Below are 57,671 nucleotides of genomic sequence, written 5' to 3'. Positions count from 1 at the left end.
ACATCATCAACCACATTTTTGTTGGTCAGTTTATCGCCATAGAGACGTACCGCTTCTTCGGTCATTTCAACCAAATCAAGCTGATAACCTTTCTCAACAATAATACGCAGTACACCTAGTGCCGCGCGACGCAACGCAAACGGGTCTTTATCCCCTTTAGGATGCTGACCAATGCCAAAAATACCCGCTAAGGTATCCATTTTTTCGGCTATTGCTAACGCCGCTGAAACATCCGTCGAAGGTAGATCATCACCCGCGAAGCGAGGTTGGTATTGCTCTTTCAATGCTAATGCAACATCTTCCGATTCACCGTCGTGACGTGCATAATGCATACCCATCACACCTTGCGTATCGGTAAACTCAAATACCATATTGGTCATGAGGTCACATTTAGCCAGCAAACCTGCGCGCGTTGCATGATTAACATCTGCGCCAATTTTACTTGCTACCCAGCCCGCTAATGCTTCCAAACGATCAGTTTTATCACGTAATGTCCCTAATTGCTGCTGGAACAAGACGGTTTCTAAACGGGGTAAATTATCTTCCAAACGCTGTTTACGGTCGGTTTTAAAGAAGAATTCAGCATCCGCCAAACGTGGGCGAACCACTTTTTCGTTACCTGAAATAATCTGTTGGGGATCAGAAGACTCAATATTGGCGACGAAAATGAAATTAGGCATCAAATTGCCTGAATTATCATAAACAGGGAAATATTTCTGATCCCCTTTCATGGTATAAACCAATGCTTCAGAAGGAACAGCCAAGAATTTATCTTCAAATTTAGCCGTTAAAACAACCGGCCATTCAACCAATGAAGCGACTTCTTCCAGCAAACTATTGGTTAAATCTGCCTTACCACCAAGCGCAAGTGCTGCTTTTTCTGCATCCGCTTTAATCGTCGCTTTACGTTCTTCGTAGTCAGCAATCACTTTACCACGTTCACGCAGGATCGCAGGATATTGGTCTGCATTATCAATAGTGAACTCCGCCTCACCCATAAAACGGTGTCCACGAATGGTACGTCCACTCTTAATGCCAAGAACCTCACCTTCTACCACATCACTGCCTAACAACAATGTTACGGTATGTACAGGACGAACAAAATGAGTCTCTTTATCGCCCCAACGCATTAATTTTGGAATTGGCAGTTTAGCCAGTGAGCGGCTGACCATATCAACCAATAATTCACCGACTGCGACACCTTTAACTTGAGCACGATACAGCAGCCATTCGCCTTTATCTGTCGTCAAACGTTCTGCTTGATCAACCGTAATGCCACAACCGCGAGCCCAGCCTTCTGCCGCTTTAGTCGGTTGACCATCGGCACCAAATGCGGCTGAAATTGCAGGGCCGCGTTTTTCGACTTCACGATCAGGTGATGCATCCGCCAGTGAAGCTACTTTTAATGCTAAACGGCGAGGTGCCGCAAACCAGCTCACTTCACCATGCGCAATATCTGCGCTATCAAGTTCAGCGGTAAAGTTTGCCGCAAATGATTCAGCTAACGAACGAAGAGCCTTCGGCGGTAACTCTTCTGTGCCGATTTCCACTAGGAAAGTCTGTTGAGTCATGACAGCCTCTTAATTCTTATGACACATTGGGAATCCGAGCGCTTCGCGAGAAGCATAATAAGCTTCGGCGACCCCTTTCGTCAGGGTACGGATACGTAAAATATAACGTTGGCGTTCAGTGACAGAAATGGCCTTGCGAGCATCCAACAAGTTAAAAGTATGAGCGGCTTTTAAAATACGCTCATACGCAGGAAGCGGCAGTGGTTTTTCGAGAGATAATAAGTACTGCGCTTCTTTTTCATACTCTTCAAAACATTTGAAGAGGAAATCTACGTTGGCATATTCAAAGTTATAAGTTGATTGCTCAACTTCATTTTGATGATAAATATCACCATAGGTCGTTTTACCAAGAGGGCCATCACACCAAACGAGATCATAAACACTATCAACGCCTTGAATATACATAGCAAGACGCTCAAGACCATAGGTGATTTCGCCTGTTACAGGTTTGCACTCTAATCCACCAACTTGTTGGAAATAGGTAAACTGAGTGACTTCCATACCGTTTAGCCAAACTTCCCAGCCAAGTCCCCAAGCACCTAATGTTGGGTTCTCCCAGTTATCTTCAACAAAACGGATGTCATGAACCGTTGGGTCAATACCCAGCTCCTTCAATGAGCCCAAGTAAAGCTCTTGAATATTGTCAGGTGATGGTTTAATAATCACTTGGAACTGATAATAATGTTGAAGGCGATTTGGGTTTTCCCCGTAACGGCCATCCGTTGGGCGACGTGAAGGTTGAACATAAGCCGCAGCAATAGGTTCAGGCCCTAACGCACGTAAGCACGTCATAGGGTGAGAGGTTCCTGCGCCAACTTCCATGTCCAGTGGTTGAACAATGGTACAGCCTTGGCGCGCCCAGTAATCCTGTAATGTCAGGATGAGACCTTGGAAGGTTTTGGTATCAAACTTTTGCATGTTAGATCCGCACGCGATGCATATGATTTAAAAGAAAGTACGTCAGTATACCCTTTGACCGTCAGATATACAGCACTGAATCGGTGTCTATTTACCCTATAAATTAAAAAAATTTGTTTTCATCACTTTTAAACTGGATACTTATACAGTATAAATAGGTAAATAGTTCTCTCAATACCCACAAGATGGATATCACATGAATTCACCACCAATTCGCTGTCAATGGGTTAATCAAGACCCTGAATATATTGCCTATCATGATAATGAATGGGGTAAACCTACTAAAGATAACCAACAGTTATTTGAAATGATTTGCCTTGAAGGTCAGCAAGCAGGGTTGTCTTGGTACACGATTTTAAAAAAACGCCAAAACTATCGTGAACTCTTCCATCAATTTGATCCAAAAAAAGTGGCATTAATGACAGAAGGTGATGTTGAACGCTTAATGCAAGATCCACGCATTATCCGCAATCGAGCCAAAATTAACGCGATCATTGCCAACGCCAAAGCCTACCTGCAAATGGCAGAAAATGGAGAGGAATTTTCCAGCTTTATTTGGCAGTTTGTTAATAACCAACCCATTGTGAATCAATGGCGATCTTCTTCCCAAGTTCCCGCTGAAACTGCATTATCAAAAACACTGTCAAAAGCCCTTAAAAAGCGAGGGTTCAAATTTGTAGGCTCCATTACTTGCTACGCCTTTATGCAAGCTACTGGCATGATAAATGACCATTTAATGGGTTGCTGCCAATATAAATAAATTAGAACGAATTAGCATCACTTCGCGAACCAAAAGTAATATTCACTAGCTTATGATTAATTGACAAAGAGATTAAACTGAATGTTAATAGTTATTTAGAATTTAGTGTCAAGCATCAATCAGTTCTAGCGGTTGAACTCTGCGGTTTGGCGGAGTATGTTTTAAATTCTATTAACAACTTACTTAACAATATGTGAATAAATGAGATGATATTTTCTAAATTCGGTAATAAGTTCGCTCAAAATTCAGGTATCTCAACATTGATGAAAGACTTGAATGATGGCCTCAGAACCCCGGGAGCAATTATGCTTGGCGGTGGTAACCCTGCTCATATCCCTGAAATGGATGAGTATTTCCAAAAGCTATTAGCTGAAATGAGTGCAAACGGTAAGTTAACTGATACGTTGTGCAACTACGATGGGCCACAAGGCAAAGATGCCATGTTGAAAGCGCTAGCGGCAACCCTAAAAGCGAAACTAGGCTGGAATATCAGTGCAAAAAATATTGCGCTATCTAACGGCAGCCAAAGTGCGTTTTTCTACCTATTTAACTTGCTTGCTGGTCGTTTTGAAGATGGTATCACCCGTAAAGTCCTATTCCCTCTCGCCCCTGAATACGTTGGGTATGCGGACTCAGGCTTGGATGATGATTTATTTGTGGCAAACAAACCTCAAATTGAATATCTACCAAATGGTCAATTTAAATATCGGGTTGACTTCAATACATTAGAGGTCACTAAAGATATTGGGGTTATTTGTGTTTCACGTCCAACTAATCCCACTGGGAATGTGATCACTGATGAGGAAGTTGTACACCTTGATCAATTAGCCAAACAGCACAACATCCCATTATTGATTGATAATGCTTACGGTGTACCTTTTCCAGGCATTATCTTCAGTGAAGCTACCCCATTTTGGAATGATAATGTCATTCTTTGCATGAGCTTATCGAAGCTTGGCTTACCCGGCACTCGTTGTGGGATCATCATTGCTAACGAAGAAATCATTGAAGCAGTGAGTAATATGAATGGCATTATTAGCCTAGCTCCCGGCGGGATTGGCCCTGCATTAGCATTAGAAATGCTGCAACGCGATGAACTGATCTCTTTATCCCAAAATGTTATTGGCCCTTTTTATAAACAACGCGTGGAAGAGGTTATTAACATCATTCGCCGTTATATCCCGGAAGATAAATGCCTGATCCATAAACCTGAAGGCGCTATTTTCTTGTGGTTATGGTTTAAAGATTTGCCAATTACCAGTTTAGAACTTTACCAACGTTTGAAAAAACGCGGTGTATTAATGGTTCCGGGTCATTATTTCTTCCCCGGTATTGAAGAAAATTGGCCGCATGCTCACCAATGTATGCGTATGAATTATGTACCTGAGCCTGAAAAAATAGAGAAAGGTATCGCAATCCTCGCAGAAGAATTAGAGCTAGCTTACCAAACTGTTGAGTGCTGATAGCTGATATATCAATATCAAGTGACGGTGGGTTAAATCACACCGTCTTTTTACTGTTTATGATCCTAAAATCTACCACGCCCCAGAACACTAGCGTTTTATTTTAGGTAAAAAAAAAGCCCTTTTTAATTAAAAGGGCAAAAAATTAGCGAGAACTCCGTAATTAAGAATTACATTACGAATATCATTCATCTTCATTAAATCACTTTTCGTATCTATCCATTGATGGAATAAGCATCTTTTTTACTGCTATTTGAACGAATATACTCTAAATAATTCGAGATGCAGGTAGGCGACAAGTGAAGATAGGCGGGGGGCATAGATAAACTCTGTGACTCGACTCGCTGAGTGTAGTCAACAACCCTGCAACTTGAAGTATAACGAGTATATATATTTTTTCGTTGCCGCCCCATTACAGTGCCCAAAACAAAATAGCCAATAATTGTGGTGAGATAATACGCAGAAACATGGCTAAAGGATAAACTGTCGCATATGAAAGTGCCGGAGCACCACTGGTTGGGTGAATATTATTAGCAAATGCCAATGCAGGTGGATCCGTCATTGATCCCGCCAACACTCCACATAAACTGAGATAGTTCATTTTGCCAAAAATGCGTGCCACAAGACCAGTGATGAATAGTGGCACGAATGTAATCAGCAACCCGTAACCAATCCAAGTCAAACCATCACCTTTAATTAAGGTATCAATAAAACCTCCGCCGGAATTCAATCCAACAACGGCAAGAAACATCACTATTCCAAGTTCTCTTAAGGCGAGGTTAGCGCTTGGTGGCATAAACCAATATAGCCGCCCTATCGTACCGATACGGCCTAAAATCAGTGCAATCACTAAAGGTCCACCAGCCAAGCCTAGTTTTAAGGCCGCAGGAAAACCGGGTATAAAAATGGGTATAGAACCTAAAACAACCCCCAGACCAATACCAATAAAAACAGGTAACATTTGTACTTGTTGCAGTTTTTGTTTCGCATTCCCCAACAATGCGCTAACCGCTTCTATTGATTCAGGCCTCCCAACAATATTGAGAATATCGCCGAATTGCAGAGTCGAATTATTATTAGCAACAAGTTCAATACCCGCACGGTTAAGGCGAGTCACCACAACATCGTATTTTTGCTTAAGGTTAAGATCACGTAGACGTTTACTTAGCACCGCATCGTTGGTCACAACAACTCTTACCGAATGTAATGTAGAACCCGATGTTGATAATGATGCATCCACTTCTTCACCTAATATCAGGCGAACTTTATTGAGATCATCCTTTTGCCCTACAACATGAAGTAAATCTCCCAATTGAATTTCAGTTGTCGGTTGAGGAACCATTAGCATTTCGCCCCTTTTCAACCTTGAGCAAACTATCTCATCACTACCAAGCAAAGGTATGTCCTGCATCATAAGACCATCAAGGTTGGTATTACGTACCGCAATATTCATGGTTTGCAATGTTTCTCGTTGATGAATACTTTGGCTATTAAATGCAGAGGCTTCTTTATCAACAGCGATTCTAAAAATAATACGGATTAACCACATCACCAACAAAATACCGCAAATCCCCATGGGATAAGCCATCGCATAACCCATCCCCATTTGCCCAACTAATGTAGGGTCGGAACCTAAATCCGTTAAGATTTGCTGCCCTGCCCCTAATGAAGGCGTGTTAGTCACGGCCCCAGAAAAGATCCCTAAGATGATTGGCAACGGAATATTGGCGGATTTATAGATAATTGCAGTGACAATGGCCCCAAGCACAACGACTAATAAGGCAAAACCATTCAGTTTCAAACCGGATACGCGCAATGATGAAAAGAACCCAGGCCCAACTTGAATACCAATGGTATAAACAAACAAGATCAGACCAAACTCCTGAATGAAGTGCAGCATGTGTCGGTTTAACTGTAACCCATAACTTTGGGCAAAATGGCCAACAATTATCCCACCAAATAGCACGCCACCAATACCAAGGCCAACGTTGCGGATTTTCCAATTACCAATCCATAAACCCAGTGCAGCAGCCAACGCCAACAAACTCACAGTAAGAGCTAATTCACTCATAAACCGCTATCCTTTTGACGAAAAGTCACTAACAAAGTATTACGTTCAAGATAAAAACATGTAACTGAATCGATTGTGCCAAATAAAAACAAAGTAATATGTGCAATAGCACACAGTTCAAAGCAAATTAAAACGCCATATATGCGTATAAATTGATTATGTACATACAAATTAAACATTCACTGATACTAATTAACGTCTTTTACAAATAAAAATATTTAGTTTAAATATTTATCGATATTTCTAATACAAAACCAATGATTCATATTATGCTGTGGATTGTGAATTTTGCATTTTGAGCTATTATTGCCACATGAAACAATATGCTCTAAATAATTCAAAATGCGCGTAGGCGACAAGTGAGTGAAACGCTAGGAGTATAGAGTCTATGGGACTAGTGCTAATGAATGCAGTTCACAACACTGCCACTTGAAGTATAACGAGTATAATAGACGATGACATAGGTAAATGAATTATGGCTGTTTTATTGATTACAAGAATACTAGTGTGTTTCACCCCGCTGCTGCTCACCGGCTGCTCTAGTATTATGAGCCACGCAGGACCCAGTGATGGCTACTATCCAGGCTCAAAAAATAGTCTTGAAATGATTAAAGATGAAAACACGGGTTGGGTCATGCGCCCTTTATTAGCCATTGATTTACCGTTTACTGCTGTAATGGATACACTACTCATACCGCTTGATTATGTTAAAGCAGACAGTAATCCAGAAGAAGACTCGCCAAAGAAACGAATAGAAGCACTGGATAAACAAGCCAATGCAAAATCAAACCATAGCCAAATTAATTCTGAAAGTAACGTAAACTGATTTATTCAAATAAAGAGTAGCCAATTTTTAATTTATTCTTTTTGACACGAGTACTAAAAAATTATCAAATTAAAGCTATTAAATAATAATTAAAAAGTAGATAATTCGTTTTGCACTCATCATATTTTATATTGGCTACATTTAACCTACTAAAATACAACTAATCAGTGTTTACTCCTGAACCAACAATATAAATTTGCCTAAACCCCTCATTATCATCCCGCATATAAGCAATTAAACGGTCATCCGGTGAGAAAACAACAGCATCAGCAACAGGAGCAATTTCACTACGTTCAGTTAACCTACGCAGTTCACCTGAAGAAATATCACAACACATCACACTGTTATCACAGATAAAACTAATATGAGTTCCTTGACTATTCCAACTAAAAGCTGACTGGATAGGCGTAGTACTATAGGTGATTTGAGTAAGCTCACCTGTCGAGGTGGCTACCAGCCATAACTGCACAATACCGTCATCATCTTTCATCAAGCAGGCAATAAAACGCCCATCAGGGGAAGAACGTAACCAGTGTCTAGGCTGCTTTGCTAAGCCTGGATATCGGCGATCATGAGTAAAAGTCAATCGTTTCTGCTGCACACCTTTTGGTGGATACGGCATTTGTGATGTTGTTCCTTGTAGAGGAAACTCGCCTTGCTGCGTTAAGTCTTTTTGATCATCAGGAAGATCAACAATAAATACCTCAGGAACAATTTCTCCGTCTAATGAATGAGTATCTCCAATAAATGCAATCGCTCTCCTTTTCCAGCTTCCATCACTCTTTAAATATCCTTTTTGACCAATCCATCCTTCTTCATAAGCACGACTGATGTCATCGCTACCTTGCCGAGGCTCAAGTACCGTGTGGGTGATCACACAACAAAAGTATTCACCACTATATTCACGTGGGTGCTTTTTAGGCTCCACATTAACCGGATGTACAGGAGCCGCTATCGCAACATTACGCTGATCTAAATGAGCATCTTTTTCATGCATAACATGATCATTGTAAGTAAAACTTAACCACTGACCATCAGGACTGAAAACATGAACATGCGTACCACCACGCAATGCTCCTGCGATATAAGGTGACGTAATGCACATCGCATCAATCGGATGCGCTTTACCTAAATTATCATCACTAACATATACCCCTTTTCGATGATGAAAATCATATTGCCATTGTTCATCAGGGAATTCAGGACCATGAATAAAAGCATAGCGAGGGGGATTTTCAGCACTGACAGTGACGACACCAACATGTGCACCATGTTTTGCTCGATAAATTTCCTGCTGCTTCTGACTATTCACATGAACTTTTTCTATTGTTAGCCCAGTAAATGAGCTACCACTAGGGCGCACGTCATACGCTAGCCATTGGCTATCCGGAGTCCAAACATTAATATTAGTAAGCTGATGACTGCGTTTATCATGAGTAATTTGCGTTTCTTTGTAGGGAAGTTTACCGTTCAATATGTTATCCTTTGACATCCGTTAATATAGCTATCGGATTACTTTAACTAATCCATTTTGCAAGGCACTAGAAAATCTCAGTCGAGAATTTCTATAAGTAATATTACCCTTTAGCAATCACTTTAGTGTCGAATAGAATCATTATGTTATTAAGTGTTCTCTATATAATAGGTATTACCGCAGAAGCCATGACTGGGGCTCTCGCTGCTGGCCGACGTAAAATGGACGTCTTTGGTGTCATCATTATTGCATCAGCAACGGCCATTGGTGGTGGTTCTGTTCGCGATGTCTTGCTCGGTCATTATCCATTAGGCTGGATAAAAAACCCCGAATATATTCTCACTGTTGCTGGTGCTGCCATCGTGACTATCTGGATTGCACCTATGATGAAGCATTTACGCCGTCTATTCCTCATTTTAGATGCTATTGGCTTAATTGTATTTTCAATTCTTGGTGCTCAAATCGCCCTTGATATGAATTATAGCCCAGTCATCGCAGCGATCGCAGCCGTCATCACTGGCGTATTCGGTGGCGTACTACGCGATATGCTCTGTAATACCATCCCTCTTGTGTTCCAAAAAGAAGTTTATGCAGGTGTCTCTTTTGCCGCTGCATGGTTATACATTGGGCTTTTATATACGCCATTGCCGCAAGATATCGTCGTTATCATCACCCTTGTTGCTGGTTTAAGCGCTCGACTTCTAGCAATACGCTATCGTTTAGGGCTCCCCATTTTTAACTACGAAAGTCAAGACTAAATCGCTTATAAGCCACCTTAGTGCCCTCAAGTAGGTGGCTTTACTTTTAGATCACCAATAATAAGTAATGCTTCCTGTATCTCAGGTATTAACAGCCACCTTTCTAGCTTCTTCTTCGACTCCAGACTTAATCCTAAACTATTTATAAAGACAGCATCGTTGAGCTGACTTAGCTCTGAAAAAAAAGACAAATACTTATCGTTTAGAGGGATCCCTAAGCCTTTTAACCAGTTTTTTAATGGCTGTTTATAAGCATTTCGAAACTGTACTATCAATTTTGCCACTTTCTTGGAATTAGGTAGATTATTTTGCCAATTTGTTGATAACCATGCTGTCAAACTTGTCAGTTGATGATTCTCAACCCATTCACGCCATGTTCCCTCACTAATTCCTTTTATTTTTAGTTGCTTACCTAGCCAATTTAAACGAGCAACAAATTGCTGATAGCAGTGAGGCTTCGCAGTAAAACAGCTGAAAAAATGAAATTGGCTAAACAAAGAGGTATCCAGTACTTTGCGCTGCTGAGGGCGCCAAATAACCGATTCTAGTTTAGGGATCCCATGCCCTGCCAGCCCTACTTGTATCATATCTCCAGCGACTACATCTTTTTTATGCCAAGCACTTAACGGCCCTAAACTCACTCGATGTACTACTTTACTATCTAATTCAATTGGCTCAATTTCCGCGACAACACTTACCCGCCCAGTTCTACCCACATGGAAGCTAAGCTCAATAACGGTGGATAGCCTGCTCTTGTGCGGATGCTTCCAAGCAACTGCCCAACTATTACTATTGGCTTGCCATGCATCCACTTGTGGTGTGGGAAATGATTTCAACACAATACCATCTGTCGCAAAGGGCATCGATTGCTGATAATAATGCTGCTGCCAAACCCTCACTTGATCCATATTTTCTATTTTGTGGCTATGCTGTTGGCTTAATGTGAATCCTAAATTAGCTAGCTGCTCCCATTGTTGTTTGCCATTTTTGGGTCCATTAGGCCATGCCCAAATAAATACACCGATATTGTTTTCAGGTATTTCAGGCACCGTTTTACGCATTAACCAACCTGCAATTTGATTGCGTGCATTAACCCCACCTTTTGATTGTTGGATATGGTTTTCTAGTCGCCAAAATAGCTCCCCCTGAAATATTAACAGAGGCCGTGATGTCAATATTTCTTTAGGTAATGAGGGAATAAAGTCAGCTTTACCCCTCCACTCCAACCCTTCAATACCATTACCACGGCTGATCATCGACACGAGCTTCCCTTGCTTATAGACCAATGAAACTGCGACACCATCTAATTTAGGTTGTAGCCAGACATTTGTTCTTGTATCCAGCCAATGCTCAATCTCCATTTCATTGAGTTTTTTCAAGCCTGTATGTGCAACAGGGTGCTTAGTGACTCGCTGTTCCGTTGATAAATTTAATAATGGCAATTCAGTCGGTAGGTTTTGGCATGCTTGCCAATGTTGCCAAGTATTGAAAAGTTGATCATAAGTTTCATCGTTAATAGGACTACTGCCCGATAAGCGATATAAACGGTTCCAATGTTGTAGTTGCAAGCCTAACCTTTGGCTTTCTGTCTCTATTGCTGTTTGATTCATCATTGAGCAATGACTTGCGGATGAATAACGACTGTAAAAAATACCGACCCCAAATACCCAAAATATAAGTAGACACTGTTTTCCTAGAGCAAAAATCCTTTTCACATAATAGCCCCCATCAAGTTTTAACCATCGTAATATGCACCAATTGTGAAGCGATATGTCAAAACTTGTTGGTATTTTCACCTGTTATACAAAACACTTCGCAAAAGGAATGTATTTTGTGAAAAACAATAAATATTTTCTGGTACAGCTTCGCAAATCATCTATTTATTAAATTAATTGCGCTATATACTCTAGATAATTCAAGGACAACAAAGTAATAATAAGTACGCCATAACATGACAAAGTTTTCTCTGAGTAGAATGACTCACATTTAGTGTAAGTTAAAAGATGGCAAATAAATGGTACTTGAATGATAACTATTGAGAACGCTGTATGTTGGTCTAAGTCCGTGTATACTATGTGGGGTTAATCACCTTCATTTATATTTAACTCTCGAGCATTCAAGAAATCATCATGATACAAGGCACTTTATATATTGTTTCTGCACCAAGCGGCGCAGGTAAATCCAGCCTCATTCAGGCGTTGCTGAAAACACAACCGTTGTATGACACTCAAGTCTCTGTTTCTCATACAACAAGACCCGCACGCCCTGGTGAAGTACATGGTGAACATTATTTCTTTGTTTCTGAAGCTGACTTTTTAGCCATGGTAGAGAAAAATGAGTTCTTAGAACATGCCTGCGTTTTCGGTAATTACTATGGAACTTCACGACCTATTATTGAAGAAGTGCTCAAAAGCGGAGTCGATGTTTTTCTTGATATCGATTGGCAAGGCGCACAACAGATCCGTACAGCAATGCCTGAAGCACGTAGTATTTTTATACTACCACCATCAAAAGATGAGCTTTATCGGCGTCTACGCGGTCGTGGCCAAGATAGTGATGAAGTTATTGAAAAGCGTATGTCGCAAGCCGTTGGTGAAATCGAACATTACAATGAGTATGACTATCTGATTGTCAATGATGATTTCAACACCGCATTAAGCGATTTGCAGGCAATCATTCGTACCGAGCGTCTAAGATTAGCCCGTCAAGTTCAACGACATGATGCTTTAATCAGCAAATTGCTGGCAGACTGAGAATAGTTTCAGTATCATATCAGGTCATTTTTTTATTTCTTTTGGAGTAGCACACTTATGGCACGCGTAACTGTTCAAGACGCAGTAGAAAAAATTGGTAACCGCTTTGACCTCGTACTGGTCGCGGCTCGCAGAGCTCGTCAGTTACAAGCAGGTGGTAAAGATCCTTTAGTTCCTGAAGAAAACGATAAATTCACTGTTATCGCTCTACGCGAAATAGAAGAAGGTTTAATCAACGGTCACATACTGGATGTACGTGAACGTCAAGAACAGCAAGAGCAAGAAGCGGCTGAAATGCAAGCAGTTTCTGCTATCGCTGAAGGTCGTCGCTAATTACTAAGGTGGGTCTGCCTTGTATCTGTTTGAGAGCCTAAATCAAGTAATTCAGAAGTATCTTCCTAAGGAACAGATTGAATTACTGAAAAAAGCCTATGTTGTTGCACGGGATGCCCATGAAGGACAAACCCGTTCGAGTGGTGAGCCATATATTACTCATCCAGTTGCTGTAGCTTGCATCCTTGCTCAAATGCGCTTGGATCATGAAACACTTATGGCGGCGCTACTTCATGATGTGATTGAAGATACTCCAGCGACATTTCAGGACATAGAAGAGCTATTTGGCACCACTGTTGCGGGCCTCGTTGAAGGTGTCTCTAAACTAGATAAACTCAACTTTCGCGACAAAAAAGAAGCTCAAGCAGAAAACTTCCGCAAAATGATCATGGCGATGGTTAAAGACATTCGCGTCATTTTGATAAAACTGGCAGACCGCACTCATAATATGCGAACGCTTGGCTCCTTAAGGCCAGATAAGCGTCGACGCATTGCAAGAGAAACCTTAGAAATTTACAGCCCTCTAGCGCATCGTTTAGGTATCCACCACATCAAAACAGAGCTTGAAGAGCTCGGTTTTGAGGCGCTATATCCAAACCGTTATCGTGTTATCAAAGAAGTGGTTAAAGCCGCTCGTGGTAACCGTAAAGAAATGATCCAAAAAATCCTTTCTGAGATCGACGGACGCCTCACCGAGGCGGGTGTCCCCTGTCGAGTCAGTGGACGCGAGAAACACCTTTACTCTATCTATCGCAAAATGCATCTTAAAGAGCAGCGTTTCCATTCAATTATGGATATCTATGCCTTCAGGGTGATCGTGAAGGATGTGGATACCTGCTACCGTGTGTTAGGGCAGATGCACAATCTATACAAGCCACGTCCTGGCCGTATCAAAGATTATATTGCCATCCCTAAAGCTAACGGCTATCAATCATTGCATACCTCATTGATTGGTCCACATGGTGTCCCTGTCGAGGTACAAATTCGTACTGAAGATATGGATCAAATGGCTGAAATGGGGGTCGCTGCGCACTGGGCATATAAAGAGCAAGGCGAGCAAGGCACAACGGCACAAGTTCGTGCACAACGTTGGATGCAAAGCCTACTTGAATTGCAACAGAGCGCAGGCAGCTCTTTTGAATTTATCGAAAGCGTTAAATCTGATTTATTCCCTGACGAAATCTATGTATTCACACCAGAAGGCCGAATTGTTGAGCTACCAACAGGTGCGACACCTGTAGATTTCGCTTATGCCGTCCATACTGATATTGGCCATGCTTGTGTTGGGGCACGGGTTGATCGCCAACCTTATCCGCTGTCTCAATCGCTCACTAGTGGCCAAACCGTTGAAATAATTACGGCTCCAGGTGCAAGGCCAAATGCTGCTTGGCTAAACTTTGTGGTCAGCTCAAAAGCACGTGCAAAAATTCGTCAGCTGTTAAAAAACCTTAAACGAGAAGACTCTATTAATTTAGGTCGCCGTTTATTAAATCATGCACTGGGTACAGGCAATAAACTCAGCGATGTGCCGCAAGCGAATATTGACCTTGAATTGGCACGCATGAAACTGAATTCAATTGATGACTTACTCGCAGAAATAGGTTTAGGTAATGCGATGAGTGTCGTGGTTGCGCGTAACTTGCAAAGCAACCCACAAGTCACGCCAGAAGACGAGCCAGCAGTTACCGCTCGCAATAAGCTGTCAATCAAAGGTGCTGATGGCGTTCTGATCACTTTTGCTAAGTGTTGCCGTCCTATCCCTGGTGACCCTATTATTGCTCATATCAGCCCAGGTAAAGGGTTAGTGATCCACCATGAATCATGCCGTAATATTCGAGGCTACCAAAAAGAGCCGGATAAATTTATGGCTGTAGAATGGGATACAGACACCAATACTGATTTTATCGCTGAAATCAAAGTCGATATGATTAACCACCAAGGTGCTCTGGCAAATTTAACCGCAGCCATCAATGATGCAAACTCTAGCATTCAAAGTATGAATACCGAAGAGAAAGATGGTCGTGTTTATTGTGCCTTTATCCGTTTAACAACTAAAAACCGCGTTCAATTAGCGAATGTGATGCGGAAAATCCGTATCATGCCTGACGTATTGCGTGTTAGTCGAAACCGTAATTAAAGATACCTGTAATTAACTATGAATGAACGCCGCTATCGCCGCATTTGCCAAATGATGGCGATGCGGCAACCAGATCTCACTCTTTGTCTCGAAGAAATCCATAAACCCCATAATGTTTCAGCTATCGTGCGCAGCGCAGATGCTGTTGGGATCCATCAAATTCATGCGATTTGGCCCGACCAACAAGTTAAACTTTCTGTCTCTTCTGCTGCTGGCAGCAACAGTTGGGTAAAAGTGATCCCTCATGTCTCAACAGAAGACGCCATTTCACAGATAAAATCACAAGGAATGCAAGTTCTGGTTACGAATCTATCAGAGCATGCTGTCGATTTTCGTGAAATTGATTATACACAACCAACCTGTATTATGATGGGGCAAGAAAAAAAAGGCATCTCGACTAAAGCCCTTGAACTCGCAGATCAGCATATCATCATACCGATGGTTGGCATGGTGCAATCACTCAATGTCTCTGTCGCATCAGCACTGATCCTCTATGAGGCACAGCGCCAACGTCAATTAGCCGGTATGTATGATAGGGAAGACAGTTTACTTTCTGCTCAAGAGCAACAAGAATGGTTATTTGAAGGCGGTTACCCTGTTCTTGCAGAAGTTGCTAGGCGCAAAGGTCTGCCTCGACCTTATATTAATCACCAAGGACAAATCGAAGCTGAAGAGTCTTGGTGGGCACAAATGCAACTAACCGAAAAAATGAGAAAGAAATCATTGTATTCTAAATAATTTGAGATATTGCTAAACCACAAGAGAGCCAGTCGCTGGGCTGTTGACCTTTTTAGTTGTCAAAATCTTAGTTGTAAAAATCAGCATCGAAGATCCCCAGTAGTATAGAAACACGGTGATGAATAACGAATGTATACAGTTACCATATGAAAGACGCAGCAACTTGACGTATGACGAAAATAGGTTAAAGGAGAGCCAATGAATAGCGGGCTGCTTGATACAATTTCACTGACCACTTTACATGGTGTAGGTGCCAGCCAATCAGAAAAATTAAGTAAAATTGGCCTCAATACTGTTCAAGATTTACTGTTACATCTCCCTTTACGTTACGAAGATCATACTCGCCTCTACCAAATTCGTGATCTACTACCGGGTACCACCGCAACCATTGTCGGGGAAGTACTACAAACGAAAGTCGTGTTTGGTCGTAAACGTATGCTGACCTGCTTAATTAGCGATGGAACCGGTAATTTAACCCTACGTTTTTTCAATTTTTCGGCAGCAATGAAAAATAGCCTTGCTGAAGGTCGTCATGTTATCGCTTATGGCGAGGTTCGCCGTGGTAATTCAGGACCAGAAATCATTCACCCCGAATACAAAGTATCCCAAGATACGACGAATATCGCGCTACAAGAGTACCTAACCCCTGTGTATCCCACCACTGATGGGGTAAGGCAGGCAACACTCAGAAAGTTGATTGAGCAAGCTTTAGTGCTGCTAGAAAGCGGACAACTAAAAGAGTTACTCCCCGAAGAACTTAGTCGAGGCTTAATTAGCCTTCCTGATGCAATCCGCCTATTACATACACCACCAGCTAATGTCGCTTTAAGTGAATTAGAAAAAGGCCAACATCCAGCCCAAAAGCGTTTGATATTGGAAGAGCTCCTTGCTCATCACTTAAGTATGTTAGCCATTCGTGCTGGTAATCAACGATTGTATGCTCAGCCTATGCCTACAACAGCGCAATTAAAACCACAATTTTTATCGCAACTGCCTTTTTCTCCGACCAATGCGCAAACTCGAGTGGTTGCTGAGATAGAGCAAGATCTCGCGAAAGATGTACCGATGATGCGTTTAATTCAAGGTAATGTTGGCTCAGGTAAAACGCTTGTCGCGGCTCTCGCTGCGTTATCTGCGATTGAAAATGGTAAACAAGTGGCCTTAATGGCACCCACTGAGATTTTAGCTGAACAGCACGCAAATAATTTCAAACAGTGGTTTGAGCCATTAGGGATCAAAGTTGGCTGGTTGGTTGGCAAGCAAAAAGGCAAGGCACGCCAACAACAGCAGGATGCTATCGCCAGCGGTGAAGTGAGTATGGTTATCGGTACCCATGCCCTTTTTCAAGAACATGTCGTTTTTCAGGCATTGGGGCTAGTTATTATTGATGAGCAACATCGTTTTGGTGTACATCAACGCCTTGCCTTACGTGAAAAAGGTGAGTTGCAAGGGTTTCATCCACATCAATTAATCATGACAGCAACCCCCATTCCACGCACACTGGCGATGACAGCCTATGCTGATATGGATACTTCAGTTATTGATGAATTACCACCGGGCAGAACCCCTGTCACGACCGTTGCTATCCCTGATACACGGCGTAACGATATTATTGAGCGAGTTAGGCAGGCTTGTATTGATGAAGGTAGGCAAGCTTATTGGGTATGTACTTTAATTGATGATTCAGAGGTACTTGAAGCACAAGCAGCACAAGTAACCAGTGAAGAACTGGCTCTCGCACTTCCTGAATTAAACGTTGGGTTGGTACACGGCCGAATGAAGCCAGCTGAAAAACAAAGCATTATGGCCGCGTTTAAAAATAATGAAATTCAGCTACTGGTCGCAACTACCGTTATCGAAGTTGGTGTTGATGTACCTAATGCAAGCTTAATGATCATTGATAACCCTGAACGACTAGGGCTTGCTCAATTACACCAATTAAGAGGGCGCGTAGGCCGAGGCGCCATCGCTTCTCACTGTGTACTCCTTTATAAAACACCATTAACACATACCGCCAAACAACGTTTGCAGGTGTTACGTGACAGCAACGATGGTTTCGTGATTGCTCAAAAAGATCTGGAAATCAGAGGACCGGGAGAGTTATTAGGTACTCGCCAGACAGGCAACGCCGAATTTAAAGTGGCGGATTTGCTGCGAGATCAACACATGTTGCCAGAAGTGCAACGTGTCGCACGCCATATTCAGCAGCACTACCCAGAAAATGCTAAATTGCTGATTGAAAGATGGCTACCTGAACGCGAGCAATATAGCCAAGCTTAATTTAATTATCGTTCTATAAATACCTTAGTGTTTTTGGTAAAAATTAAAGTACACAACCAAAAGAGATAGTGGAACATGAAGATACAAATCTTAATTGGTAGTGTCCGGCAAACCCGAATAGGCCCTCAGATAGCGCGCTGGGTTAAGGATATTACTGAAAAAAAATTCCTTACAGAAATCGTTGATCTTAAAGATTGGCATTTACCGATGGATGATGAACCCTATCTTCCTGCTGAAGGAATATATACCCAAGAACATACAATTGCTTGGAGCAACAAAATTTCTGAGGCTGATGCTTATATTTTTGTTTTTCCACAATATAACTGGGGATATCCAGCGGCATTAAAAAATGCGATAGATCATTTGTATAAAGAGTGGGACAACAAACCCGCCTTAATGGTTAGTTATGCAAATCGAGGTGGAGGAAAAGCCGCAGAGCAATTGCAACAAGTTTTACAAGGAATTCATATGCGTATTACGGAAACTAACTTAGAAATTAAACTATCCGACGTTAATTTCTCACCTTCCGATAGTGATACCGACTATCCCGAGTCACTCTATCATTATGAAGATGAACTGGTTTCAGCACTCAATCAGCTGAACTTGTTATACCGATCACGCTAACCGCTTAATAATACTTCCTATAAACGAAAATTGCCGTGAACTATATTCACGGCAATACCTGCTATTTATATGATTTATAATTAGTTAACTAACCACTGAAGGGAATACAGGTAACATTAAGTACAGCTTAATCACAATCGCATTGACGATATCAATAAAGAATGCGCCAACCATTGGGACAACTAAGAATGCAAGATGTGATGGACCAAATCTATCTGTCACAGCCTGCATGTTTGCAATCGCGGTTGGTGTTGCACCTAAACCGAAGCCACAATGCCCTGCCGCTAATATCGCCGCATCATAGTTTTTACCCATGACTCGGAAAGTGACAAAAATCGCATAACCCGCCATAACACAAGCTTGAACGACTAAAATGATCAGCATTGGGATAGCTAAGGAAGCTAGCTCCCAAAGCTTCAAGCTCATCAGTGCCATCGCAAGAAATAGTGACAGACTGACGTTACCTAAAACAGAAACCGCACGGTCAAACACGCGGTAGAAACCAGCTAAAGATAGGCTGTTACTTAAGATCACACCGACAAACAGCACACAGACAAATTTAGGCAGTGCATACGCGGTACCAGATAATAGTGATTCAATGTAGCTACCCGCCATCAAACAAATTGCAATCATAGCAATGGTTTCAATCAATACCATTGATGTGATCATACGACCTGATTGTGGTTTCTCAAATGCTGTTGGTACATCTTTATCATCATTCGCTGTACCCGGTGTTGGGATGTTACGAATGAGAAAACGTGCAACAGGACCACCGATTAAGCCACCGAGGACCAATCCAAACGTTGCACACGCCATGGCAACTTCTGTTGCACTTTGAAAACCGTAGCTGTCTGTAAATATTTTACCCCAAGCTGCACCTGTACCGTGCCCACCCGATAAGGTGATAGAGCCAGCAAGAAGTCCCATAAGAGGGTCAAGACCCAATAATTTGGCTAAGGCGATACCGACAGTATTTTGTACTAACAGTAACCCTACAACCACAAAAATAAAGATAAACAGTGCCTTACCACCGGCTTTCAAACTGGCTAAGTTTGCGTTTAAACCAATTGTCGCAAAGAATGCCAACATCATTGGCTCTTGTAATGACAAGTCAAATGACAGGCTCCAATCAAATACTTGTTTAATCACCAGTAAACTAAAAGCCACTAATAATCCGCCTGCAACAGGCTCTGGGATAGTATATTTTTCGAGGAAAGGAACTGATTTTACAAGTTTACGTCCGAGCAATAGCACAAGCGTAGCCGCCACCAGCGTACCGTAGACATCGAGATGATACATTTACGTACCTCGTCTGTTGTTAATATTATTCAAATTTATTTAAAACCAATTAGACGTTAATTTCATCCTTAAAACGCCAAAAGCAGGTACCCGAATTAGAAAAAAAATCGGAGATAAACACAAGTTAAAACATATAAAAATGTGAAGTTACTTATCTATATATGGATAAATATTTTTCACGCAAACGATTGCTTTTTAAATTACTCGCTTTACAATACTTTTTTTGTTGGTAGAGAACTAAAAAATGAACCCCGAAGCATCCGAAAAATCCGCCGTTGACGTAACGGCAAAAAGTGAGCTCATTTATCGTTTAGAAGATAGACCACCGCTACCCCAAGCCTTGTTTGCAGCAGGTCAGCACCTTCTTGCCATGTTTGTTGCCGTGATCACCCCTGCTATGTTGATTTGCCAATCATTAGGGCTGCCAGCTCACGACACACAACGCATTATTAGCATGTCACTGTTTGCTTCTGGTATTGCTTCTTTGATCCAAATTCGCGCTTGGGGGCCTATTGGTTCGGGTCTGTTGTCAATACAAGGCACCAGTTTCAACTTTGTTGCACCTTTAATTATGGGCGGTGTTGCACTCAAACAAGGTGGCGCAGATATTCCCTCCATGATGGCTGCACTATTTGGTACCTTACTGGTTGCAGCGCTGACTGAAGTGGTTCTCTCTCGCTTTTTACATTTAGCACGCCGAGTGATCACCCCATTGGTTTCAGGGGTCGTTGTCATGATCATTGGACTATCACTTATCCAAGTAGGATTAACCTCTATTGGCGGTGGTCATAGCGCAATCGCTGACAATACTTTCGGCTCCCCTGATTATTTGATCTTAGCCGGTATTGTATTAGTCGTTATTATCTTACTCAATCGTCAAAAAAACCCGTATTTACGCGTTGCTTCGTTAGTCATTGCAATGGCGGTTGGTTACCTTGCCGCTTGGTGGATGGATATGTTACCGACCTCACAACCAAGCGATGCAGAGCAATCAATGGTGACAATCCCTGAACCTTTCTATTATGGTTTGTCCTTTGACTGGAATTTGCTGATACCGTTGATGCTAATTTTTATGGTCACTTCTTTAGAAACCATTGGTGATATCACAGCGACCTCTGATGTTTCAGAACAGCCTGTGCGTGGTCCAATCTACATGAAACGCATTAAAGGCGGCGTATTGGCCAATGGGCTGAATTCAATGGTTTCCGCTGTGTTTAACACCTTCCCAAATTCTTGTTTTGGACAAAACAACGGCGTTATTCAGCTTACAGGAGTCGCGAGTCGTTACGTAGGCTACATCGTTGCATTGATGTTAGTTTTACTTGGCTTATTCCCTGCGGTAGCAGGTTTTGTCCAACAAATTCCTGAACCTGTGCTCGGTGGAGCAACAATTGTTATGTTTGGTACTATTGCCGCATCTGGTGTACGCATTGTCTCACGCGAGCCATTAAATCGCCGAGCGATTATGATAATTGCACTATCACTTGCTGTTGGTATGGGGGTTTCACAACAACCTTTAATTTTGCAATTTGCACCTGATTGGCTGAAAACACTGTTTTCTTCTGGTATTGCAGCGGGTGGTTTAACCGCAATTGTACTGAATTTAATTTTTCCTCACGAAAAATAACCTCTTGTTCACCGCCAGAGTTGTATACACATACACTGGCGGTTATTCTGTACTCTACCTTGAAACTGATATATGGAAATGGAGAGGCAGATAAACTATGAGGTGGTTAACCAAGTTCATCACTGCACTTATACTGCTATTATTACTCGTGATTATTATCACTTACGCAGGGTTGCAGACACGCTGGGGCGCATCCTACGCCAGCCAATTTTTAAGTAAATTCACCAATTATGATATTGATGTTGGGATCATGGGTCATGAATTTTCCAACGCTGGTGAATTCATTTTTCAAGATGTCAAACTCACTTCACGCAATCAAGATCTCGCATTAGATGCAAAACAAGTCGTTGTCGAAATCAATTGGCGTAACCTGTTTAGTGGTACTGCAATTCGCCGCTTAGTGATCACACAAGGTAATTTAATTGCCGCAACCTCAGAGTCTCCTACCCCAATTCCTTTAAGTGCCAATATATTACAGTTTGAAAATAGCAGTATTCAATTAAGCCAAGGGACTAACAAAATCCAAGTGTCTGGATTTACAGGCGGCATCACTCCATGGGCTCCAAGCACCAATTATCCATTTGGTCATGGCGATTTCCGTTTTACAACCAAACAATTAAACATCAATGAGTTACCCCTAAAAAATGTCGCAATCACGGGTAAACTACAAGAAAATCTCACCGAGTTTACTGATGCAAATGGTTATTTGAATAATGGTTACATCAAAGGCTCAGGGAAAAAATTAGCTGATGGTTCTATCACGGTTGATTCGTTAGTCATGGACAAAGTAGGTTGGCAAAATAGCATTCCTTTTGCCTCATTAGGCGATGCGATTGATAGCGATCAGCCGATTTCACTCAAAAAAGTCGCACTCACCAATGTTGATCTGCAAGGTAAAGATTGGGCAGTTTCTGGCCTTAACGCTGAAATAGACCACCTTGATTGGGTTAGAGGTAGCTGGAGCACCCCAGAAAGCCATATAAATTTTAGCCTTAATCAATTAGTCATTAATGATCAGCAGCTTGATACGCTGATTGGTGATATCAAGATCCAAGGCGATAACCTAAATATAGAAAAGCTCTCAGGTTATTACTACAAAGGTGTATTTAGCCTGAACGCTATCTGGCAGCGTAATGATAGAACCTTAACTATCAATGAAGGAAAACTTGCCGGTATTTTGTATACCTTACCTGAAACATGGCTAAACTTTTTCAGCCAACCATCACCACAATGGCTATCAGGCTTAACGATCAAACAATTCGCCTTGTCTCAATCTTTATTAATGAATATTGATGCCAGTTTCCCATTTGAATTTACTGCACTTAGCGGCAATATCGAAAACGTCAGTCTCATTAAACAAAAACAATGGGGGGTTTGGAGCGGTAAAGCCTCATTTAATGCAGACAGCGGTACCATCAACCAAGTTATGGTACGCCGGCCTTATATGGATTTACGTCAAAGTGGTCAATCTTCCGCTGCCGCTTCATTAACGGCCAGTACAGATAGCGGAATTGTAAAACTGGGGCTATTAGTGAAGCAATCGCCTCAGAAAACCCCTTTCTTACTACGTGCATCTGGTACTAATATCTCTCTCTCTGCGTTGAATCAGTGGGGCTGGCAGGGTTTCCCACCACTTGTAATTGGCGATTTTGATACCACACTGCAAGGTGATCTATTCGCCCCATCGGTAGAGAAAAGCCTTAACGGTGAGTTAGTCGCAACACCACTACAAGGGAAACAAATGTACCGAACAGTGGTTAACGGAGTCATCACATCGTCAGTGGAAAGTGATGCACCGCCAGTAGAATCGCAGCCTATACCCGAAACGTCACCAACGTATCAGTTACCCACAAGTGAACAGCTACCTGCGCTGATCACCCAGTAAAAAACAGTAGGCCAGTGTAATCACTGGCCTACTGAGGTTGCTAACGAAGCGAAATAAAATCGGGTTATCAGCCGAAAATCAATGAATTGATTTTCCTCGTTTATCTCATAATCCCGAACGATTACCGCCGAAAATACTTTCCTATTAGCTTGCTTTCATTCGTTTTTCAACGGGTAATACCATGTATACGCCGCTAAAAACAGCACCAACCTCATTGTTTGCTCCGCTGACCATCACTTCAAGCTTAACCCTAGCCTTACTCCCTCTGGCAAGGCGATCAAGATCACCGCTCATATGTGACATATCAGCGACAGCTGTTGGTCTGCCACTAACAGGCTTGCTATAACGGACATTTGCATCCACTAAAACAATATCACCACCCAATTGATGCTCCTGCATCAATAGCCAAATCAATCCCCAGCCCGTTAGGGTAGCAAGAGAGAATTGGCTACCTGCGAAAATCGTTTCATGGGGATTTTTATTACCCGCTTCAGGCATCGTGGTAATAAATTTTTGCCCTGTGTATTGTTCAACCCGCACCCCCATTTTTTCGCTCAATGGGATATATTTGTACCAAGCTTGTTGTAGCTCACCACACCAATCAGGGCGATGAAGGATTTGATCGAGTGTTTCTATAGGTTTGATCATTAAATAATGACGCACAGGTGTTTTCAATTCACCCGCAATCAGGCCGCGGCTTTCAAAGCCAATTTTCTTAAAGAAGGGAACCGCTTCTTCACGAACGCTTGAGACAATTCGTTTAACACTTTCTTGGCGTGCGATGGACTCCAAAGCCATTAAAATTAGCTTTCCCAGCCCTTTTCCTTGCATGACAGGATTAACAGCTAAGAAACGAATAGCTCCCTCATTATCTGCATTGATGTATAAACGACCTATTGCTAAGATGCGATTTTTATCATCAACCACCATCTGATGGTGCGCTGTTAAGTCATAACCGTCTTTTTCGGAACCAAGGGGCTGATTAAAGGGTTTACGTAACATCTCCCAGCGAAACTGGTAGTAAGCGTCAAATTCAGCATCGTCTTTAGGTGCGCGCAGATGGTACATCGTCTCCCCCTTTAGTAATCAAATTAGACTTGCAACCAGAAAGTCACTGGCCCGTCATTGGTTAGACTGACTTGCATATCTGCGGCAAATTGTCCGGTTTCAGTGATAACACCTTGTTGACGGCTTTGCTCTACAAAGTATTGATATAGTTGGTCTGCTCGTGTAGGCTCTGCCCCCCCAGAAAAGCTGGGTCTCATCCCTTTTTTGGTATCTGCCGCCAATGTAAATTGGGAAACAACGAGTAAACTGCCACCTGCCTGTTGAACATTCAGGTTCATTTTTCCCTGTTCGTCACTAAAAATTCGATAACCAAGTACTTTTTCACACAACCGTTTCGCTTTTTGTTCGTCGTCGTCTTTTTCAACACCAAGTAGAACTAATAACCCAGAATTGATTTGACCAACCACTTGCTCATCAACAACCACCGCTGCGTGAGTGACTCTCTGTATTAATGCAATCATGGTAACTCTGTCAAAAAATGGAGTAACTTCTTATATTCGCCATCCTTCAAGTTGCAGCGCTTTACGCTGAGGTATGGTGACTACACTCACTCACACCCGTCACACAGTTATCTATGCGCCGGGTGACTCATTGACTTGTCACCTAACTACACCTTGAATTATGTAGAGTATAGGCTGCTGCTCCACGGTGATATGGCGCAATTATTCGACTTCAGCATTGAAGTCATAAGTACGGAAGTATTCAGGTACAGTGTCTTTGTTAACAACATGAATACCTTTAATGCCTAATGCCTCTGCGGCTTGAATATTGGCTTCAACGTCATCAAAGAATATGGCGTCAGCAGCATCAAACTCTTCAGATTCCAAAACATATTTATAAATTTCCGGATCGGGTTTACGCATACCCAAATCTTGAGAGAGATAGAGAAAATCAGAGGAAGCTGCAATTTCAGGATAGTGCTCAGGCCAGTAATCTAGGTGCAGGCGATTGGTATTAGATAGCACTACCACACGATGCCCTTGCTCACGCAGGCGCGCCATAATATCGATGACTTCAGGTCTTACTGCCATAAAGATCGCGTGCCAACCTTCAGCAAACTCTTCAAAACTGAGTGTAATATTCAGCTCTTCACAAAGTAGCTCGGCAAATTCGATATCTGAGATCTTGCCACACTCATGTTGTTGGAAGACATTCCCAAAAGTAAACCGTGATTTGATTTCTTCAGATGGCGTACCGCTCAACTCTGACCATTTATCAAAAACACGATTAAAGTCGATATCAATAATCACATTACCCATATCGAAAATATACAGCATACCGTTTCCTCTTAGTTGTTAACTAAATTCACTTTAATCATTATTCATACAGCTGAACAGCACTAATTACAGATTATGTGTGTTTTTTTATTAATCACTATGTTAGCGCTGCCAATCACAGCAATATAAAACCCAAGAACCTAGCCTGATACGCCCCAACAGGAGATAACGTATGGTCATGTCGTTATACTCATTCAAACGTGGAGCAAGGTAGCTTTTCAATGATAATTTACACGATGAAACGCGAACTGATATTTGACTATCTATTTTCTCTAACCTACTTATTTTACTAAAAAATGAGGACCATTAACCACTGAATCTCGAATAATCAATTCAGAGGTGTAGAGATTATCTTTGGAAAAATAGCCTCCGTCCAACATAGCTATCAAACGGTTTACTACATCATGGATCATCTCGCTAACGGGCTCTTTAACACTGGATAGTGCTGGATTCAAAAATGCGGAAGGCGGGATATTATCAAAGCCAATGATAGAAACATCCTGTGGAACACTTAAACCTGACTGATTTAACTGCTTCATAGCACCAATAGCCATATCGTCATTACTCGCCAGTACCGCGCTAAATTTACATTCAGTCGCGAGCAGTTTTTCAATGGCAGCAGCACCACTAGCAGATGTCCATTTACCGGATACAATCAAATCATCTTGTATCAGAAGCCCTGCATGTTCCAGAGCTTCTTTGTAACCGGACAATCGCTCTATTGCTGTAGGAGAGTCAAGAGCACCACAAATAAAAGCAATGTCATGATGTCCACGGTCAATTAAGTAGCGAGTCGCTGTGTAACTAGAACCTTTGTGGTCACAACAAACGCAATGGCTTTGGTGTTTACGCAACTTACGATTCATCACAATAATGGGTTGTTTATACTGTTCAATAAGCAAATCCATTTCATCCACACTCAAAAAACGTGGATAGATGATCACTGCATCACAACATAAATCGAGCAAAAACTGAACGGCTTCATGTTCCTCACGAGCGCTATGTTTACCATCAACAAGAATGATTTGACGCCCACTGGCTTCGAGTTGCAGTGCGGTTTGTGATAACAACTCACTGAAGTAATTGCCTCTATATAACGTATTTGTCACAACAAGGCCAATATAGCCGGACTTACTGGTTGCTAGATTACGCGCGATTAGATTTGGTCGATAACCAATTTCTTCAATCGCTTGATAAACCAAAATCTTAGTCGCTTCACTTACATAACCTTTCCCTGTCAGTACCCGTGAAACAGTGGCTTTCGACACACCTGCTTTTTTCGCTACTTCCTGCATTGTTGACATAAACAAATACTTCCTATGGCCTCTGCACTTTTAACTATTCTACACATTTTTATCCAACTGACGAAACGAGCTCCATTTTTTAATACAAATCACAAATTGGAAATAAATGAAAAATTTCCATTGCCATATTTAAATTATAAAAACATTATTTGTGGAACCGGTTACCTAAAAGATACAAATCATAATAAGAGCACCTTACTCATGAAAAATAATAATGTAGATATATCCCTACAGATCCTTGAGGCATTAGGGGGATCTAAAAATGTGGTAGCGGTAACTCACTGTATGACTCGTTTACGTTTCGTACTGCTCGAAGATAATGTGGTTGATACCGCAAAGTTAAAACTGATCTCTGGTGTGCTTGGTGTAGTAAAAAGTGAGCGACAATGCCAAGTCATAATCGGAAATACGGTTGCTAAAACCTATGCAGATGTATTAAAGCATTTAGATGAAAATGTTAAATCAGCAGCCGTATCGACCAGAAAAAATAAAATAACCTTGAAAAGCGTTTTTGCCGGAATTTTAGATGCCTTAATCGGCATTATGTCACCACTTATTCCAGCAATAATTGGCGGTTCAATGGTTAAACTACTCGCGATGACACTTGAAATGGCGGGTTGGTTAGACAAGACGTCTTCTACACTGATTATCCTTAATTTAATTGGTGATGGTGCATTTTTCTTCTTGCCTGTAATGGTGGCTGCTTCCGCGGCAAAAAAATTCAATACCAACATGTCGTTAGCAATTGCTATTGCTGGGATTTTAGTCCATCCCTCCTTTATCAGCCTAATGGAAAAGGCCGCTCAGGGGCAATCCGTTGACTTTATGGGAATACATCTCACGCCAATGAAGTATACCTATACGGTTATTCCTGTAATGGTAATGACATGGCTACTTTCCTATATTGAAAGAGGGATCGACCGTATTACACCAGCGGTGACAAAAAACTTCTTAAAACCGATGTTGATCATACTTGTTGCGGCTCCAATAGCGATCCTGCTAATCGGACCAATAGGGATTTGGATTGGTAGTGCCATTTCTTGGTTGATATATACCATACACGGGTATTTGGGCTGGCTAGCGATTGCCATCATGGGAGCTATATGGCCACTCTTAGTGATGACAGGTATGCACCGCGTATTTACCCCTACAATTATTCAAACCATCGCAGAGACGGGGAAAGAAGGCATTGTTATGCCGTCAGAGATTGGTGCCAACCTCTCTCTGGGTGGATGCTCTCTTGCAGTGGCTTTACGTACAAAAAACCCAGCGCTACGTCAAACAGCACTCGCTGCCGCTACGTCAGCAATTGTGGCAGGTATCTCTGAGCCCGCATTATACGGTGTAGTAATACGGCTTAAACGCCCTTTAATCGCATCGCTTATAAGTGGGTTTATCTGTGGTGCAGTCGCTGCTATCGGCGGATTAGCTAGCCATTCAATGGCTTCACCTGGCTTATTTACTAGCGTCCAATTTTTCGACCCGCTCAACCCAATCAGCATTGTTTGGGTTGTTGCCGTCATGATCCTCGCCATTGTGCTCTCATTTGTCATTACGCTTATTCTTGGTTTCAAAGATATTCCTATCGAAGAAGAACATAACGAACAGAGCAGTACAACAGGATCCGCAACACAAATTAATCTAGCGAAATAGTATTAATCAGCTGAGGTAGATATGACAAAGACAGTATTTCCAAAAGGCTTTCTGTGGGGAGGTGCAATAGCGGCTAATCAGGCTGAAGGAGCTTATCTGGAAGAGGGTAAAGGGCTGAGTACCGTGGATGTGATCCCCTATGGTGAAAAACGTCTTAATGTAAAATTAGGTTTAGATACGCGGTTCCAAGTGTATGATGATGAATATTATCCTAGTCATCAAGCAATTGATTTTTATCATCATTATAAAGAAGATATTGCTCTACTCGCTGAAATGGGGTTTACCGTATTTAGGACCTCAATTGCATGGAGCCGTATATTTCCGAAGGGTGATGAAAAAACACCAAATAAACAGGGACTCAAATTTTATCATGACCTGTTTACTGAATGTAAAAAATACAACATTGAACCATTGGTGACTTTATGTCATTTCGATGTACCAATGCATTTGGTTCGTGAATATGGTTCTTGGTACAACCGTAAAATGGTGGAGTTTTTTTGTCATTACGCTCGTACTTGCATCAAGGAATTTAACGGCTTAGTAAAGTATTGGTTAACCTTCAATGAAATCAATATCGTGCTGCATAGCCCATTCTCTGGCGCAGGGCTAGTATTCAAAGAAGGGGAAAATAAAGAGCAGGTGATATACCAAGCTGCACACCATGAGCTGATCGCTAGCGCATTGGTCACTAAAATCGCTCATGAAATAAACCCAGAAAATCAGATTGGTTGCATGCTAGCGGGTGGTAATTTCTATCCATATAGCTGTAAACCCGAGGACGTTTGGGCTGCACTGGAAAAAGATCGTGAAAATCTTTTTTTCATTGATGTTCAAGCACGAGGTGCTTATCCATCCTATGCGAAAAGAATGTTCCGAGAGAAAAATATCGAAATTATTACCGAGCCAGGCGACGATGAGATCCTTAAAAACACCGTAGATTTCGTTTCTTTCAGCTACTATGCTTCACGATGCGCTTCAGCAGAGATGAATAAAAATAATTTGAGTAAAGCTAATCTGGTTGAATCACTTCCAAATCCATACATTTCTACTAGCGAATGGGGCTGGAACATAGACCCACTAGGTCTGCGTATTACCATGAACACCCTATATGACCGCTATCAAAAACCGCTGTTTCTAGTAGAAAATGGGCTTGGAGCAAGAGACTTGATGAATGTTCAGGGTGTAGTTGACGATGATTATCGCATTAATTATTTACGTGCGCATATTAAAGAGATAGCAGAGTCGATTGAAGATGGCATTCCTATAATTGGATATATTTCATGGGGCTGTATTGATCTCGTTTCGGCATCTACTGGTGAAATGAGTAAGCGCTACGGTTTTATCTACGTTGACTTAGATGATAAAGGAAATGGTTCTCGGAAACGTACACCCAAAAAATCATTTCATTGGTATAAGCAGGTAATTGCCAGTAATGGCAGTAGCCTAGAGTAAGCCGCCAAACATGATATGTTTGCCAATAATTTGAAAGCGCCCAATTAGGGCGCTTTCTTAATAAAAACTAATAATAATTAGTCTTCTTTTGAACGACTTGCACGACGGCGATCGTTCTCTGTCAAGTGACGCTTACGCAGACGAATTGACTGTGGTGTAACTTCCACTAATTCATCATCATCAATAAACTCAAGTGCTTGTTCCAGAGTCATTTTGATTGGTGGTGACAAAGTGGTTGCTTCATCAGTACCTGATGCACGCATGTTAGTCAGTTTTTTACCTGTTAAGCAGTTAACTGTCAGGTCATTGGAACGTGAGTGAATACCAATGATTTGGCCTTCATACACTTCAGCACCATGGCCTAAGAACAATTTACCGCGATCTTGCAGGCTGTACAGAGCGTAAGCAACTGCTTTACCTTGACCATTTGAAATCAACACACCGTTTTGACGGCCACCGATTTCACCTGGGCGAACATCGTCATAGTGGCTGAATGTTGAATACAGTAGACCTGTACCTGAAGTCATTGTCATGAATTCAGTACGGAAGCCAATCAAACCACGGCTAGGGATGATATAGTCAAGACGTACGCGGCCTTTACCATCTGGCATCATGTCACGCAGATCACCTTTACGCTCACCCAATGCTTTCATAACGTCGCCTTGGTGCTGCTCTTCAACGTCTAAGGTGACTTGCTCAAATGGCTCTTGTTTACGTCCATCAACCTCACGGTAAATAACTTTAGGACGAGACACTGCCAACTCAAAACCTTCACGACGCATGTTTTCGATCAGAACAGATAAGTGTAGCTCACCACGACCAGAAACACGGAATGCATCAGGATCTTGAGTTTCTTCAACACGTAACGCTACGTTATGAACCAGTTCTTTGTTCAGACGGTCAAGGATCTGACGAGAAGTCACGTATTTACCTTCACGACCACAGAATGGTGAGGTGTTAACGCAATAGAACATGCTAACTGTTGGCTCATCAACTGCTAACGCAGGCAGTGCTTCAACATTACCAACGTTACAAATAGTGTCAGAAATATTCAGTTCACCCAAACCAGTTAGAGCAACAATGTCGCCAGCTTCTGCTTGTTGAGAATCGATACGCTCTAAACCTAAGTGAGTCAGAACTTTACCAATTTTACCGTTGCGAGTTTTACCTTCGCTATCAATCACAGTGACTTGTTGGTTAGGTTTCACAACACCACGTTTAATACGACCAATACCAATAACACCTAAGTAGCTATTGTAATCTAATTGGGAAACTTGCATCTGGAAAGGACCTTCCAGATCGACTTTTGGCGGCTCAACGTGTTCCACAATAGCTTCGTATAGTGGAGTCATGTCTTCTGCCATATCAGTGTGATCAAGACCCGCAATACCGTTTAATGCAGAGGCATAAACGATAGGGAAATCAAGTTGCTCATCCGTCGCACCTAAGTTAACGAATAAGTCGAATACTTGGTCAACAACCCAATCAGGGCGCGCACCAGGGCGGTCAACTTTGTTAATAACAACAATTGGACGCAGACCGTGGTCAAACGCTTTTTGCGTTACGAAGCGAGTTTGCGGCATTGGGCCGTCCATCGCATCAACCACCAGTAAAACACAGTCAACCATAGACATAACGCGCTCAACCTCACCACCGAAATCGGCGTGGCCTGGGGTGTCTACGATATTGATGTGATAACCATTCCATTGGATAGCGGTGTTTTTAGCAAGGATGGTAATACCACGCTCTTTCTCCAAGTCATTGGAGTCCATAACACGCTCATCGACAGTTTCACGTTCACCGAACGTGCCCGATTGCTGCAATAATTTACCAACCAGTGTTGTCTTGCCATGGTCAACGTGAGCGATGATGGCGATATTTCTTAAGTTTTGAATTGACAAGGATTTTTACCGTTTAATTGACAGGAAAGGAATATGCTTTATTAAGCCTATGTTTATTAGGAAGCATACTTTCTACGTTAATTTGCTGTTATTTTACACGTTTTTCCGCACAAGTGGAATAAATGTGAAACTCATCACTGTATAAAAAGTTTTTAACTAAAAAACATTCAGTTGCGTAACAAACGCGGAATATAGCAGAAAATAACTGGTATCAGTACTGATAAATCACAAAGTAACAGCATAATACGCTATATCGTCATGCTTATCAGCTAAAAAAAAGAATAAAAAATAGACTTTGTTTTTGAAAGTTTATTTTTCGACCCTTTTTGGACATTTAGATATATCTAAATTGACCAATTAGATATATCGGATTATATTTATCATAAATCAATTCGATATATCTAAATAAGGAGAATTATATGCGAATTCATTCTTGCCGTCATGTTTATCATTCACGCCATGAAGACGGACATGGTCACCAATGTTGTCATGGCGAAGGTCATGGACATGATGAAGGTCGTCATTGTCACGGCGAAGGTCGTGGACACGGTGAAGGTCGTCACTGTCACGGCGAAGGTCGTGGGCATGGTGAAGGTCGTCACTGTCACGGCGAAGGTCGTGGGCATGGTGAAGGTCGCCGTAAAGCTCGTGGACTACGCCGTTTATTCGATCACGGTGATTTACACATTATGGTACTTTCGTTGGTCGCTAAAAAACCAAGCTATGGTTACGAAATCATTAAAGATATTCAAGAAGCTTCTAGTGGTCTTTATGTCCCAAGCCCTGGTGTCATTTACCCTACTCTCACGTTACTTGAAGAACAAGGTTTTCTTGAATCAGAAATCGTAGAGCGTAATCGTAAAAGCTTTAAGATCACCGCTGAAGGTGCTGAGCACTTACAGCTTAACCAAGAAACGGAAGCAACAATTTTTCGTAAACTCGCAAAAGCACGTGATATGCAACACGGCGGCAATTTAGCTGAGGATATCGAAATGGCGGTTCATCGTTTCAAAGCACTATTACGCCATAAAATGGTACTCAAGCAGCTAAATGAAACACAAACTCGCCAAATAGCCCAGATCATTAATGATGCTGTACAACAGATAGAGCAAGTCAATACTCTGCTCACCGACCATGATGTTGAATAGCTATATTATTACCCTGACTATCAGCCTTGTATCTACCATATAGCAATACAAGGCTGGTCATTTCTATTTATAGCTTAGAGGCTTCGCAGCCCAATAACCCATTCTCTTTTACAGTTTCATTCATTAACTCAGGTGAGCTAATTTTTTGTATAAAATCAAATGTGTTCTTCTTCGAAGCATCAATCACCGAGCGATGAGTCTGCCCTGCATATTCTTTATATAATACGTTATTGCCGCTGTTGCACAGTGCCTGCATCATCTGTTTCGTTGTTTCTGGTGTGACTGTTGTTTTATCTTCTGAGCCTTGGATGAGTAAAACCGGCACATTTAATTTTAAGGAGGATGGATCTTGTGCTAATAAAAACCGTTTAACCTTATCCAAATCCGCACCCTCTTTTAAGTATTTACCCTGAGGCAATGGTTTTAATGCAGCCAACTCCCCTACACACATGTGTTGCGCCGCATCAAACTGAGGCAATATCGAGTTATCTGCAAGCTTATTAATGTCTATTGATGGGTCTGTCGCCTTCGCACCAAGCACAGTGACAGCAATAAAGAATTGTGCCTCTTTAGGCGCAGAGCCCTCTGCAACTGACTCAATAAACTTGAGTACTCCAGGCCCGACTGGTGCAAGCGCTACAGCACCTTTTAGCGGGTATTTTTCATTTGGTGGTAAACTTGCAGTCCACAATACAGCACCACCACCTAAACTATGTCCAACTGCCACCCATTCATTTGCCAAATTTTCAGGAAGTTGATGAGCCGCAGAAACGATGTCTGCAATATTATTCGCATTGCTTTGCCCATTCAGCTCTAAACGCGGACCATCAGCCCCCCACCTAGCATAATCAGTACGCAGTACAGCATAGCCATGTGCCAACGCTGTATTCAAATAAGCATCTCTATCAGGGTTATTATCTAGCGAAGGCGAGCACTGTGGGGCGACACCTGTTGTCCCATTTCCCCAGCTCAGAACAGGATAACCCTTTTCAGGTGCGGTGCCTTTCGGTATCGCAATGCGGCCAAAAACGGTAACAAGCTCATTATTTGGTGACGTGGAAAGATAAGAAATAAGATATTCTTTTTCTGCGTTCTCATAGCGGGTGCCTGAATCTAATAAGCGGCTAGTTAATAACTGCCCTGCCTTTAAATTATCCGAAACAGCAGGAACTGCATATAGACAAGCAAGCATCAGTCCTAAGAATAAGAACAATTTCGATTTAATGTGCTGATAGATGCCATTTAGCATTATATGTTCTCTTTAAGTGAATTAAATTTAGCCGTTTTAAGTTTTCTCCTATACGACCTATGATTGTAATTTAATGATATAATTACATTTACTGTAGCTTTGCTATTTTTATCAACGAGGCTCCTACAAACGAACAAAAAATAGCCACCCCAAAGTTAACATTTAATTAACAATTATTTCAACCTACAGGTGTCACATAAAAAGATTTTTTATTTGGTGAGCGATAAACTATCAAATACATCATTAAATGACTAAATCAATACGTTTTAGGCTAGATATTTTTATTCTTTTTTGTTTATACACTTAATTGAAAAATATAAGATAAATCAAATTATATATTCGGAAGAGCCTATGTTTTCTATAAAAAAAAATTCAACTCTTTTTTTGATATCGTTGATGTTAGTGATGAGTACTCAATCTTATGCTTCTAACACAGATGCCAGTATAAAAATAATAAAATCCTCTCTCTCAAGCTTTCAATTATATATTGGAAATTATTATCTTGTTAAAAATCACTATTACTCTAAAAAATATTATTTATTATCAGCCGAAAATGGAAATTCCGAAGCTCAAACAACTGTAGGTGATCTTTATATAAAAGGAGAGTTATTTGCCACTGATTATAAAAAAGCCATGAAATGGCTAATGAAGGCATCTGAAAGTAATAATCCTAAAGCTCAAGCCTATATTGGTTACTTGTATAGTCAAGGTTTAGGCGTTGAAAAAAATTATGATAATGCATTAAAATGGTATTTAAAATCGGCAAAACAAGATTTTGGATTAGCGCAAAATAATATCGGCTCTTTATACTATGATGGTAATGGAGTACAACAAGACTACCAAGCGGCAATGGAATGGTATCAAAAAGCAGAAAAAAATGGCTATACAAGTTCAGCAAATAACATAGCCTATCTCTATCAACACGGTTTAGGCGTAGATATTGATTACAAAAAGGCGATGGAATGGTATTTAAAATCCGCATCTAAAAATGATGCTGGTGCTATGTATAATATTGGTTACCTATATGAAAAAGGGCTTGGCGTACCTGTAGATATCGAAAAAGCTAAAGAGTGGTATGATAAAGCTTATTCATTAGGATTGGATATCGCTAGATCCAGACTAAATTTATTAAAAATAAAAACACAAAATAAGCATGATAGTTGAATCATATTTAATATGTTTTTTATAGAAATAAAAATGATTACCTAATGAGTAAAATAACAATTTAATTATCGCTTAATAATCAATCCTAGAATAACTAACATACTTACATCTTATTTAATAAATACATTCACTCAAAATAGACGATTGTTAAGTGATTAAACGCTTTATATGCACTATAAATGTTCCCCTTACATGATTGCGCACCAAATTGGTGCAATAAAAACCACAAAACGCACCAAATCGGTGCAATAAGCCCCATTTATTATCTGACTCATTTGCCATAACCTTGTAATACCCAGTATTCCCGCGATTTTAAAAAGTTGGCATGGTTTTCGCTTATACTTATTAGTGAGAAAGTTACATCTTAAATAATTAAAGCTGAAAAGCCCAAAAATAACTGCACAAAGTAACACCATTATATACTCTAAATAATTCGAGGTGCAGCTAGGCGACAAGTGAATGAGTCGCTAGGAGCATACATAAGTCTGTGACTGGCGCGCGAATGAGCGTAACTCAACAACGCTGCAACTTGAAGTATGACGAGTATATGTGGTTATTTTGCAGACCCCGACCTGACCAGGAGAGCCGACGATGTCCGCAGAACACGTTTTATCGCTGATAGAAGAGCACAAAGTAAAATTTATCGATTTGCGTTTTACTGATACAAAAGGTAAAGAGCAACATATCACCATCCCTGCTCACCAAGTCAACGAAGATTTCTTTGAAGAAGGTAAAATGTTTGATGGTTCATCAATTGGTGGCTGGAAAGGCATCAACGAATCTGACATGGTACTGATGCCAGATCCATCAACAGCGATGCTTGACCCGTTCTTCGCTGATCCTACACTAATTATTCGCTGTGACATTCTTGAGCCGGGCACCATGCAAGGCTATGACCGCGACCCACGTTCAATTTCTCAACGCGCTGAAGATTTTCTGCGTTCAAGTGGCATCGCGGATACCGTTCTGTTTGGCCCTGAGCCTGAATTCTTTATCTTTGATGACATCCGCTTCGGTAATAGCATGCATAATAGCTTCTACCAAATCGATGATATCGAAGCAGCTTGGAACACTGGCACTAAATATGAAGGTGGCAACAAAGGCCATCGTCCGGGTGTTAAAGGCGGTTATTTCCCAGTACCACCCGTCGATTCCTCACAAGATCTACGCTCTGCAATGTGTACCACGATGGAAGAAATGGGCTTAGTCGTTGAAGCTCACCACCATGAAGTTGCCACAGCAGGCCAAAACGAAGTGGCATGCCGCTTTAATACGATGACCAAAAAAGCGGATGAAACCCAGATCTATAAGTATGTTGTGCATAACGTCGCTCACGCTTATGGTAAAACAGCAACCTTTATGCCAAAACCATTAGTTGGTGATAACGGCTCAGGTATGCACTGCCATATGTCGCTGTCAAAAGATGGTATCAACCTGTTTGCGGGTGACAAATACGGCGGTTTATCTGAAATGGCACTGTACTATATTGGCGGGATCATCAAGCATGCTCGCGCACTGAATGCCTTCACGAACCCTACAACTAATTCATACAAGCGTTTAGTTCCGGGTTATGAAGCACCCGTTATGTTAGCTTATTCTGCGCGTAACCGCTCTGCATCAATCCGTATCCCTGTGGTTGCAAGCACCAAAGCACGTCGTATCGAAGTTCGCTTCCCAGATCCAGCAGCAAACCCATACTTAGCGTTTGCAGCACAGCTAATGGCTGGCCTTGATGGGATCATCAACAAGATCCACCCGGGTGATGCAATGGATAAAAACCTGTATGACTTGCCACCAGAAGAAGCAAAAGAAATTCCAACTGTGGCTGGCTCATTAGAAGAAGCATTAGCTGAATTGGATAAAAACCGCGAGTTCTTAACCCGTGGCGGTGTTTTCACTAATGATGCTATTGATGCTTATATCGAGTTGCTGCGTGGCGACATTCAACGTGTCCGCATGACGCCACACCCATTAGAATTTGAAATGTACTACAGTGTGTAACACGCCGTTCCACTGTTAGTCTTTGTTGCCGTGAAACATTTGCCCCATCTTTGATGGGGCCTTTTCTCCCTCACGATTTTTTGCAGGCAACATTTAATTGACCGTATCCTGATTCAAATTGCAGCTTTGTTGGGTAAATCAAGTATAATGCACCAAAATAGTGCAGGAGCAGAATTACATGAAAACCGAACATTTGCCAGCACCAGAGTACATCCTTGATTCACTGTTAAACAGCGTCTTAATCGTTGATTATGACCTAGTGATCCATTACGCCAATCACGCTGCACTGCAAATCCTCGCACAAAGCCAACGCAAAATATATGGTACTCCATTACCTGTACTCTGTAGTTATTGTTCATTAAATGATGAGTTAATGATTAATAGCCTAAAGGAAGGTCATAGCTTTACAGATAATGAGGTCACCTTAGTATTTAATAATCATTCCCATGTAATGTCGTTAAGCGCGCAGCCTTTTTCAGCACAATTTATTTTGCTGGAGCTTTCCCAACTCGATAGTCAACGCCGCCTCAGCCAAGAGCAGGCACAGAATGCTCAGCAACTGGCAGCAAGAGAGTTGATCCGCGGTCTAGCCCACGAAATTAAAAATCCATTGGGTGGATTAAGAGGTGCAGCTCAATTGCTTGCTAAAGCGTTACCTGAACCCCAACTTAATGAGTATACCCAAGTCATCATCGAGCAAGCTGATAGGCTAAGAGCCTTGGTTGATCGGTTGCTCGGCCCACAATACCCCGGGCCAAAAACACAGCAAAGTATTCATCATAGCGCTGAAAATATTGCTCGTTTAGTTTCATTAGAAAAACCAGATAATGTGAATTTGATCCGCGATTACGACCCTAGTTTGCCTGATCTGGAATACTATCCAGATCAAATAGAGCAAGTTCTACTAAATATTATTCGTAATGCCTTACAAGCACTCGCAGATACTGGTGGTACCATCACACTACGCACACGCACTGCTTTTCAAGTTATGTTGCAAGGTGAACGTTATCGACTCGCTGCACGTATTGATATTGAAGATGATGGACCGGGGATCCCACTGTCTCTCCAAGATACGCTGTTTTATCCGATGGTCAGCGGCCGAGCGGGAGGTACTGGACTCGGTTTATCTATTGTACACAGCTTAATTGATCAACATTCAGGCAAAATTGAATTTACCAGTTGGCCCGGTCATACCGAGTTTTCTATTTATCTGCCAATTAAAAAATAGGAGGTGACAATGCAACAGGGAAAAATTTGGGTTGTTGATGATGACAGTTCTATCCGCTGGGTGCTTGAAAGAGCACTTAATAGCGCATCATTTCAATGTACCTGTTTTGATAGTGCCGATAGTGTCCTTGAGGCCTTAGAACATGGCCAACCTGATGTATTGTTATCAGACATTCGCATGCCGGGTGTCGATGGTTTAGCGTTACTCAATCAGCTAAAACAATCTCACCCACTGCTACCTATTATTATTATGACCGCACACTCTGATCTTGATGCAGCGGTCAATGCTTATCAATCAGGTGCTTTTGATTATTTACCCAAACCTTTTGATATCGATGAAACCGTTGCTTTAGTTGAACGTGCGTTAAGCCATAGTCGAGAGCAAAATCACATAGAAAAAGACAGTAAACTAAAGACTGACAGCGTATCTTCCACCATGATTGGTGAAGCACCCGCGATGCAGGATGTTTATCGCATCATTGGTCGCCTCTCTCGTTCATCGATTAGTGTCCTTATTAATGGCGAGTCAGGTACCGGTAAAGAGCTCGTTGCACATGCCCTACACCAGCACAGCCCACGTGCTAATGGGCCTTTTATTGCGCTTAACATGGCTGCGATCCCCAAAGATTTGATTGAATCCGAACTGTTTGGCCACGAAAAAGGGGCATTTACTGGGGCAACACAAGTCAGACAAGGGCGTTTCGAACAAGCGAATGGCGGCTCGTTGTTCTTGGATGAAATTGGTGACATGCCTTTAGATATTCAAACTCGGCTATTGCGCGTACTCGCTGAAGGGCAATTTTATCGTATTGGCGGTTATACACCGGTGAAAGTCGATGTACGGATTATTGCAGCAACTCACCAAGATCTCGAAAAACGGGTAAAAGAAGGCTTATTCCGCGAAGATTTATTTCATCGCTTAAATGTCATTCGAGTCCAATTACCGCCATTAAGAGAAAGAACTGAAGATATTCCACGCCTTGCCCACTACTTTTTACAAAATACCGCCAAAGAATTGGGTGTTGATAGCAAGGTACTACATCCAGATAGCCTGCATATTCTCCAACACTATTATTGGTCTGGTAATGTTAGGCAGTTAGAAAATGTCTGCCGTTGGTTGACTGTCATGGCTGCCAGCCAAGAGATCCTCCCACAAGATTTGCCAGAGGATTTATTGGATAATCGTCATCAAGAAGATGTAACGACCTCACCAATGCCTAGCAATGTGCCATGGTTTGAGTTACTTGAGCGCTGGACTCGAGATGCACTTGCCGATGGTAAAGAAAACTTACTTGCACAAACCACACCGTTAATGGAGCACACCATGCTGAATTGTGCATTGAAATACACCAAAGGACATAAGCAAGAAGCTGCACGTTTACTCGGTTGGGGCCGTAATACATTAACGCGTAAATTAAAAGAGTTGGGGATCGAATAAAGCCTCTATTTTCCAAAGTTAGAATGGCTTAACGATATTCGTTTGCTCGCCGATCATTTCACCTCAGCCAGTAGCCAATTTTGAAAAATCATCATGGCTGAGGTCACCGGACGTGATTTTAAACGGCTCAACCAGTACCCGCCAAGCGTCACACTCGTCTCAAAAGGTTGTACTAATGTTCCTGCACTGAGCTCATGTTCAAACATGCAACTAGGTGCTAAAGCGATACTGTCAGTCAATAATGCCGCTTCAACCATTAACCTTGATGAATCAAATATCGGCCCTTTGACGCGCCATGGTTCAAGATCGGCTGCAATCTGCCATTTTTCCCACTCATCTTTACGATAAGAACGCATCAAATTATGCTCTTTAAGATCTAAGGGATGACTGAGTTTGTTTGCGATTTTTTCAGAACACAGCACCGTATGAGCCGCCGAAAACAAAGGTGTATTTTCAGCTAATGGCCACAAGCCTTCACCAAAACGGATGGCAAAATCGACGCCTTCTGCGGCTAAATTGACCACGTTGTTATGCGTCATGATACGTAAATCAATATACGGATAAAGATCAGCAAAGGCCGCTAATCGAGGCAATAGCCAACCAACAGCAAATGTTCCCACGACCGAAACACTCAGCACCTCATGGTAATGACCATCTTCAAATTGCTGCAACAAAGACTCTATTTGATCAAAAGAACGGCTCAAAACGGGGAGTAAGGCTAACCCTTCATCTGTTAGCGCAAGTCCTCTCGGCAAACGAATAAATAATACCACTCCGAGTTGCTCTTCAAGTAAACGCACCTGTTGGCTTACTGCGGCCTGAGTAACACTTAACTCTAACCCCGCTCGCGTAAAACTTAAATGTCTCGCTGAAGCCTCAAATGCTCTTAAGGCATTTAAAGGAAGGCGGTGACGATAGCTATCTGTCATAAGTTTTTCTTTTATCTCATCGAATTTTATATCGTTTTAAATCGTTATTTAAAGTAGGCATACTTGATATCCACAGCAGGTTAACACCTATTTAAGAGACAGATTAAACTAAAATAGCAGCATACCTGAAATTCACTAGCAATAATTAAAACTTTTACTTTAACGGATAACTCTATGAAAACTATTTTTCGTCAGGGGCGGCTTTTTATCGCTTTAGGTTTAGCACTGACATCCCTTTCTGCTTCCGCGCTGACACAACAACAAGTTGATGACATTATTAAACCGCTAATGAAGCAAGAACAGATCCCAGGTATGTCTGTCGCTATTTCTGTTGATGGCAAACAACAAATCTTCCATTACGGCGTGCAATCAAGACAAACTCAAGTCGCCGTCAGTGATAAAACCCTCTATGAAATTGGTTCATTATCAAAAACCTTTACAGCCACCCTTGCTGCTTACGCGCAAACACAGGGAAAATTGGATTTCAACCAAAGGGTTAGCTATTACTTACCTGCATTAAAAAACAGCGCGTTTGATCGCGTAACTATAATGAATCTAGCAACACATACATCAGGATTATCATTATTTGTCCCCAATGGCGTAATAACCCATGAGCAATTAATAGCTTATTATCAAAAGTGGCTACCTGAGAAAGCAATCGGTGAATACCGCTCTTATTCAAACCTTGGTGTTGGCCTACTTGGGATCATCACAGCAAAACAACTCAATATGCCATTCTCTCAAGCGATGGAAAAAATGCTGCTACCATCACTGGGTTTGAAGCATACTTATGTCAATGTGCCAAAAAGCCAAGAGCAGTATTATGCACAGGGTTATAACAAGCAGGATCAGCCGGTACGGGTTACCCCTGAAATTCTGGATGCGGAAGCCTATGGTTTGAAGTCCAATGCTAAAGACTTGATCCGCTTTTTGGAGATCAATATGCAAACCACTAAGGTATCAAAACCTTGGCAAGAAGCGATTGAAGACACTCATACAGGGGTTTATCTGACAGACTCATTTGTACAAAATATGATGTGGGAAAGCTATCCATGGCCGGTCTCACTTTCACAATTACTGCAAGGCAATCGTGATGAGATGGCGTTAAAACCGCAAAAAGTTGAATTGATCAAACCCGTAATGGCACCTGAAATACGCGCCTATTACAATAAAACTGGATCAACCAATGGCTTTGCCACTTACGCAGTATTTATACCTGAAGAAAGAACAGCCATCGTAATGCTATCCAACAAATGGATACCTATTCCTAAGCGTATAACGGCTAGCTATCAGTTGTTAGAGAAAATCGATCGCTGATCGTTTGGAGGCTCCAAAATACTCTGGAGCCTCAGTCAATTAAATGACCCGAGAGAATTGGCGCTGACGCATTTGATTACGCAGATAAACATCGAAACACATACAAATATTGCGGATCAGTAAACGTCCTTGTGGAGTGACTTTAATGCCAGTCTCTGTCATTTCAACTAATCCATCCTCTGCCATTGGTTGTAATAATTGCAAATCTTCTGAGAAATAGGCTTTAAAATCGATTGGATATAACGCTTCGATTTGTGCAAAATCGAGTTGAAAATTACAGATCAACGTTTTAATCACATCACGACGTAAACAATCATCATCAGTCAGCACTAAGCCACGCCATAAAGCATGTCCTTGCTCTTCGACTTGCGCATAATACGTTTTTAAATCTTTCTGATTTTGCGCATAGTTATCCCCTAGCATGCTAATCGCAGAAACTCCGAGGCCTAATAGATCACAATTGCCTTGGGTGGTATAACCTTGGAAATTACGATGGAGAATGCCTTCACGTTGAGCAACAGCTAACTCATCTTGTGGCTTAGCAAAGTGATCCATACCAATAAATTGATAGCCCTCTGTTGTCAACGTCGCTATGGTTTCTTGCAAGATATCTAGCTTCTGCTGCGCATTAGGCAGATCTTCATCTTTGATTTTACGCTGCGCAGCAAACAAGTTAGGCAAATGCGCATAGTTAAATACGCTTAGGCGATCTGGCGAAAGCTCAATCACTTTTTTTAAGGTAAATGCAAAACTTTCTGGTGTTTGTTTTGGCAAACCATAAATAAGGTCAATGCTGGTTGAGGTGAAACCAATCTCTTTTGCTCGGTTAATCAGAGCAAAAATAAACTCTTCATCCTGTTCTCGATTGACTAAAACCTGAACTTGTTTATTAAAATCTTGTACCCCCATACTTAAGCGATTAAATCCTTCGCTGCGTAAGTGGTCAATCATATCGAGCTCGATTTCACGTGGGTCGATTTCAATCGACATTTCCACATCATCAGAAAAATGAAAATGTGTCTTCAATAAAGAGACTAAATGACTGACTTGGGTTTTATCTAAATAGGTTGGCGTACCGCCCCCCCAATGCATCTGAGTCACTGTACGATTTTCAAGCAGCGCCGCACGTTGGCTGATTTCTTTTTCAATCACTTGTAGATATTCATCAGCCTTATGTTTTTGCCGGGTCACCAACTTATTACAGCCACAGAAATAACATAATTTATGACAAAAAGGGATATGAACGTAGAGCGATAGCGGGTTATCAGGGTAACGTTGTGTTGCCGCAACAAATGCACTTTCATCATAGTTTTGGTTAAATTCAAGCGCCGTTGGATATGAGGTATAACGCGGCCCTGAATAGTTATATTTCTGGATAAGAGAAAGATCCCAAACGATATTTTGCTCTGACATTAACATTCCTCGATAGCGACAATTCCCACTTGGCGGATCGCACTTTATAAATTTTTATACCCTAATAATTTGAGATGCAGTTTTAAGTATGATGAATACATTGGCGAAATTATATTCATCATATCACAGAGTATAACGCGAGATTCATCACAGAGAGTTGACGTAGCACCAAACATGCTATCAATTGAACGAAATTCCATCAAAACTCCCCCAGCAGAGTTGCCAGAGGAGGAAGAAAAAGCAGATTACTTACTTTTTAAAATACGCATGATGTCATCGAGTTTTTCTTCATCTTCCTCTTCTTCATCATCCGTTAATTCAATACCTAAAATAGACATCAACTCATCAATACGATCTAAACAGGTATCAATGTACTCTTGCTCTTTCGCTGTCACCGTTTCGCCATCTTCTAAACGTGCTAACAAGCTGTCTAAACGATCATCTTGTTCTAGCATTTCCAGTTCTTGCTCTGGTGATAACTTCACTTTTTCTACAGGCTCTTTCACCTTCGCTGGACGCGGCACTGCCACTTTTTCTTCAGCAATCAAAGGAACTGGTTTTTTACTGCCAAGACGCGGGTCATTAACTTGATTTTGGCTAGCTGACTGACCATTAGCTGATTTTTCTTGGTAACGCGCTCCGGCTTTGTTACCGCGATGTTTTTTCTCGCGTTTACGCTCACGCCCTTCCGCATTCAGCTCTTCTTTAGACTTGCGGTACTTTTTCTTAGTTTTGCCAGCAGAGTTGCTCGCCGTTTTTTTGGGTGAATTCATGGTCTGATACCTTGATAAAGTCAGTTTCTGTTGCGGAATCTAGCAGGATCCCGCTAGCAGTGGAAGCTCTTGCGCAGCAATTAGAATATTTTTTTGCATTTTGCTTTTGTTCATTATAGCAAAACGGCTCTCATAACGAGAACCGTTTATCACGAAAGGCGTGGTAAGAAGAGATAATTAAGCGTCAACCAGAACCATTTTTAAAATAAATAAAATGGAAACTAAAATCACACACAGACCTAGGTCACGCCAGCGGCCAGTACCAATTTTCATCGCACAATAAGCAATAAAGCCTAATGCGATACCTTCAGTAATTGAAAAACTGAATGGCATCATCACCGCAGTAATAAATGCAGGTACTGATTCAGTTAAATCATCCCACTTAACACGGGTCAAACTGGATGTCATCAAGACACCGACGTAAATCAGTGCACCCGCGGTTGCATACGCAGGTACCATACCTGCCAGTGGAGAGATAAACATGGTCAATAAGAACAACACACCGACAACCAGTGCGGTTAAACCAGTACGGCCACCAACAGAAACACCCGAGGAGCTTTCAATGTAAGCGGTCACTGATGAAGTGCCCATCGCAGAACCCGCTACTGAACTTAAGCTATCCACATACAAGGCTTGTTTCATGCGTGGGAAAGTACCGCGTGCATCAGTAATTCCTGCTTTATCTGTCACGCCGATCATGGTGCCTGAAGAGTCAAATAAGTTAACTAACATAAAGGCAAAAATAACCCCTGATAGTGCCAGATCTAACGACCCCATAATATCAACTTGACCCACTACCGTTGTAATACTTGGTGGTAGAGAGAAAATACCATTAAACTGTACATCCCCTAGTGCAAGGCCGATCAATGTCGTGACCACAATCGACACTAATACTGCGGCATGGATATTACGCGCAGCTAGGATGGCAATAATGAAGAAGCCAAGCGCCCCCAACCAGACATTATGTTGAGTAAAATTACCAATAGAAACTAGAGTATCTGGATTCGCAACGATGATACCTGAGTTTTTTAAGCCCATCATGGCAATAAATAAGCCAATCCCACTAGTGATACCCACTCGTAGACTTAATGGAATGTTCGCAATGATCCAATAACGAATGCGAAATAAGGTTAAAATAAACAAGCCTACCGCACCCCAGAACACAGCCCCCATAGCGACTTGCCACGAATATCCCATTGCGCCAACAACCACAAAGGCAAAAAAGGCGTTAAGCCCCATTGCAGGCGCAACAGCGATAGGTAGATTTGCCAATAATCCCATTAGAATACTACCAATCGCCGCAATTAAGCATGTAGTCACGAATACCGCTTTGATATCCATACCTGCGACTGAGAGAATTTGTGGGTTAACAAAGACAATGTAAACCATCGTGAGAAATGTGGTAAAACCCGCAACGACTTCTGTTCTTGCCGTTGTACCGTGTTCTTGTAATTTAAAAACACGCTGAAACAGACCCTGCTGCTGCACAGAGCCAGAAGATTGATTACTCATGAAATATTGCGCCCAAAAAAAGTTTTTTTCGCCCTATCCTACAACAAACAAAACAAGAGTGTTACCGTTAAAATGCAAAAAAGAAAACGTTTGCGTAAATATAACCGATAGGAATGCGCTAACTCACTGATACAGCAAGGCGAATCAGAACATGCAGAAAAAAAAGAAATTTTAATGGCGACCATTCAAAGCCGCCATTAATGACCAATTAAGATAAGGCCAATAATTTTTGTCGACGCCAAAATAGCAAAGAACGCTTTATGGATGGTGCAGTGGATTGATTTTGACGACTTATTCGTTTTGCGACAAGGTTTGCAACAATTTCTAGCGTCAAACACATTATGAAATAGATAAACCCAACAAATAAAAATACTTCCATCGGATACACCATTTCACGATTATTGACTTGGTTAGCTAAGAATGACAATTCAGCAACCCCTACCACGTAAGCCAAAGAAGTATCTTTGATCAGGGCTACCCATTGATTAATAAATGATGGCACCATCATACGTAGCGCTTGAGGCAAAATAATTTGCCATAATACCTGCCAGCGACTAAAACCTAACGATAAACCGGCCTGCCACTGCCCTTGACCAATCGCTAAAATACCGGCTTTTACCGCATGTGCGAGATAAGCTGAAGTAATCAGAGCTAATGCACAAATCACCGACGTAATACCTGGAATATCAGCGTTAAAGACAATTGGCAGTAAGAAATAGGTCCAAAAAATCAACATAATGACGGGTATTGCACGGAAAAAACCTAAAAATGCAGCAAATAGGTTCATCCAAAAACCACGTAGCATCGCCAAAGCAACACCGCCCAGCGTACCAAGTATAATCGATGCAATACCTGCAATCAGGCTGATGATTAGAGTCAACAAAGCGCCTTCAATTGGTCCATCAGGAAAAGTACCAAATAACAGATACTGCCAATTTTGCTCTATTACAGAAAAATCCATTTTATACCCTCACCGCTAAATTACGTTGTGCTCGCCACTGCCCCCACGCTTCCATTACCGCAATAATGGCAATGTACAACACTGTCGCGATACCAAACGCAGTAAAAGTTTTGAGTGTTTGGCTATCGACTTGACGTGATACATAAGAGAGTTCTGCAACGCCAATTGCCATCGTTAATGAAGAGTTTTTTACCACATTCATGTATTGCCCTAACAAAGGTGGCATCGCAATCTTTACCGCTTGTGGTAACACAACGTACCTCATTGACTGCCATCCCGTTAAACCCAATGCAAAAGCAGCGTACTTTTGGCCTTGTCGTACACCACGAATACCTGAACGAATTTCCTCCGCGATAAAAGGAATGGTATATAACGTAAGCCCAACAAAACCGGCTAAAAACTCATATGATGGCCAACTCAAAGTGATCCCTAAAAAAGTGGCCTCATGGGGAGTATTTAACCAATCCATCACGTCAGGTGACAAAATATCACGTGATGCGAAGGCCCAAAAAAACAGTTGAACTAACAACGGTGTATTACGGAAAATCGAAATATAAATATTCACTATCCAACGCAATGGCGCTATTTGGCTATCCCTCGCCGAGGCAACCAAAAAACCTAATAGCGTTGCAGCCACAATGGTACAAACCGAGATCCAAATCGTCAGCAATAGCCCATAGCCAAACCATGTTAAATACTCGGGAGCCAAAAAATGCTGCGACAGAAATTCACCGCTAATAAATTTTTCAAACATAGATGCTGCCTTTGATAACCAACAACCCCGCTATTGATAGCGGGGTTGTTGTCACTGATTAAGAACTACAAATTACTTTTGCTGATCGAGCGGCGCGAATTTAAAATCACCGCGTGGTTGAGCAGCTTTTGTATCTGGGCCAAACCAGCGGTTATAAATCACTTCTGCTTGACCCTCTTTTTCGAGTTTCAATAACGCTTCATTGACGTTTTCAACTAGACGCTGTTCACCTTTAGAGGCTGCCAGCGCTTGATATTCGCGTGTAATACTGAATGGTGAAATTTCAAAATCCGCTTTTACTTTTTCAGGTAAATTACCTAATAAACCAACCAGTTTTGCATCATCTTGAGTGATTGCTTGCACATTACCATTACGCAGAGCAGCGAACGCCTGTGGAGTATCATCATAAGAAATCACTTTAGTATCAGGATAACGTTCACGCAGCGTCACTTCTTGAACAGTCCCTTTATCGGCACCGATACGCAGTGGCGCAATATCATCAGGGGTTTTTAACACGCCTTTACGAGCGATAAACTTCTGCCCTGTCGCAAAGTCAGGGATAGAAAAATCCACTTGTTTCGCGCGTTCATCAGTAATGGTGAAATTAGCGCCAATTAAGTCTACTTTACCTGAAGTTAGCAGTGGAATACGGTTAGCGGGATTGGTTGGACGCAGTTCTAATTTGACGCCAAGGTTATCAGCGATTGCTTGCGCGATATCAACATCGTAGCCCGTGAGTTTTTTGCTTTGTGGGTCAATAAACCCAAATGGTGGATTGCTATCAAACACTGCGACACGAATAACACCGGCTTGCTTGATGTCATCCAGTTTATCTGCCTTGGCAACGTTAGCCAGCAGCGCAAATCCTGCAAGTAATGCAGTAGTTAAAACACGAGCTTTCATTGAACACCCCTGACGGTAAATTTGTGTAAATCGACCATCTCAAGTTATCAAGGAAGCCTTATTTCTTGAAATACTATTAATTAATATATTTATAATAAAAAGGAATATGAGTATTGTGTTTTAAATCATGTCGCGCATTGCTGGCGAAGAGAACATAAAAAGTAAAATATAATTTACTTAAAGGCCGATAAGTTAATTATTTTTTACCTTAAGGGGATTTTATCTGTAGCGTAACCGAACGCTCTGATGGGGATGCACACAGAATTGAAATATTGGTGATATTGGTGATATTGGTGATATTGGTGATATTGGTGATATTAATATTAAAATATATAACACTCTAGAAAATGAGAATAAAATAAATAAATCTAAATATGCATGCCCTAAATAGTTCGTTCTACAGCTAGGCGGCAAAAGAGCGAAGCCCTAGGAGCATACATAAGTATGTGACTAGGGTTCGCGATTGCAGCCAACAACGCTGTGGAGCGAAATATGACGGGCATATGGAACCCTAGGAGCATACATAAATATGTGACTAGAGTTCGTGATTGCAGCCAACAACGCTACGGCGCGAAGTATGACGGCTATTTTTTGGTCATCATTTTCTCTAGCTGATCCCCGCCTACATGCCTGAAATCTTGGCCTTTGACATAGTAGAATATAAACTCGCAAATGTTTTGGCAGCGGTCACCGATACGTTCGATAGAGCGCGCGCAAAACAACGCAGTGAGTACGCTAGGTATCGTTCTTGGATCTTCCATCATGTAGGTCATCAGTTGACGCACAATACCTTCATACTCTTGGTCAACTTTTTCATCTTCACGATAGATACGGATAGCTTCTTCCAGATCCATACGGGCAAAAGCGTCCAGTACATCATGCAACATTTGTACAGTATGTCGGCCTAATGATTCAAGGCTAACCAGCAGCGGTTGATGCTGATGAGAGAATTTTTCGAGTGCTGTTTGGCAAATTTTATCAGCCACATCACCAATACGTTCTAATTCAGCAATCGTTTTTGAAATTGCCATTATCAGACGCAAATCACTTGCCGTTGGTTGCCGTTTAGCGATAATTTTCACACATTCTTCGTCAATTGCCACTTCCATCATGTTGACTTTGTGGTCATTTTCGATAACTTCGCGTGCTAGAGCCTCATCCTGATTGTGCATGGCAGTGATCGCCTTGGTGAGCTGTTCTTCAACCAGCCCTCCCATGGTCATCAATTCAGTATGGATATGTTCCAGCTCAGCATTGAACTGCCCAGAAATATGTTTGTTGTGGTTCAGCGTATCCATAGTCGGCTCCATATCAACCGTAACGGCCAGTAATATAATCTTCAGTTTGTTTCATTTCAGGTGTGGTAAACATCTTGTCTGTTTCATTGAACTCAATCAGCTCACCTAAATACATAAAGGCCGTATAATCAGAACAACGTGCAGCCTGTTGCATGTTATGAGTCACAATCACCACGGTATATTCAGATTTTAACTCGCTGATCAACTCTTCAATACGTCCTGTAGAAATGGGGTCGAGAGCGGAGCATGGCTCATCCAGTAATAATACTTCTGGACGGATCGCAATACCTCGCGCAATACATAGGCGCTGTTGCTGACCACCAGATAAGCTATAACCACTTTGGTGCAACTTATCTTTTGTTTCATTCCACAGTGCGGCTTTAGTTAGTGCCCATTGAACACGCTCATCCATATCAACACGTGATAATTTCTCAAATAAACGTACACCAAATGCAATATTGTCATAGATTGACATCGGGAATGGGGTTGGTTTTTGGAATACCATACCAACTTTGGCGCGTAATAGAGCGATATCTTGCTTATCCGTCAGGATATTTTGACCATCTAACAGAATTTCACCTTCTGCACGCTGTTCGCCATACAGCTCGTACATTTTGTTAAAAGTACGCAGCAGCGTTGATTTACCACAGCCTGATGGACCGATAAATGCAGTGACTTTATTTTTTTCAATATCTAACGAGATATTTTTTAACGCGTGGAATTTTCCATAATAAAAGTTAAGGTCACGTACTTTAATTTTACTGTTTGCAATTTCATTTGCATTAATCATGGCTATTTCTCTCTATAATTCTTTATTCGATCCGGGTTTAGTGTTTTTTCTGAGCAAACACAACGCGAGCGATAATATTTATTAACAGGACACAGAGGGTGATCAACAGAACCCCTGCCCACGCCAGTTCTTGCCATTCAGAGAACGGGCTCATCGCAAATTTGAAGATAGTTACAGGTAGGTTAGCAATTGGCTCGCTCATATCTGTACTCCAGAACTGATTCGATAATGATGTGAACAGTAATGGGGCAGTTTCACCTGCGATACGTGCAATAGCTAATAAGATACCCGTAATGATCCCGGATACTGATGCTTTCAACGTAATAGATAAAATCATTTTCCACTTTGGCGTACCTAGCGCATATGCCGCTTCACGCAAGCTATCAGGTACCAATTTGAGCATGTTTTCTGTAGTACGAATCACGATAGGGATTTGCAATAATGCTAATGCAATCACCCCTGCCCAGCCAGAGAAGTGTTGAACTTGAGCAACAACGATAGTGTAGACAAATAGGCCAACAACAATCGAAGGTGCGGAGAGCAAAATGTCATTAATAAAGCGAGTGACAGATGCCAGCCATGACTTACGACCGTATTCAGCTAAATAGATACCCGCTAAAATACCGAGCGGAGTCCCTATCACAGTCGCCCATAAAATCAATAATCCACTACCTGCGATCGCGTTAGCCAGACCACCACCTTCAGTGTTTGGTGGAGGAGTCATTTCAGTGAACAGATTCAAGGACATACCATCAATCCCTTTTGTCACTGTTGAGAACAGGATCCAAACCAACCAAAACAGCCCAAATGCCATGGTTAACATAGAGACAAACAAAGCCATGCGGTTTACTTGGCGACGCCATGCTTGCCGGCGAGCACGTTCTTTGTCATTAACAATCATGTGTTGAGATGTCGACATATTAACGGCCCTCGTTCTTCGCTAAACGCATCACCATCAACTTGGATATTGCGAGAACAATGAAAGTGATAACAAACAAGATCAACCCAAGTTCCATCAATGCAGAAGTATGTAAACCACTTTCCGCTTCAGCAAATTCATTCGCTAACGCTGAAGTAATACTGTTACCCGGCATAAATAATGAGAAACTATCTAATTGGTAAGTGTTACCGATCACGAAGGTAACAGCCATAGTTTCACCAAGTGCGCGACCAAGGCCTAGCATAACCCCCCCAATGACCCCGTTGCGAGTGTAAGGTAATACAATGTTCCAAATCACTTCCCATGTGGTACAACCGATACCATATGCGGACTCTTTCATCATGACAGGGGTTTGTTCAAATACGTCACGCATTACTGAGGCAATATAAGGAATGATCATAATGGCAAGGATGATCCCCGCGGCCAAAATACCAATCCCAAATGCAGGACCTGAGAAAAGCTCGCCGACGATCGGGATGCTCGACATCACGTTGCCAACAGGCTCTTGGAAATATTCAGCAAACAGAGGCGCAAAAACAAATAGCCCCCACATACCATAAACAATACTTGGAATTGCGGCGAGAAGCTCAATAGCAATACCCAACGGGCGCTTTAACCAATTGGGAGCAAGTTCAGTTAAGAACAATGCAATACCAAAACTAACAGGTACAGCAATAATCAGAGCGATCAGCGATGTCACTATCGTGCCATAAATTGGCACAAGGGCACCAAACTGCTCTGCGGGAGCATCCCACTCTTTGGTCCATAAAAACGAAAACCCAAATTTCTGCATACTCGGCCACGAGGCAAAAATAAGGGAAATAATGATGCCACCAAGCATTAACAATGTGATTAGCGCAGCAATCTTAACTAATGCGCCAAATATCACATCGCCTGACTTACTCGGTGCTTTAAATGCCGTTGTTTTTTCGGCCATGCGCTTTTTCTCATCCTACACCTACTTTACTAGTAGGATTTAGTTACTACGTTAGAAGGCGGATGGTGTTCCTCATCATCCGCCTACCATTACCAGCCTTTAGGAGGCTCTCGCCTCTCTTGCCTCACATCTTAGAACAAGGGTTTCCCTTGGCTATCTTTAATTTCTGTTTTCCATGCTGCACGAACTGCGGTAACCACTTCTTGAGGCAGAACCGCGTAATCTAGCGCTTCAGCCTGTTTGCCACCTTTTTCATAACCCCAGTTAAAGAAGTCGAGAACCGCTTTACCTTTCTCGGCATTCGCTTGGTCTTTATGGACTAAGATAAATGTGGTTGAAGTGATTGGCCATGCGTTATCGCCATCACGGTTAGTCAAATCTTGAGCGAATGATTTCGACCAATCCACTTTTTTCGCAGCTGCGCTGAAACTCTCACCTGTTGGTGAAACGACCTTACCATCAGCAGAAACTAACTTAGTATAAGCAAGGTTGTTTTGTTTTGCATAGGCATATTCAACATAACCAATAGAGCCCGGTAAGCGCTGAACAAAGGCGGCTACGCCATCGTTACCTTTACCGCCGACACTGTTTTTCGGCCAATTAACGGTTGAACCCGCGCCGATATCATTTTTCCAATTTGAGCTGACTTTTGACAGGTAGCTTGTGAAGACAAAAGTGGTACCTGAACCATCAGAACGTCTAACCACAGCAATGTTTTGGTCTGGCAGGTTCGCATCTGGGTTTAATTTAGCGATAGCGGGATCATTCCATTTAGTGATTTTACCCAGATAGATATCACCTAACGTTGCACCATCTAAAGTCAGCTGCCCTGACTGAATACCTTTTACGTTAACCGCCAATACCACACCGCCAATCACGGTTGGGAACTGAAACAAACCATCTTCTTTTAGTTTTTCATCAGTCAATGGCGCATCTGACGCACCGAAATCAACTGTTTTTGCATTAATTTGTTTAACACCACCAGAAGAACCGATCCCCTGATAGTTCACTTTATTACCTGTTTCTTTCTGATAAGAGTCCGCCCACTTAGCATAAACGGGTGCTGGAAAGGTTGCTCCTGCACCGGTTAAGCTTGTGGCAGCAAAAGAAGACATTGCAGTCATTGAAAGGGTTGCTGCCATTACGCTAGCTAAGGTTGTACGCATCATTTTCATAATCCCTCCGGGGATGTATAGAAACAATTAAGTGTAAATTGTTGGTGAAATGTCACGGTAGGAAAAATAGGACAATTTGATGACAGCAACATGTCTAATTTATGACAGTTTTATGACAATTGATTTTTTTGATATGCCGATTGTCAAAAAATATCAACTTAATTAACAAAATAATTATAAAAATCAAATAGTAATTATTTTGTCATGAAATCAGTCTGTATTGAAACAAAAGTGATAAGCTGTCATAAAAAGATCTGAATCAGCATTAGGTATAAATCAATAAACTCGTAAATACGAGTTTATTGATTGAAAAATAATTAATCACTTTCTTTTAATTTAAATATTGGATGCTCTTTAAGTTGGGCAATTACCTGATCCATGCCTGCTTTACCATCCCCATGAGATTGCGATTCTATTCTTTTAGCAATACCGGCAAATTTCGCCATCGGTGGTGGTAGCGGTGTATTTATCGACCCCATTATTTCATCAGCGGTGACTTGATATTTCTCTGCATTCTTCTTGAATACCGCATGCTCTTTTAATTGCAAAATAACCGCATCCATTCCAATTCTACCTTCCCCATGAGGCTGTGATGCAGTTCCTTTAGCAATACCGTCAAACTTCGCCATCGGTGGTGGTGATGGCGGTATATTTATCGACCCCATAATTTCATCAGCGGTGACTTGATATTTCTCTGCATTCTTCTTGAATACCGCATGCTCTTTTAATTGCAAAATAACCGCATTCATTCCAATTTTACCTTCCCCATGGGGCTGTGATGCAGTTCCTTTAGCAATACAGTCAAATTTCACCATTGGTGGTGTAATGACTGAATTTACGGATGGCATCGGAGGAGGGGGCGGCGGTGTAACTACTCTAGAATCTAGTGATGGGGCTAAAGATAATGTGGGAGTTGTTTTCACTGATACTACTTTTAGAATCTGTGTAGCTTTAGACTTCACTGTTTTTTGTAAGCTAAAATGTTCTAATTTATTAATAAATCTTTTTATTTTCTTTAAAAAACTCGTTCCAATACTCTTTTTTGGATATTCTGTTGTTATCTTTGAATCGTGCAAACGTGTCACAGAATTTCCATTATTAACTATTCCTTTCATATTATTCATATCATATACCCCAATAATTTTATTCCAGCCAATTATCAAAGCAAGATAATCACTAAGTCTTTTATATAACGATGATATTATTTATAAATTATAAAGTTTTGCTTTATAGGATGAATAACTAGGAGTGAACATACCTGAAAAGTAAGAGGCAATAAGATGGCAAAGGCCGCTAGATCTTCACCAACGCTCCATCTAAATCACTCTTCTTTTTCTTTTAACGGTAGGTGTGCGCGAATGGCAAAGCCGCCACGTTCGCTTTTATGAATTTCGATACTACCTTCGTGGGCATCGACAATACGGCGGATAATCGCTAACCCTAGACCCGTACCGGTATTACTACGTGCTTTTTCCCCCTGCACAAAAGGTTGGAATAAGCGTTGAATATCTTCTTCTTTGATCCCTGCACCATCATCTTCCACTTGGAACCAAACCGAGTCTTCATTTTTGCCACTGCTGACTTTAATCCACCCATTCCCATAACGATACGCGTTGACAATCATATTCGTGATAGCACGCTTAATCGCTAATGGGTTACCATTAACAATCAAATGACCCGGCTCAAATGCCGTTTCAATTTCGCCTGTCACGCTACTTTCTGAGGTAACCGCTTCATTTAAGATTGCGTTCAGGTCACAGAACTCCATATTCATTTCTTGACCTGTTTTCAGGTAATCCATAAATTGCCCTATGATTGCATCACACTCTTCAATATCTTTATTGATTGATTCAGCAAGATAGCCATCTTCAGGACTCATCATTTCCGTTGCTAAACGAATACGGGTGAGAGGCGTACGCAGATCATGGCTGACCCCAGCCATCAATATGGTACGGTCATTTTCAAGCGTTTTGATTTCAGCTGACATATGGTTAAACGAGCGGATCGCCGCTTTCACTTCTGTGGCACCTTTCTCTTTCATCGCAGGTAAAATCACACCTTTCCCTACTTGGCTCGCATGATATTCAAGCTCAAGTAAAGGTTTGTTTTGGTAACGAATATATAGCCAAACACCAGCAAAAATAGATAGAAAGATCGCTAAAGTGTAACGGAACACCAAAGAAAATTGGTTCTGCCCGATTTCAGTCAAAGGGACTCGCACCCAGATATCAGGGGCAAGGTAGGAAGTTAGCCATAAGATCGGATATTCACGGCCAAGCTCTAAGCGTACCTGAGCTTCACCGCCAATATAATCAGACATGTTTTCACTGAGAAAATCATACTCTTTAGCCCAATTCAAACCTTCTTCCATTGCTGCTGACTGGGCATAAAAGGTAATACCTAATTCATTATAGATTTTTTTTCGTAAAGCAGGTGATACCCGTACTGTGGTTCCGTCTTGCAACACCATTTTTTCCGTCATTAATGTTCGTACTTCATAAGCCAGTACTTTGTTGAATTGCTGCAAACTTGGCATTACAACGAAATTCAACACCACCATATAACTGGTGACTAAGCTGGCAAAAAGTAACGCAACGAACAAAAATAACGAGCGAGAAAATGTACTACGTCGAGAGAACCTCAGTCGCTTCATGCTTTACTGCCGTCCGGTACAAATACATAGCCCAAGCCCCAAACAGTTTGGATATAACGTGGGTGAGCTGGATCTTCTTCAACCATACGACGTAAACGTGAAATTTGGACGTCAATCGAACGTTCCATCGCACTGTATTCACGACCTCTTGCTAAACTCATTAGCTTATCACGAGATAATGGTTCCCTTGGGTGTGAAACCAGTACTTTCAGTACCGCAAATTCACCACTCGTTAAAGGCATATTTTCTTCACCTTGGAACATTTCACGCGTACCAAGATTAAGTTTAAATTTCCCAAAAGTGATCACTGCATCGTCTTGAGATGGCGCGCCCGGTAACTCATTCGCTTGGCGACGTAATACTGCACGAATACGAGCCAATAATTCACGTGGATTGAAAGGCTTAGGTATATAGTCATCTGCACCAATTTCTAGACCAACGATACGATCCACTTCTTCGCCTTTTGCGGTCACCATAATAATTGGAATTGGGTTGTTTTGACTGCGTAAGCGGCGACAAATTGACAGACCATCTTCACCTGGCAACATTAAATCTAGCACGATTAAATGAATAGATTCTCTGGTTAAGATCCTATCCATTTGCTCGGCATTCGCAGCACTGCGAACTTGAAAACCTTGCTCTGTCAGGTAGCGTTCTAGCAAGGCACGCAAACGCATATCATCATCGACGACAAGAACTTTATAGCTTTCTTGCATTTTGTAGCCCTCAAGATGTGCAATCTATCAAAATTATTTTTAAAAATTAAGAATATACTATCATATTCCAAGCTGCCTGAGTGTCACCGTCATATAACCAATAACAGCCATCAAACCCGAATTATTTTGTGTATAAGCTAAATATAAAATAGTTAATGTTATAATTTACCATCAACTTGAAATTTAATGAATAATTTTACA

The 57,671-nt window shown here is 41.6% G+C and carries 47 protein-coding genes (1 of these 47 only partly in view); 20 read left to right on the top strand and 27 right to left on the bottom strand.

Annotation, left to right across the window (positions count from 1 at the left end; all coding sequences use genetic code 11):
- On the bottom strand, positions 1-1,571 hold the 5' portion of the coding sequence (gene glyS, locus JI723_RS01765) for a glycine--tRNA ligase subunit beta (RefSeq protein WP_272580485.1). The gene continues 499 nt to the left of window position 1, outside the view; only the first 1,571 of its 2,070 coding nucleotides appear in the window; the start codon lies at positions 1,569-1,571; its stop codon lies off the left edge, out of view.
- Positions 1,572-1,580: 9 nt separating this feature from the next.
- Positions 1,581-2,489: a glycine--tRNA ligase subunit alpha gene (glyQ, locus tag JI723_RS01760; RefSeq protein ID WP_070929413.1), complete on the bottom strand. Its 909-nt coding sequence runs from the start codon at positions 2,487-2,489 to the stop codon at positions 1,581-1,583.
- Positions 2,490-2,685: 196 nt separating this feature from the next.
- Between glyQ and JI723_RS01755 the strand changes: the two genes are divergently transcribed.
- Both JI723_RS01755 and JI723_RS01750 read left to right on the top strand, forming a co-directional pair.
- Positions 2,686-3,249, top strand: coding sequence for a DNA-3-methyladenine glycosylase I (locus JI723_RS01755; RefSeq protein WP_272580486.1), 564 nt, complete (start codon positions 2,686-2,688; stop codon positions 3,247-3,249).
- Positions 3,250-3,455: 206 nt separating this feature from the next.
- A complete protein-coding gene (locus JI723_RS01750; RefSeq protein ID WP_140179656.1) occupies positions 3,456-4,712 on the top strand; it encodes a valine--pyruvate transaminase in 1,257 nt (418 codons plus the stop codon).
- Between the two features lie 412 nt (positions 4,713-5,124).
- Here the strand turns inward: JI723_RS01750 and JI723_RS01745 are convergent, their stop codons facing one another.
- Complete coding sequence (locus JI723_RS01745; protein ID WP_272580487.1) at positions 5,125-6,783, bottom strand: putative transporter; 1,659 nt, start codon at positions 6,781-6,783, stop codon at positions 5,125-5,127.
- Positions 6,784-7,258: 475 nt separating this feature from the next.
- Between JI723_RS01745 and JI723_RS01740 the strand changes: the two genes are divergently transcribed.
- Positions 7,259-7,609 carry a YceK/YidQ family lipoprotein gene (locus JI723_RS01740; RefSeq protein WP_140186280.1) on the top strand — a complete coding sequence of 117 codons (351 nt, stop codon included), beginning with the start codon at positions 7,259-7,261 and terminating at the stop codon, positions 7,607-7,609.
- A 160-nt stretch (positions 7,610-7,769) separates the two neighbouring features.
- On the opposite strand, the gene JI723_RS01735 is transcribed toward JI723_RS01740, so the two are convergent.
- Positions 7,770-9,101 carry a YidR family protein gene (locus JI723_RS01735; RefSeq protein ID WP_272580488.1) on the bottom strand — a complete coding sequence of 444 codons (1,332 nt, stop codon included), beginning with the start codon at positions 9,099-9,101 and terminating at the stop codon, positions 7,770-7,772.
- Between the two features lie 125 nt (positions 9,102-9,226).
- Between JI723_RS01735 and JI723_RS01730 the strand changes: the two genes are divergently transcribed.
- On the top strand, positions 9,227-9,841 hold the full coding sequence (locus tag JI723_RS01730; RefSeq protein ID WP_070929419.1) for a trimeric intracellular cation channel family protein: 615 nt from the start codon (positions 9,227-9,229) through the stop codon (positions 9,839-9,841).
- Positions 9,842-9,867: 26 nt separating this feature from the next.
- Here the strand turns inward: JI723_RS01730 and ligB are convergent, their stop codons facing one another.
- A complete protein-coding gene (ligB, locus tag JI723_RS01725; protein WP_272580489.1) occupies positions 9,868-11,556 on the bottom strand; it encodes an NAD-dependent DNA ligase LigB in 1,689 nt (562 codons plus the stop codon).
- Positions 11,557-11,970: 414 nt separating this feature from the next.
- Here ligB and gmk point away from each other — a divergent pair, with 414 nt between their 5' ends.
- The 6 genes from gmk (at position 11,971) to JI723_RS01695 (ending at position 18,706) form a co-directional block, all read left to right on the top strand.
- Positions 11,971-12,594 carry a guanylate kinase gene (gene gmk / locus JI723_RS01720; RefSeq protein ID WP_070929421.1) on the top strand — a complete coding sequence of 208 codons (624 nt, stop codon included), beginning with the start codon at positions 11,971-11,973 and terminating at the stop codon, positions 12,592-12,594.
- A gap of 57 nt (positions 12,595-12,651) precedes the next feature.
- Positions 12,652-12,927: a DNA-directed RNA polymerase subunit omega gene (gene rpoZ / locus JI723_RS01715; RefSeq protein ID WP_070929422.1), complete on the top strand. Its 276-nt coding sequence runs from the start codon at positions 12,652-12,654 to the stop codon at positions 12,925-12,927.
- Positions 12,928-12,946: 19 nt separating this feature from the next.
- Positions 12,947-15,064 carry a bifunctional GTP diphosphokinase/guanosine-3',5'-bis pyrophosphate 3'-pyrophosphohydrolase gene (gene spoT, locus JI723_RS01710; RefSeq protein ID WP_070929423.1) on the top strand — a complete coding sequence of 706 codons (2,118 nt, stop codon included), beginning with the start codon at positions 12,947-12,949 and terminating at the stop codon, positions 15,062-15,064.
- A gap of 18 nt (positions 15,065-15,082) precedes the next feature.
- Positions 15,083-15,802: a tRNA (guanosine(18)-2'-O)-methyltransferase TrmH gene (gene trmH, locus JI723_RS01705; RefSeq protein WP_070929424.1), complete on the top strand. Its 720-nt coding sequence runs from the start codon at positions 15,083-15,085 to the stop codon at positions 15,800-15,802.
- A 198-nt stretch (positions 15,803-16,000) separates the two neighbouring features.
- Positions 16,001-18,082, top strand: coding sequence for an ATP-dependent DNA helicase RecG (gene recG / locus JI723_RS01700; RefSeq protein WP_337979742.1), 2,082 nt, complete (start codon positions 16,001-16,003; stop codon positions 18,080-18,082).
- Between the two features lie 75 nt (positions 18,083-18,157).
- Complete coding sequence (locus tag JI723_RS01695) at positions 18,158-18,706, top strand: NADPH-dependent FMN reductase (RefSeq protein WP_272580491.1); 549 nt, start codon at positions 18,158-18,160, stop codon at positions 18,704-18,706.
- Positions 18,707-18,790: 84 nt separating this feature from the next.
- On the opposite strand, the gene gltS is transcribed toward JI723_RS01695, so the two are convergent.
- Positions 18,791-20,005: a sodium/glutamate symporter gene (gltS, locus tag JI723_RS01690; RefSeq protein ID WP_070929426.1), complete on the bottom strand. Its 1,215-nt coding sequence runs from the start codon at positions 20,003-20,005 to the stop codon at positions 18,791-18,793.
- A gap of 244 nt (positions 20,006-20,249) precedes the next feature.
- Between gltS and JI723_RS01685 the strand changes: the two genes are divergently transcribed.
- A complete protein-coding gene (locus JI723_RS01685; protein WP_272580492.1) occupies positions 20,250-21,632 on the top strand; it encodes a uracil-xanthine permease family protein in 1,383 nt (460 codons plus the stop codon).
- A gap of 97 nt (positions 21,633-21,729) precedes the next feature.
- Complete coding sequence (locus tag JI723_RS01680) at positions 21,730-23,517, top strand: AsmA family protein (RefSeq protein ID WP_272580493.1); 1,788 nt, start codon at positions 21,730-21,732, stop codon at positions 23,515-23,517.
- 144 nt (positions 23,518-23,661) lie between these two features.
- On the opposite strand, the gene fabY is transcribed toward JI723_RS01680, so the two are convergent.
- The 4 genes from fabY to JI723_RS01660 all read right to left on the bottom strand — a co-directional run bounded on the left by fabY (position 23,662) and on the right by JI723_RS01660 (position 27,166).
- The gene (gene fabY / locus JI723_RS01675; protein WP_070929432.1) at positions 23,662-24,585 is read right to left on the bottom strand and encodes a fatty acid biosynthesis protein FabY; all 924 of its coding nucleotides are present in this window, start codon (positions 24,583-24,585) and stop codon (positions 23,662-23,664) included.
- 23 nt (positions 24,586-24,608) lie between these two features.
- A complete protein-coding gene (dtd, locus tag JI723_RS01670) occupies positions 24,609-25,046 on the bottom strand; it encodes a D-aminoacyl-tRNA deacylase (protein ID WP_070929434.1) in 438 nt (145 codons plus the stop codon).
- A gap of 201 nt (positions 25,047-25,247) precedes the next feature.
- Positions 25,248-25,862: a glucose-1-phosphatase gene (yihX, locus tag JI723_RS01665; protein WP_070929436.1), complete on the bottom strand. Its 615-nt coding sequence runs from the start codon at positions 25,860-25,862 to the stop codon at positions 25,248-25,250.
- A 281-nt stretch (positions 25,863-26,143) separates the two neighbouring features.
- Complete coding sequence (locus JI723_RS01660; RefSeq protein WP_140179669.1) at positions 26,144-27,166, bottom strand: LacI family DNA-binding transcriptional regulator; 1,023 nt, start codon at positions 27,164-27,166, stop codon at positions 26,144-26,146.
- Positions 27,167-27,367: 201 nt separating this feature from the next.
- On the opposite strand from JI723_RS01660, the gene ascF reads away from it, so the two are divergent.
- Together ascF and ascB are read left to right on the top strand one after the other, a co-directional pair.
- On the top strand, positions 27,368-28,819 hold the full coding sequence (gene ascF, locus JI723_RS01655; RefSeq protein ID WP_272580494.1) for a PTS cellobiose/arbutin/salicin transporter subunit IIBC: 1,452 nt from the start codon (positions 27,368-27,370) through the stop codon (positions 28,817-28,819).
- 21 nt (positions 28,820-28,840) lie between these two features.
- Complete coding sequence (gene ascB, locus JI723_RS01650) at positions 28,841-30,271, top strand: 6-phospho-beta-glucosidase (RefSeq protein WP_272580495.1); 1,431 nt, start codon at positions 28,841-28,843, stop codon at positions 30,269-30,271.
- 77 nt (positions 30,272-30,348) lie between these two features.
- On the opposite strand, the gene typA is transcribed toward ascB, so the two are convergent.
- A complete protein-coding gene (typA, locus tag JI723_RS01645) occupies positions 30,349-32,172 on the bottom strand; it encodes a ribosome-dependent GTPase TypA (RefSeq protein ID WP_140179675.1) in 1,824 nt (607 codons plus the stop codon).
- 419 nt (positions 32,173-32,591) lie between these two features.
- On the opposite strand from typA, the gene JI723_RS01640 reads away from it, so the two are divergent.
- Positions 32,592-33,320, top strand: a complete 729-nt coding sequence (locus JI723_RS01640) for a PadR family transcriptional regulator (RefSeq protein ID WP_272580496.1) — start codon at positions 32,592-32,594, stop codon at positions 33,318-33,320.
- A 67-nt stretch (positions 33,321-33,387) separates the two neighbouring features.
- On the opposite strand, the gene JI723_RS01635 is transcribed toward JI723_RS01640, so the two are convergent.
- The gene (locus tag JI723_RS01635) at positions 33,388-34,569 is read right to left on the bottom strand and encodes an alpha/beta hydrolase family protein (protein ID WP_140179678.1); all 1,182 of its coding nucleotides are present in this window, start codon (positions 34,567-34,569) and stop codon (positions 33,388-33,390) included.
- A 405-nt stretch (positions 34,570-34,974) separates the two neighbouring features.
- Here JI723_RS01635 and JI723_RS01630 point away from each other — a divergent pair, with 405 nt between their 5' ends.
- From JI723_RS01630 to glnG, 4 genes are all read left to right on the top strand, one after another.
- On the top strand, positions 34,975-35,733 hold the full coding sequence (locus JI723_RS01630; protein WP_337979741.1) for a tetratricopeptide repeat protein: 759 nt from the start codon (positions 34,975-34,977) through the stop codon (positions 35,731-35,733).
- 591 nt (positions 35,734-36,324) lie between these two features.
- Complete coding sequence (gene glnA / locus JI723_RS01625; protein ID WP_272580499.1) at positions 36,325-37,734, top strand: glutamate--ammonia ligase; 1,410 nt, start codon at positions 36,325-36,327, stop codon at positions 37,732-37,734.
- Positions 37,735-37,912: 178 nt separating this feature from the next.
- Positions 37,913-38,962, top strand: coding sequence for a nitrogen regulation protein NR(II) (glnL, locus tag JI723_RS01620; RefSeq protein WP_140179684.1), 1,050 nt, complete (start codon positions 37,913-37,915; stop codon positions 38,960-38,962).
- Between the two features lie 9 nt (positions 38,963-38,971).
- Positions 38,972-40,399: a nitrogen regulation protein NR(I) gene (glnG, locus tag JI723_RS01615; protein WP_070929454.1), complete on the top strand. Its 1,428-nt coding sequence runs from the start codon at positions 38,972-38,974 to the stop codon at positions 40,397-40,399.
- A gap of 53 nt (positions 40,400-40,452) precedes the next feature.
- Here the strand turns inward: glnG and JI723_RS01610 are convergent, their stop codons facing one another.
- Positions 40,453-41,328 (bottom strand): LysR family transcriptional regulator, encoded by an 876-nt coding sequence (locus JI723_RS01610; protein WP_140179688.1) that lies wholly within the window; start codon positions 41,326-41,328, stop codon positions 40,453-40,455.
- Between the two features lie 183 nt (positions 41,329-41,511).
- Between JI723_RS01610 and ampC the strand changes: the two genes are divergently transcribed.
- Complete coding sequence (ampC, locus tag JI723_RS01605) at positions 41,512-42,645, top strand: class C beta-lactamase (protein WP_404826944.1); 1,134 nt, start codon at positions 41,512-41,514, stop codon at positions 42,643-42,645.
- 39 nt (positions 42,646-42,684) lie between these two features.
- On the opposite strand, the gene hemN is transcribed toward ampC, so the two are convergent.
- The 14 genes from hemN to ompR form a co-directional block, all read right to left on the bottom strand.
- Positions 42,685-44,058, bottom strand: coding sequence for an oxygen-independent coproporphyrinogen III oxidase (hemN, locus tag JI723_RS01600; protein WP_272580501.1), 1,374 nt, complete (start codon positions 44,056-44,058; stop codon positions 42,685-42,687).
- 245 nt (positions 44,059-44,303) lie between these two features.
- Positions 44,304-44,831: a Der GTPase-activating protein YihI gene (gene yihI, locus JI723_RS01595; RefSeq protein ID WP_272580502.1), complete on the bottom strand. Its 528-nt coding sequence runs from the start codon at positions 44,829-44,831 to the stop codon at positions 44,304-44,306.
- Between the two features lie 177 nt (positions 44,832-45,008).
- Positions 45,009-46,343, bottom strand: a complete 1,335-nt coding sequence (locus JI723_RS01590; protein WP_140179694.1) for an NCS2 family permease — start codon at positions 46,341-46,343, stop codon at positions 45,009-45,011.
- 208 nt (positions 46,344-46,551) lie between these two features.
- Positions 46,552-47,304, bottom strand: a complete 753-nt coding sequence (locus tag JI723_RS01585) for an amino acid ABC transporter permease (RefSeq protein ID WP_070929460.1) — start codon at positions 47,302-47,304, stop codon at positions 46,552-46,554.
- A gap of 1 nt (position 47,305) precedes the next feature.
- On the bottom strand, positions 47,306-48,058 hold the full coding sequence (locus JI723_RS01580) for an amino acid ABC transporter permease (protein ID WP_070929462.1): 753 nt from the start codon (positions 48,056-48,058) through the stop codon (positions 47,306-47,308).
- 72 nt (positions 48,059-48,130) lie between these two features.
- Entirely contained in the window at positions 48,131-48,961 is an 831-nt protein-coding gene (locus JI723_RS01575) for an ABC transporter substrate-binding protein (RefSeq protein WP_140179697.1), read from the bottom strand.
- Positions 48,962-49,545: 584 nt separating this feature from the next.
- On the bottom strand, positions 49,546-50,259 hold the full coding sequence (gene phoU / locus JI723_RS01570; RefSeq protein ID WP_070929466.1) for a phosphate signaling complex protein PhoU: 714 nt from the start codon (positions 50,257-50,259) through the stop codon (positions 49,546-49,548).
- A 13-nt stretch (positions 50,260-50,272) separates the two neighbouring features.
- Positions 50,273-51,049, bottom strand: coding sequence for a phosphate ABC transporter ATP-binding protein PstB (gene pstB, locus JI723_RS01565; RefSeq protein ID WP_070929468.1), 777 nt, complete (start codon positions 51,047-51,049; stop codon positions 50,273-50,275).
- 37 nt (positions 51,050-51,086) lie between these two features.
- A complete protein-coding gene (gene pstA / locus JI723_RS01560) occupies positions 51,087-51,968 on the bottom strand; it encodes a phosphate ABC transporter permease PstA (protein ID WP_070929470.1) in 882 nt (293 codons plus the stop codon).
- Position 51,969: 1 nt separating this feature from the next.
- On the bottom strand, positions 51,970-52,926 hold the full coding sequence (gene pstC / locus JI723_RS01555; RefSeq protein WP_070929472.1) for a phosphate ABC transporter permease PstC: 957 nt from the start codon (positions 52,924-52,926) through the stop codon (positions 51,970-51,972).
- A gap of 131 nt (positions 52,927-53,057) precedes the next feature.
- On the bottom strand, positions 53,058-54,101 hold the full coding sequence (gene pstS / locus JI723_RS01550) for a phosphate ABC transporter substrate-binding protein PstS (RefSeq protein WP_140179701.1): 1,044 nt from the start codon (positions 54,099-54,101) through the stop codon (positions 53,058-53,060).
- 317 nt (positions 54,102-54,418) lie between these two features.
- Positions 54,419-55,225, bottom strand: a complete 807-nt coding sequence (locus tag JI723_RS01545) for a hypothetical protein (RefSeq protein ID WP_272580503.1) — start codon at positions 55,223-55,225, stop codon at positions 54,419-54,421.
- A gap of 197 nt (positions 55,226-55,422) precedes the next feature.
- Positions 55,423-56,754, bottom strand: a complete 1,332-nt coding sequence (gene envZ / locus JI723_RS01540; protein WP_272580504.1) for a two-component system sensor histidine kinase EnvZ — start codon at positions 56,752-56,754, stop codon at positions 55,423-55,425.
- Positions 56,751-57,470, bottom strand: coding sequence for an osmolarity response regulator transcription factor OmpR (ompR, locus tag JI723_RS01535; RefSeq protein WP_008914404.1), 720 nt, complete (start codon positions 57,468-57,470; stop codon positions 56,751-56,753). The genes envZ and ompR overlap by 4 nt, the downstream gene beginning before the upstream one ends.
- Positions 57,471-57,671: the final 201 nt, after the last annotated feature.

Origin of the sequence: Providencia manganoxydans (assembly GCF_016618195.1) — a bacterium.
GTDB classification, from domain to species: domain Bacteria; phylum Pseudomonadota; class Gammaproteobacteria; order Enterobacterales; family Enterobacteriaceae; genus Providencia; species Providencia manganoxydans.
The sequence above is the reverse complement of the archived record's forward strand: the minus strand, read 5'-3'. Positions and strand labels throughout refer to the sequence as shown.

Bases quoted from the DNA above. Each gene is read 5' to 3' on its own strand.
- JI723_RS01740 (WP_140186280.1), top strand. From the start codon at position 7,259: ATGGCTGTTTTATTGATTACAAGAATACTAGTGTGTTTCACCCCGCTG.
- ompR (WP_008914404.1), bottom strand. From the start codon at position 57,470: ATGCAAGAAAGCTATAAAGTTCTTGTCGTCGATGATGATATGCGTTTG.
- ascB (WP_272580495.1), top strand. From the start codon at position 28,841: ATGACAAAGACAGTATTTCCAAAAGGCTTTCTGTGGGGAGGTGCAATA.
- JI723_RS01755 (WP_272580486.1), top strand. From the start codon at position 2,686: ATGAATTCACCACCAATTCGCTGTCAATGGGTTAATCAAGACCCTGAA.
- pstA (WP_070929470.1), bottom strand. From the start codon at position 51,968: ATGTCGACATCTCAACACATGATTGTTAATGACAAAGAACGTGCTCGC.
- JI723_RS01575 (WP_140179697.1), bottom strand. From the start codon at position 48,961: ATGAAAGCTCGTGTTTTAACTACTGCATTACTTGCAGGATTTGCGCTG.
- JI723_RS01630 (WP_337979741.1), top strand. From the start codon at position 34,975: ATGAGTACTCAATCTTATGCTTCTAACACAGATGCCAGTATAAAAATA.
- JI723_RS01580 (WP_070929462.1), bottom strand. From the start codon at position 48,058: ATGTTTGAAAAATTTATTAGCGGTGAATTTCTGTCGCAGCATTTTTTG.
- JI723_RS01545 (WP_272580503.1), bottom strand. From the start codon at position 55,225: ATGAATAATATGAAAGGAATAGTTAATAATGGAAATTCTGTGACACGT.
- JI723_RS01585 (WP_070929460.1), bottom strand. From the start codon at position 47,304: ATGGATTTTTCTGTAATAGAGCAAAATTGGCAGTATCTGTTATTTGGT.
- hemN (WP_272580501.1), bottom strand. From the start codon at position 44,058: ATGTCAGAGCAAAATATCGTTTGGGATCTTTCTCTTATCCAGAAATAT.
- JI723_RS01685 (WP_272580492.1), top strand. From the start codon at position 20,250: ATGAACCCCGAAGCATCCGAAAAATCCGCCGTTGACGTAACGGCAAAA.
- pstB (WP_070929468.1), bottom strand. From the start codon at position 51,049: ATGATTAATGCAAATGAAATTGCAAACAGTAAAATTAAAGTACGTGAC.
- JI723_RS01660 (WP_140179669.1), bottom strand. From the start codon at position 27,166: ATGTCAACAATGCAGGAAGTAGCGAAAAAAGCAGGTGTGTCGAAAGCC.
- JI723_RS01745 (WP_272580487.1), bottom strand. From the start codon at position 6,783: ATGAGTGAATTAGCTCTTACTGTGAGTTTGTTGGCGTTGGCTGCTGCA.
- fabY (WP_070929432.1), bottom strand. From the start codon at position 24,585: ATGTACCATCTGCGCGCACCTAAAGACGATGCTGAATTTGACGCTTAC.
- rpoZ (WP_070929422.1), top strand. From the start codon at position 12,652: ATGGCACGCGTAACTGTTCAAGACGCAGTAGAAAAAATTGGTAACCGC.
- glnL (WP_140179684.1), top strand. From the start codon at position 37,913: ATGAAAACCGAACATTTGCCAGCACCAGAGTACATCCTTGATTCACTG.
- JI723_RS01735 (WP_272580488.1), bottom strand. From the start codon at position 9,101: ATGTCAAAGGATAACATATTGAACGGTAAACTTCCCTACAAAGAAACG.
- yihI (WP_272580502.1), bottom strand. From the start codon at position 44,831: ATGAATTCACCCAAAAAAACGGCGAGCAACTCTGCTGGCAAAACTAAG.
- phoU (WP_070929466.1), bottom strand. From the start codon at position 50,259: ATGGATACGCTGAACCACAACAAACATATTTCTGGGCAGTTCAATGCT.
- JI723_RS01640 (WP_272580496.1), top strand. From the start codon at position 32,592: ATGCGAATTCATTCTTGCCGTCATGTTTATCATTCACGCCATGAAGAC.
- recG (WP_337979742.1), top strand. From the start codon at position 16,001: ATGAATAGCGGGCTGCTTGATACAATTTCACTGACCACTTTACATGGT.
- gltS (WP_070929426.1), bottom strand. From the start codon at position 20,005: ATGTATCATCTCGATGTCTACGGTACGCTGGTGGCGGCTACGCTTGTG.
- trmH (WP_070929424.1), top strand. From the start codon at position 15,083: ATGAATGAACGCCGCTATCGCCGCATTTGCCAAATGATGGCGATGCGG.
- gmk (WP_070929421.1), top strand. From the start codon at position 11,971: ATGATACAAGGCACTTTATATATTGTTTCTGCACCAAGCGGCGCAGGT.
- envZ (WP_272580504.1), bottom strand. From the start codon at position 56,754: ATGAAGCGACTGAGGTTCTCTCGACGTAGTACATTTTCTCGCTCGTTA.
- JI723_RS01590 (WP_140179694.1), bottom strand. From the start codon at position 46,343: ATGAGTAATCAATCTTCTGGCTCTGTGCAGCAGCAGGGTCTGTTTCAG.
- pstC (WP_070929472.1), bottom strand. From the start codon at position 52,926: ATGGCCGAAAAAACAACGGCATTTAAAGCACCGAGTAAGTCAGGCGAT.
- JI723_RS01750 (WP_140179656.1), top strand. From the start codon at position 3,456: ATGATATTTTCTAAATTCGGTAATAAGTTCGCTCAAAATTCAGGTATC.
- dtd (WP_070929434.1), bottom strand. From the start codon at position 25,046: ATGATTGCATTAATACAGAGAGTCACTCACGCAGCGGTGGTTGTTGAT.
- ascF (WP_272580494.1), top strand. From the start codon at position 27,368: ATGAAAAATAATAATGTAGATATATCCCTACAGATCCTTGAGGCATTA.
- JI723_RS01695 (WP_272580491.1), top strand. From the start codon at position 18,158: ATGAAGATACAAATCTTAATTGGTAGTGTCCGGCAAACCCGAATAGGC.
- JI723_RS01635 (WP_140179678.1), bottom strand. From the start codon at position 34,569: ATGCTAAATGGCATCTATCAGCACATTAAATCGAAATTGTTCTTATTC.
- glyQ (WP_070929413.1), bottom strand. From the start codon at position 2,489: ATGCAAAAGTTTGATACCAAAACCTTCCAAGGTCTCATCCTGACATTA.
- JI723_RS01610 (WP_140179688.1), bottom strand. From the start codon at position 41,328: ATGACAGATAGCTATCGTCACCGCCTTCCTTTAAATGCCTTAAGAGCA.
- pstS (WP_140179701.1), bottom strand. From the start codon at position 54,101: ATGAAAATGATGCGTACAACCTTAGCTAGCGTAATGGCAGCAACCCTT.
- JI723_RS01680 (WP_272580493.1), top strand. From the start codon at position 21,730: ATGAGGTGGTTAACCAAGTTCATCACTGCACTTATACTGCTATTATTA.
- glnG (WP_070929454.1), top strand. From the start codon at position 38,972: ATGCAACAGGGAAAAATTTGGGTTGTTGATGATGACAGTTCTATCCGC.
- yihX (WP_070929436.1), bottom strand. From the start codon at position 25,862: ATGCTGTATATTTTCGATATGGGTAATGTGATTATTGATATCGACTTT.
- glnA (WP_272580499.1), top strand. From the start codon at position 36,325: ATGTCCGCAGAACACGTTTTATCGCTGATAGAAGAGCACAAAGTAAAA.
- JI723_RS01730 (WP_070929419.1), top strand. From the start codon at position 9,227: ATGTTATTAAGTGTTCTCTATATAATAGGTATTACCGCAGAAGCCATG.